Raw genomic sequence first — 57,671 nt, 5'->3', positions numbered from 1 at the left:
ACAGTTCCTCGGTGTACCGCCAGGTGAGGATCTGTCCCAGGGCGTCGGCACCGGTGATGAAGAACAGGTCGGTGTCGGGGTTGAGGGCGCGCAGGTCGCGCAGGGTGTCCGTGGTGTACGTGGGGCCGCCGCGGTCGATGTCGATGCGGCTGACCGAGAACTGCGGGTTCTCGGCGGTGGCGATGACCGTCATCAGATAGCGGTCCTCGGCCGGCGTGACGTGCCGGTCGGCCTTCTGCCAGGGCTGGCCGGTGGGGACGAACACCACCTCGTCCAGATGGAACTGCGCGGCGACCTCGCTGGCGGCGACGAGGTGTCCGTGGTGGATCGGGTCAAACGTTCCGCCCATGACGCCGAGACGGCGTTTGCCCGGATTCGACGGTGCGTTGCCGGGGCCGCGCCGGGCCACGGGGGCCGCGCCGCTCGCCGGACCGGTAGGCATGTCCTGCTCTCCCATGCGTGCAGACCCTACCGGCCCGTCCCACGAGCTCCGTCCGACGGGCGTCCCTCGAGCCATGTCATGGCCGGGACCACACTGCGCCCGGGGTTCAGCGGTCGCGGTTGAACCGGGTGGTGATCCACAGCAGCAGGAGCAGGATGAACAGGGCCGCGCCGCCCGTCACGGCGGGGTTGAGGCTCTCGTGGTTGCCACCGTGCTCCCCGCCCTCGGCGGCGAGAGTGACCAACTGGGCTGCGGTGCTGGGAAGGCTCATCTTCGGCAGACCTATCCGGTGTGGGCGGAATAAAGACGTCGCCTCATCGTATGCGGGGGCCTGTGCGCGCCTCACGCCGACTCCACCGTTGGGGCGGGCGCGGGGTCCGAGGGGCCGCTCCGAACGCCTATTCGGGCAACCGTTCGGGGCTGGTACGCGTCAGTCGTCGTGTCGGCCGTAACCGCGCAGCACGAACCAGGCGGTGAAGGCGCAGCCGACGACCATGACGATCAGTACGACGCGGAGGAGGTATCCGGAGCCCTGCCGTGCGGCGGCGTCGGCCGCCCCGGTGAGCCAGGCGGCGGGGATGTGCTCCATGGATCGCTCCTTACGGGTGTGCTGCCCTGCCACGGTAACTCCGCCTAGGCTGGGTCCCGCTCCGGGGGCGCGGGGAGGGCGGGTGTTCTTGTACGGCTCCCACCGGATTCTCACCCCGGTTCACACCTTCGACGACGCCTCGATCCTTCCGATCCGCACGATTCTCCCGATTCTCCCGAGACTCACGACGACCACCGCACAGCAGGCAGCGACAGGGCAGCCATCGACGTATGGGGGACCACATGTCCGACGACAGCCGACCGAACGGATCCCACGGGCACGAGAAGGTGCCCAGCAGGCAGCGCAGGCGTTTCCCGGGGATCTCCTCGCGCGCGTACGAACATCCGGCGGACCGTTCGGCCCTGGTGGCCCTGCGCAAGCTCAGCGGCTTCGACACCGTCTTCAAGGCGCTCAGCGGCCTGCTGCCCGAGCGCAGCCTGCGGCTGCTGTTCCTGTCCGACTCGGTACGGGTCTCGGACGCGCAGTTCGCCCACCTCAACGACATGCTGCGGGACGCCTGTTACATCCTGGACCTGGAGAAGGTCCCGCCGATGTACGTCACCCAGAACCCGCAGCCCAACGCGATGTGCATCGGCATGGACGAGCCGATCATCGTGGTGACCACGGGGCTCGTCGAGCTGCTCGACGAGGAGGAGATGCGGGCGGTCGTCGGGCACGAGGTGGGGCACGCGCTGTCCGGTCACTCCGTGTACCGCACGATCCTGCTGTTCCTCACCAGCCTCGCGCTGCGGGTGGCCTGGATTCCGCTGGGCAATCTCGCGGTCATGGCGATCGTGACCGCGCTGCGCGAGTGGTTCCGCAAGTCGGAGCTGTCGGCGGACCGGGCGGGGCTGCTGGTCGGGCAGGATCTGCGGGCGTCGATGCGGGGGCTGATGAAGATAGCGGGCGGCAACCATCTGCACGAGATGAACGTGGACGCGTTCCTGGAGCAGGCGGAGGAGTACGAGGCGGGGGGTGACCTGCGGGACTCCGTGCTGAAGATCCTCAACGTGCTGCCGCGGTCGCATCCGTTCACCACGGTGCGGGCGGCGGAGCTGAAGAAGTGGGCGGAGTCGCGGGATTACCAGCGGCTGATGGACGGGCACTATCCGCGGCGGGCGGAGGACAAGGACGCGTCCGTGTCCGACTCCTTCCGGGAGTCGGCGGCGCACTACGCGAGCAATGTGAAGAGCTCGAAGGATCCGTTGATGAAGCTGGTCAGCGATCTCGCGGGCGGGGCCGGGGGGATCGGCGGGCGCGTGCGGCGTGGGTTCGACGGGTTCACGTCGACTCCGTCGAAGGACGCGCCGCCGAAGGACGCGGCCGGGGATGCGCCGGGGCGCGATGACGAAGAGGGCGAGGGGTAGCGGGGGCGGGTGGGGAGTGCGGGTGGGTGCGGGCTTCTCGCGCCCCCGCGGCGGAGCCGCGCGGAGGACACAGCGCCGCGCAGAGGAACAGCTCCGCGCAGAGGACACAGCTCCGCGCCCCGTGAGGGGCGCCTACGGTGCCGTCGTGGACAGCGTGCCGCAGAGGGCCGTGGCCGTGCCGGTGGCGTAGGGGTTGGTGCCGGCGGGGGTGCCGGGTTTGGGGGTCTGGCCGGCCAGGAGGGGGAGGAAGTGGTCGGCCGGGTCCTCGGCGCAGGAGAGAGGCCCGGCCTGGACGTAGGAGGCGGTCAGTTCCGTCTGGTGCAGCCGCAGGTCGCCCCGGTCGAAGTGGAACGTCAGTTCGCGCCGCACGGTGAACAGCGAGGCCTTGGCGCCGGCGCCGGAGCCGGTCGGGCGCAGGGCGTACACCAGGGTGTGGTCGGCGACGACCTCCAGCACGTCGGAGGCGGCCTCGGTGGCCCGCAGGGTGCCCCGTACCCGGATGTCGCGGTCGGCCAGCTCGGCGCGGGAGGGGTCGAAGCGGATCAGCCAGCCGGTGGGGGCGTGCCGGCCGTCCGCGGCGGGGTGGTCGAAGCTCCGGTCGAACTGTTCGAACTGCTGCGGGTCGAGGAGCAGCCGTACGGACCGCACGGCGCCGCCGGTGAGGACGTCCGGGTCGAGCGCGGAGTCGACGAGGTAGTCCTTGGCGGTGGTCAGCGCGGAGAGGACCTGGCTCTCGGTGAAGTGCGCGGTGCGCCGTACGGCCGGCAGGGTGATCCCCTCCGCGCCGTGGCGGAACCGGGCGGCCGGGCTGCCGGCGAAGAGCGCCTCGGCGTCGGCGGAGCCGGGGACGGCGGAGCGCGGGGCCAGCGGGATCACCGTCGTCCGCAGCGGCTGGGCGGGCCGCGCGACGGGCTTCTGGTACGGGTGGCGGAAGCCCATGTAGATCGCGGTGCCGAAGGCGAGCGCGATCAGCAGGACGAGGAACAGCGCCTGCCGGGAGAGCCCGCGCCGCAGGACGGCGGGGCGGCGGCGCACGGCGGGGGCGTGGTCGGAGATCCGCTCCCGCGCGGAGAACTCCTGGAGGCGGGCAGCGCGGACGAACGATTCGTCGAAGACGACGGATCGGTACTCGTCCTCGCCACCGCCGGGGGCACCCTCGGGGGTCCCCTCGGGTGGGTTTCCTGGGCCGCCCATACTTTCAGGGTAGGTCTCGCGGAGCTCCGGTAAACGCCGTGCTACGAGACAAGTTCTGTCAGGTCCCGGCCAGTTGTGGGGACGGTCGCGCGCCCGGTCGGCTCAGGGTGCGGGCGGTACCGCGGAGACCGCGGGCGGGGAGAGCTCGGCGGACGTGCCGGCGTCCGCGTCGGCGCCCGTGCCCCGGCCCTGTTCCAGTCCCGTCGAGGCGGGCGGCGGGACCTGGTCCCGGCGGTCCGGGGAGGACGAGCCCCGGTAGACGGCGGCGAACGCCAGTGCGACCATGCCGACGCCCATCACGAGGGCGAGCATCCAGGCCACCGGGCGGTGCCAGCGGGCGTGCTTGCCGTACAGCCGTCCCCGGACGCCGTACCGGCCGCCGAGGAGGCCGCTGTCGTCGAGGTCGTCGAAGTCCGGGCCGTGGCCGGTGCCCCGGCCGTAGCCGTCCTCGTAGTCGTCGTAGTGATCGTCGTCGCCCAGGGCGCCCCTGGTGTGCGCCCGGCGGGCCTCGGCCTCCTGGGCCTCGGCGCGGGCCTGTGCGGCGGCGAGGAGGCGTTCCACGGCCGTCGGCTCGTGGACCACGGCGGCGCGTACGAAGGACTCGTCGAAGACCACGGAGGCGAACTCTTCGTCCGTCGCTCCGCGGTCGTGGTCGTCGTCGGGCTCCCAGCCGTCAGGGAACGGCGTGCCCCCCACGTCCTCCGGCACGGATCCAGAGTAGTCCCGGGGGGTCGATTTGGGCAGGGCGCACGACAATTCGTCAGCGTCGTACGTGGCCGTCGCCCGTGACGACGTACTTGGTGCTGGTCAGCTCCGGCAGGCCCATGGGGCCGCGGGCGTGCAGCTTCTGCGTGGAGATGCCGATCTCGGCGCCGAAGCCGAACTGGCCGCCGTCGGTGAACCGGGTGGAGGCGTTCACGGCGACCGCGGCCGCGTCCACCAGCTGGGTGAACCGGCGGGCGGCCTGCTGGGAGTTGGTGACGATCGCCTCGGTGTGCTTGGAGCTCCACAGCCGGATGTGGGCCACGGCCTTGTCCAGCGAGTCGACGACGCCGGCGGCGATGTCGTAGGACAGGTACTCGGTGTCCCAGTCCTCCGCCGTGGCCTCGACGACGGTGGCCCGGGAGTCCTTGGCGTACGCCAGCACGCGCGTGTCGCCGTGGACCGTGACCCCGGCGTCGGCCAGCGCGTCCAGGGCGCGGGGCAGGAACTCGGGGGCGATGTCCTGGTGGACCAGGAGGGTCTCGGCGGCGTTGCAGACGCTGGGGCGCTGGGCCTTGGAGTTGACCAGGATCTCGACCGCCATGTCGAGGTCGGCGTCGGCGTCCACGTAGACGTGGCAGTTGCCGGTGCCGGTCTCGATCACCGGGACGGTGGACTCCTCCACGACCGTACGGATCAGGGAGGCGCCGCCGCGCGGGATCAGCACGTCGACCAGGCCGCGGGCGCGCATCAGCTCGCGCACGGCGTCGCGGCCCTCGCCGGGCACGAGCTGGACGGCGTCGGCGGGCAGCCCGGCCCCGCCGACCGCGTCGCGCAGCACACGCACGAGGGCGGTGTTCGACTCGTACGCCGAGGACGAGCCGCGCAGCAGCACCGCGTTGCCGGACTTCAGGCACAGGGCGGCGGCGTCGACCGTCACGTTCGGGCGGGCCTCGTAGATGATGCCGACGACGCCGAGCGGGACGCGGATCTGGCGCAGGTCGATGCCGTTGGGGAGGGTGGAGCCGCGGACGACCTCGCCGACCGGGTCGGGCAGCGCGACCACGTCCCGTACGTCGGAGGCGATGGCCCGCACCCGCTCCGGGGTGAGGGTGAGACGGTCGACGATGGCCTCGCTGGTGCCGGCCGCGCGGGCGCGCTCGACGTCCTTGGCGTTGGCGGTGACGATCTCGTTCGTCCGGACCTCCAGCGCGTCCGCCACGGCGAGCAGCGTGTCGTCCTTCACGGCGCGCGGCAGCGGGGCGATGTCGGCGGCCGCGGCCTGCGCCCGGTAGGCGGCGCGGGCGACCGGTGACATGGAGTCGTACGGCGAGAGCGTGGTCATGGGAAAAGCGTAGTGCGCCGGGCGGGCCCGGCCACCGGCCGGTCCACGCTCCGAGACGGGGCGAACCGGGAGAAAAGCATTGCCGGCGCCGGTCAGAAGGGGTGGACGCCCACCGGGGTCGCGGGGGCCGGGCCGTAGCCGGCGGCCACGCGCTGGTGGTAGGTCTCGCGGTCGATGACCTCCAGGCCGACGATCTCCCAGGGTGGCAGCCGGGCGGTGCGCCGGTGCTCGCCCCACAGGCGGAGGGCGACCGCGGCGGCGTCGTGCAGGTCGCGGGCCTCCTCCCAGTAGCGGATCTCGGCGTGGTCGCCGGCGTAGCGGCTGGTGAGCAGGAAGGGGTGGTCGTGCGCGAGCTGTTCGAGCCCCCGCCGGACGTCGTCGAGCGGCGCCTCCCCACCGGACACGCTGAGCGTGACATGCCACAACCGGTCGCCGGCCCCGGCGGTCCGCCCGGATCCCCCGTCGACGCCGGGCTCGACCACCGCGCCGGACTCCTCGTACACCCCTCCGACGGCCCCCCGCCCCTCCCCCGCCCCGCGCAGCGCCCGCACCCCACGCAGCGCCTGCGGCCCGCGCGCACCGGCCCCGAACCGCGACTCCCGATCGCCGGACCCAAGCCGCGACTCCCGGTCGCCGGACCCGAACCGCGACTCCCGGTCGCCGGAGACGGCCCCGGGTTCACGATCGCCGGACACGGCTTCCCCCACACCCCGGACGCCGGAACCGGCCCGCGGCTCCGGCACGCGGCCCGTCTCCCGGGGCTCGCGCCCACCTGCCGCGCCCCGGCCACCGGGGAGCCCCGACGCGCCAGGGGCCTCACGCACCGGAGGCCTCCCGAGAGCCGCGAGGACCGGCCACGTCACGCGCCTCGCGGACACCGGCCAGATCCCGGGGCCCACGGGCGCCGGACGCGGGCCCGGGCTCACGATCACCGGGACCGACTTCGCCGACACCCCGGACGCCGGAACCGGCCCGCGGCTCGGGCACGCGGCCCGTCTCCCGGGGCTCGCGCCCACCTGCCGCGCCCCGGCCACCGGAGGCCTCCCGAGAGCCGCGAGGACCGGCCACGTCACGCGCCTCGCGGACACCGGCCAGATCCCGGGGCCCACGGGCGCCGGACGCGGGCCCGGACCCCCGGGCGCCGGATCCTGGCCGCGTATCGCGGTCGCCGGACGCGAACCGGGGCTCGCGGGTGTCGGACCCGGGCCGCAGGTCGGCGCGGGTGTCGGAGCCGGGCCGCAGGTCGGGGCCCGCGGTGCCGGGCCGGGGGTCTCGGGCCACGGATCCGCGGCGGAGGTCGCGAGCCCCGGTGCCGGGCCGGGGGTCGAGGGTGGGGCCCTCGGGGTGGGACGGTGGGGTCCCAGGGCGCACTCGTCTCACGGCGGCCTCCTTCAGCGCGCGGTCGTGCCGTGTCCAGCGGTCGTGCGGAACGTGTCCCCGGGAGACAGTTGAGCAGGCGGGAGGCGGTCGTGTGGCGGTTTTGCGGAACGTCCTCCGTCGGAGGTGGTCGAACGGGTGTTCGGTTCGGAGCGGGTCGAAGCGGGTCGGGGCGGGACGGAGCCCCGCCGCTCACGCCTCCAGCAGGACCAGGTCGTCGCGGTGCACGACCTCCCGCTCGTACGCCGGTCCCAGTTCCCGCGCCAGCTCGTGGGTCGAGCGGCCGATCAAACGGGGGATCTCCCTGGCGTCGAAGTTGACGAGTCCGCGCGCCACCGCCCGGCCCGTGCCGTCGCGCAGCTCCACCGGGTCGCCCGCCGTGAAGTCGCCCTCGGCGCCCGCGATGCCCGCGGGCAGCAGCGACTTGCGGCCCTCGACGACCGCGCGGACGGCCCCGTCGTCGAGGATCAGCGCCCCCTGCGGGGCGGAGGCGTGCTGGAGCCAGAGCAGCCGGTCGGCGGAGCGCTTGCCGGTGGGGTGGAAGTACGTGCCGGTGTCGCCCCCGGCCAGCGCCTCGGCGGCGTGCACCGCGCTGGTCAGGACGACGGGGATGCCGGCCGCCGCCGCGATCCGGGCCGCCTCCACCTTCGTGACCATGCCGCCCGTGCCCACGCCCGCCCGGCCCGCACTGCCGATCTCGACGCCCGCGAGATCGGCGGGCCCCCGCACCTGCGATATCCGCGAGGTGCCGGGCCTGCCGGGGTCGCCGTCGTAGACGCCGTCCACGTCGGAGAGGAGCACCAGCAGGTCCGCGTGGACGAGGTGGGCGACGAGCGCGGCGAGCCGGTCGTTGTCGCCGAAGCGGATCTCGTCCGTGGCAACCGTGTCGTTCTCGTTGACGACCGGCAGCGCGCCCATCGCGAGGAGCTTGTCCAGCGTGCGGGAGGCGTTGCGGTGGTGGGCGCGCCGGCTGGTGTCGTCCGAGGTGAGCAGCACCTGCCCGACGCGGATCCCGTAGCGGGCGAAGGAGGCGGTGTAGCGGGCGACGAGGAGGCCCTGGCCGACGCTGGCGGCGGCCTGCTGGCGGGCCAGGTCACGGGGGCGGCGGCGCAGGCCGAGCGGGGCGAGACCGGCGGCGATGGCACCGGAGGAGACCAGCACGACCTCCTTCTCACCTCCGCCGTGGTGCTTGGCGAGCACGTCGACCAGGGCGTCGACACGATCGGCGTCCAGGCCGCCGGCGGCGGTCGTGAGGGAGGAGGAGCCGACCTTCACGACGATCCGGCGTGCTGCTTGGACGTCCTGCCTGTGCGCTGACACGTGCGCCTCTCGCTTTCCCGACATGTACGGACGATTGCCCCGACGAGCGGTTCCTTCCCGCAACATACGGGAACGGGACGGCGGGGTGCGCGGGGGTTTCGGGGGGTGGACGGGGGCCGACGGAGGTCGACGGGGGCGGACCGGACGGCGGACGGGGAGGAGGTGTACGGGGTCACAGGACCCGCGCCCCTTATGTGCGGTTCGCGGCGATAGCGGGTGGCGGAGATTGCTTGCCGGGCGTCCGAAGTCATACCGTCAGCCTCGGCTCTCCTCGTTGGGGCACCCTTGTTCGGGCGTGCTCGAAGGGCGGGCCGTCACCTCCCACGCTCCCCCCCCATCCGCCGTATTCCCTCCGCAGGAGCCCAGCCCGTGCCCTCCGCAGGCCCCGCCACCCGCCGTCTCGTGCAGGTGGCCACGCTGTGCGCGATGTTCGCGCTTTTCACGGCCCAGATCATCACCGCGCTGCTGCCGAACGCCCCGGTCCTCGTCGCCGTGAGCGCGGCCGGACTCGCCCTGGACCTGTACTACCAGTACCGCGATCCCGGCCTCCTCGCCCTCCTCGGCAAGGTCCGGTTCGACGTCACGGTCCGCCAGCTGCTGCGCGACATGCTGATCCTGCTGGGACTGCTGCGGATCGACGGCATCGCGCCACTGCGCGAGCAGGCGCCCCTGACGGTCGCGCTGTGCGCCTTCTACGCGCTGCACTTCTGCTGCCAGGCCGTCGCCGTCCTGGTCCGCCGCACCCGCACGCTGCCGATCGTCACCCGCAACATCGACGCCTCCGCGCTGCACCTGACCAAGGCCCCGCCGCGCATCCTGGCCCGCCGCCAGGGCCACCGGCTGCTGGTCTTCTCCGTCCCGGCCACCGCCGGCCTGCTGGCCACCGCCGCCACCGGTGACGGCCCGTGGGGCTACATCGGCGTCGGCGCCGCCCTGCTGCTGGCCGTCGGCGGCATCGCGTACCTGGGCACCTGGCTGCTCAAGGGCAAGCGTGCCAAGACCGAGCAGCAGGTCATGGAGTGGCTGGACGGCTGGCTGGCCGAGTACCGGCCCACGTTCGCGATGTACTTCTCCGGCGGGACGACGTCGGCGTACCAGGCCAACATGTGGCTCTCCACGCTCTCCCAGCTCGACGGCCGGCCGCTGATCGTGCTGCGCGAGCGGTTCATGGTGCAGAAGATCGAGGCCACGGACGTGCCGGTGATCTGCTTCCCGAAGGTCTCCACGATGTTCTCGCTGGAGAACTCGACGCTGAAGATGATGCTGCACCCCGCCAACGCGGCGAAGACGTCCCAGGTGCTGCGCATCCCCACGATCAAGCACGCCTTCATCAACCACGGCGAGAGCGACAAGCTCTCCTCCTGCAACCCGTACGCCAAGGCCTACGACGAGGTGTGGGTCGCCGGCCCCGCCGCCCGCGAGCGGTACGCGCTGGCCGAGGTCGGCGTCGAGGACAAGGACATCGTGGAGGTCGGCCGGCCGCAGCTCGCGCCGATCCGCCCCTACTCCGGCGCCCCGACGGGCACGTACACCACCGTGCTGTACGCCCCCACCTGGGAGGGCTGGGACGGCAACCCCGGCAACACCTCCGTGGTGCTGGCCGGCGAGAACGTCGTCCGCAAGCTCCTCGCCGACGACGGCGTACGACTGCTCTACAAGCCGCACCCGATGACCGGTTCCGTCGACCCGCGCGCGGGCCGCGCCAACGAGCGCATCAAGGCGATGATCGCGGAGGCGAACGCCAAGCGGTCGGGGGCCCGGCCGGGCCCGGAGGCCGCCGCCGAGCTGGCCCGCCGGACGGCCGAGCTGGACCGGCTCACCTCCACGGACTTCCGTACGAGCGCGGACGAGATGGAGCGGATGCTGCTCCAGGGCCGGCCCGACGGGCAGCGCGAGGCGCGGATCGCCGAGGCGACGGCGGCCTGGGAGAAGGCCTACTGGGCCTCCTTCCCGGAGTGGGAGCACCAGATCATCACCGACGCGCGGCCGGGCATCTTCGCCTGCTTCAACCAGGCGGACCTGCTCGTCAGCGATGTGTCGTCGGTGGTGTCGGACTGGCTCTCCAGCGAGAAGCCGTACGCGGTCGCGAACACCTCGGGGCTGTCGGAGGAGGCGTTCCGGGAGGCGTTCCCGACGGTGTCCGCGGGCGTGGTGCTCACGCCCAAGGCGGGCGGGGTGAAGGGGCTGCTCGAGTCGGTGCGGCACCCGGAGAAGGACGCGTTCACGGCGGCGCGGGCGGAGCTGAAGGTGCAGCTCCTCGGGCCCTCGGAGCCGCCGTCGCTGGTCCGCTTCAACGAGGCGGTGCAGGCGCTGTGCGACCGCGCCGACGAGCGGCGGGTCCGCATGGAGTCCCGCACGTCCTCCGAGATCCCCGCACCGCGCGGTGCCGCCGAGGAGGCCCCGGAAGAACTGGCCATCGAGGCGGACGCGACCCCGGGCACGGAGGACTCCGTCACCGCGTGACCACACACCCCCGCTGCCCCGCCAGGGACACGGGGGTGTCCCCCTCTTCACACGATTCCGCCACGCAGCCGCGCCCCGTAAGGGGCGCGGGGCTGTGTCCTCTGCGCGACAACGCCGCAGGGGCGCGAGCAACCATGCGTCCCGTAAGGGGCGCGGGGAACTGCGCGACCAGCCCCCTCACACCCGCACCCGCCCCACAACCCCCCACCCCCCGAGCTCTCGGGCGCTCCGCCCCGGGGTCGAAGGGGCGGAGCCCCTGGGGGACTGTGGGGGTTACCCCCATCGCCCCAGCGGCACGACTGCCCGCAGCGAGGCGAGGCGGGGCGGGGTGCCCGCCGCGCGCGCCCGCGTCCGGTCAGAACGGCTCGAAGTCGTCGTACTCGCGGAGCGACTCGTCCCGCTCCGCCTCCCGGTCCCGGCGCCGCTGCGCCGCCGGCCGCGGCGCCTCGAAACGGTGGTCCTCGCCACGCCGGCCGAGCATCTCCGCCCCCGCCATCACCGTCGGCTCCCAGTCGAAGACGACCGCGTTGTCCTCCGGACCGATCGCGACGGCGTCGCCCGTGCGGGCACCGGCCTTCATCAGGGCCTCTTCCACCCCGAGCCGGTTCAGCCGGTCGGCGAGGTAGCCGACCGCCTCGTCGTTGCTGAAGTCGGTCTGCCGCACCCACCGCTCGGGCTTCTCGCCCCGCACCCGGAACAGCGGCTCGCCCTCGGACTCCTCCTGGGTGACCGTGAAGCCGGAGTCGTCGACCGCCTTGGGCCGGATGACGATACGGGTCGCCTCCTCCTTCGGCCGCGCCGCCCGCGCCTGCGCGACCAGCTCCGCCAGCGCGAACGACAACTCCCGCAGCCCCATGTGGGCGACCGCGGACACTTCGAAGACGCGGTAACCCCGCTCCTCCAGCTCCGGCCGCACCATCTCGGCGAGGTCCTTGCCGTCGGGCACGTCGATCTTGTTGAGGACGACGATCCGCGGCCGGTCGTCCAGACCGCCGTACTGCCGCAGCTCCGCCTCGATGACGTCGAGGTCGGAGAGCGGGTCGCGCTCGGACTCCAGCGTCGCGGTGTCCAGGACGTGCACGAGCACGCTGCACCGCTCCACGTGGCGCAGGAACTCCAGGCCCAGCCCCTTGCCCTGGCTGGCGCCCGGGATGAGCCCGGGGACGTCCGCGACGGTGTAGACGGTGGAGCCCGCCGTCACCACGCCCAGGTTGGGGACGAGGGTCGTGAACGGGTAGTCGGCGATCTTCGGCTTCGCCGCGCTCAGCACGGAGATCAGCGAGGACTTGCCGGCGCTGGGGTAGCCGACCAGCGCCACGTCGGCGACGGTCTTGAGCTCCAGCACGATGTCCTGGAGGTCGCCCGGCACGCCGAGCAGCGCGAAGCCGGGGGCCTTGCGCCGCGCGGAGGCGAGCGCCGCGTTGCCGAGGCCGCCGCGGCCGCCCTGGGCGGCGACGTAGGACGTGCCGTGGCCGACGAGGTCGGCGAGGACGTTGCCGGCCCTGTCGAGCACCACCGTGCCGTCGGGGACCGGCAGGACGAGGTCCTGGCCGTCCTTGCCGGAGCGGTTGCCGCCCTCGCCGGGCTTGCCGTTGGTGGCCTTGCGGTGCGGCGAGTGGTGGTAGTCGAGCAGCGTGGTCACGGACTGGTCGACGGTGAGGATCACATCGCCGCCCCGGCCGCCGTTGCCGCCGTCCGGGCCGCCGAGCGGCTTGAACTTCTCACGGTGGACGGAGGCACAGCCGTGGCCTCCGTTACCCGCGGCGACGTGCAGCTCGACGCGGTCCACGAAGGTGGTCATGGGATGTGCCTCCAGTTACTGCTTACTGCGCGAATGTCTCTTGCGTAACACGCGAAAGGCGGACCCGCTTCCCCTCGGGGAAGTGAGGCCCGCCTCGCGAAAGTGTCCGGGTCAGCCGACCGGGACGATGTTCACGACCTTGCGGCCACGGCTGGTGCCGAACTCCACCGCACCGGCCTGCAACGCGAACAGCGTGTCGTCGCCGCCGCGGCCGACGCCGCTGCCCGGGTGGAAGTGGGTGCCGCGCTGGCGGACGATGATCTCACCGGCGTTCACGACCTGACCGCCGAAGCGCTTCACGCCGAGCCGCTGGGCGTTGGAGTCGCGACCGTTCCGGGTGGACGATGCGCCCTTCTTGTGTGCCATCTCTTCTCAGTCCCTTACTTCGCAGCCGCGGGGATCTCAGTGACCTTGATCGCCGTGTACTGCTGGCGGTGGCCCTGACGACGGCGGTAGCCGGTCTTGTTCTTGTAGCGCAGAATGTCGATCTTCTGGCCCTTGTGGTGGTCCACGACCTCGGCCTGGACCTTGATGCCGGCCAGCACCCACGGGTCGCTGGTCACGGAGTCGCCGTCGACGACGAGCAGGGTCGAGAGCTCGACCGTGTCGCCCACCTTGGCGGTGGAAATCTTGTCAACCTCGACGATGTCGCCGACAGCAACCTTGTGCTGGCGACCACCGCTGCGCACGATGGCGTACACGCGGATCTCACTCTCTACGCTCGGGAACGGCACCCCCGCAGTCCAGCCACCCGACAACACGGGCCGCCTCTCCGGCACACGCGGTGCCCCGGAGGAAGAGGTTTACGGGGATGTGGCGCGTCACTCGACACGCCGACGGTCAAGGTTACGGGGCAGTCCCGACAGGGTCAAACCGAGCCCCGCGGGCGTCAACGCGCGGTGGCCCACCCGCGAGGTGCGGGTGGGCCACCGTCGTGCGTACCGGCGCTGCGCGTCAGTCGTCCGTGGACGCGGACACCGTCGGCTGTCCCGGCTCCGTCGCCGCCGCCGTCTTCTTCGCCGTCGACTTCTTGGCCGCGGCCTTCTTCGTCGTCGTCTTCTTGGCGGCGGTCTTCTTCGCGGCGGTCTTCTTGGCCGTCGTCTTCTTCGTCGCGGCCTTCTTCGCCGTGGCCTTCTTGGCGGTCTTGCGGGCCGCCTTCTTGGCCGTGGCCGCCTCCTGCTCGGCCTCCTCCGGTCCGGCCTCCTCCGCCGGGGTCTCCGCGGACGGCACGACCACGACGGCCGCGTCCTCCGAGGAGGTCGGCGCGGTGGCCTTGCGGACGGCGCGGCGGCGCGGACGGGCCGGCGCGGCGCTCTCGGCGGCCGGCTCCGGCTGCCCGGCCCGCTCCGCCGCCTGCTGCTCCGGCTCGGGCGTCTCGGCCGGCGCGGGGGCGGGCGCCGGCTCGGTGACCGTCACCACGGCCTCCTCCGGCGCGGTCGCCGGTGCCGACACCCTGCGGGTGGCCCGGCGGCGCGTACGGCCCTTGGGCGCCGCCGGCTCGACGGCCTCGGGGGCCTCGGCGGCCTCGACCACCGGGTCCTCCGCGGCGGCCGGTTCGGCGTGCGCGGCCTCGGCCGGCTCCGGGCGCACCGGACGCGCGGTCTCCTCCTCGACGCTCACGCCCTGCGCTGTCGGCGCCTCGGGCTCGGCGACGGCCGGCTTCGGCGCGCCCGCCGGGGCGGACGCCCGCCGGGTCGCCCGGCGCCGCGAACGGCCCCGGGTGGCCGCGGCCTCCGCCTCGGCGACGCTGCTGTACAGCTCCTCGTCGGGCGTGAACTCGGGCACCTCGGCCGCGGCGGCCGGCCGCTGCTCGGTGACCGGCTCGGGCGCGGTCTCCTCGGCCGCGGTCTCCTCGGCCGCCTGCGTGCCGTGCTCGTGCGTCTCGTGCTCGTGGCCCTGGTCGGCCCCGCCCCGGCCGCGCTTGCGGCGCTTGCCGCCGCCACCGCCGCCGCCGGACGAGCTCGGCTGGTCCAGGTGCACGATGACACCGCGCCCGTTGCAGTGCACGCAGGTCTCGGAGAAGGACTCCAGCAGGCCCTGGCCGACCCGCTTGCGGGTCATCTGCACGAGGCCCAGCGAGGTGACCTCGGCCACCTGGTGCTTCGTCCGGTCCCGGCCCAGGCACTCGAGGAGGCGCCGCAGCACCAGGTCCCGGTTGGACTCCAGCACCATGTCGATGAAGTCGATGACGATGATGCCGCCGAGGTCGCGCAGCCGCAGCTGACGCACGATCTCCTCGGCCGCCTCCAGGTTGTTCCTGGTGACGGTCTCCTCGAGGTTGCCGCCCTGACCGGTGAACTTGCCGGTGTTGACGTCGATGACGACCATCGCCTCGGTCCGGTCGATCACCAGCGAACCGCCGCTGGGCAGCCAGACCTTGCGGTCCAGCGCCTTGGCGAGCTGCTCGTCGATCCGGTACGTGGCGAAGACGTCGGTCTCGCTCGTCCAGCGCGACAGGCGCGGCGCGAGGTCGGGGGCGACGTGGGAGACGTAGCCGTGGATCGTCTCCCAGGCCTCGTCGCCGCTGACGACGACCTTGGAGAAGTCCTCGTTGAAGATGTCCCGCACGACCCGGACGGTCATGTCCGGCTCGCCGTACAGCAGCGTCGGGGCGCTGCCGCCGTTCCTGGACTTCCTCTTGATCTCCTCCCACTGCGCCTGGAGCCGCTCGACGTCGCGGCGCAGCTCGTCCTCGCTGGCGCCCTCGGCGGCGGTGCGCACGATGACGCCCGCGTCCTCGGGGACGACCTTCTTGAGGATGCTCTTCAGCCGGGCCCGCTCGGTGTCGGGCAGTTTGCGGCTGATGCCGGTCATCGAGCCCTCGGGCACGTAGACCAGGTAGCGGCCGGGCAGCGAGACCTGGCTGGTGAGGCGGGCGCCCTTGTGGCCGATCGGGTCCTTGGTGACCTGGACCAGGACGGACTGCCCGGACTTCAGCGCGGACTCGATGCGGCGCGGGCCGCCCGACATGCCGAGCGCCTCGAAGTTGACCTCACCGGCGTAGAGCACGGCGTTGCGGCCCTTGCCGATGTCGATGAAGGCGGCCTCCATCGACGGCAGTACGTTCTGCACCTTGCCGAGGTAGACGTTGCCGACGTACGAGACGGCCTGTTCCTTGTTGACGTAGTGCTCGACGAGCACGTTGTCCTCGAGGACGCCGATCTGCGTGCGCTCGCCGCTCTGCCGGACCACCATCACGCGCTCGACGGCCTCGCGGCGGGCCAGGAACTCGGCCTCGGTGATGATCGGGACGCGCCGGCGGCCCTGCTCACGGCCCTCGCGGCGGCGCTGCTTCTTGGCCTCCAGCCGCGTGGAGCCCTTGATGGACTGCACCTCGTCGACCGGCTCGCTCGCCTTGCGGGGCTCGCGGACCTTGACGACCGTGCGCTCGGGGTCGTCGGCGGACGGCTCGCCCTCGCCGGAGCCGTCGCCCGCGCGGCGGCGGCGACGGCGGCGCCGGCGGGTGCCGCTGGAGCTGCCCCCCTGGTCGCCGCGGAAGTCGTCCTCGGCGTCCTCGGCATCCTCGGTGGTCTGCTCGACGGTGTCCTCGGCGTCCTGCGTGGCCTGCGCCGCGGCGACGTCCTCGGCGTCGTCCGAGTCGCCCGCTTCTCCGTCGGCGGCCTCGCCCCGGCGGCGACGGCGGCCACCGCGGCGGCGGCGCCGGCGGGAGCCGGTCTCCTCGCTGTCGTCGTCGGTGTCGGTGGCGATGTCGTCCTCGGCCGCCTCCGGCTCCTCCTCGGGCTCCTCCGCCGTCTCGGCGGGCTGCGCGGCGGCCGGCGCCTCGTCGCCGTCCGCACCGCCACGGCGGCGACGGCGGCGGCGCGAACCGCCGGTCTCCTCCTCGGCGACGGGCTCGGCGGGCCGCTCGGGCCGCTGGGGCTGCTCGGTCCGCTCGGGCTGCTCGGTCCGCTCGGGCTGTTCCTGCTGCTCCTGCCGGGCCTCGGCGGCCGCGGCGGCGGCAGCGCGCTCCGGGGTCTGGAACATCGGTTCGGTGAACACGGGCGCCTGGAAGACGGCGACGGCGGGCCGCTTGGGACGCCGCGAGCCCTCGTCCGTCTCCTCGCCCGTGCCCTGCCGTCCGGCGGGCTGGGCGGGGGCGGCGAAGCCGGTGGCGGCCTTGCGGACGGCACGGCGCCGGCGACGGGGGCCGGTCTCCTCGGCGGCGAGGGCGTCACCGACCTCGGGCGGCGCGGCGAGGGTGCCGGGCTCCGGGGCGGTGTCGGCGTCGTCGGCGGTCACGGGCGCCTCCACGCGCTCCTCGGGGGCACCGGCGGGCGCGGAGACCCGGCGGGTGGCGCGGCGGCGACTGCGCCGGGAACCGGCGTCCTCGGCCTCGGCCTCGGCGATCTGGGCGCCGGGGACGGACTCGACGGAGATCTCGGCGGCGACGGGGGTCTCGGGGGTGACCGGGGTCCCGGCGGTGACGGGGGTTTCGGCGGTCTCCGCGGACACCTGCTGGTCGGCGGCGGGCGCCTGCGGCGCACCGGCGGGCGCGGACGCCCGGCGGGTGGCGCGGCGCCGCGTACGCGGCGGAGTGGCTTCGGCGGGGGCTTCGGCGCCACCGTCGGCGGCAGCGCCCGACTCGGTGCCGGCGGACGCGGGCTCCTCGGCGGCCGCCCGCGGCGCGCCAGCGGAAGCGGCAGTCGCGGCTTCGTCGGCGGCGGCCGCCTGCGGCGCACCGGCGGGCGCGGACGCCCGACGGGTGGCCCGTCGCCGCGTACGCGGCGGAGCGGCCTCGGTGGGCGCCTCGGCGTCACCGTCGGCGGCAGCCGCGCCGGACGCGGCCTCGTCGCCGTCGACCGGCACCGCGGGCGCCGACCCGGCGGACGCGGACGTCGGCGTCTCGCCGACGGCCGAGCCCTCGGCCGCCGTCTGCGGCGCACCCGCGGGCGCGGACGCCCGGCGCGCCGCCCGCCGACGCGCACGCGGCGGAGCGGCCTCGGCGGCGTCATCAGGCACGTCGGTCACGGCCGGGGTCTCCCCGGCCGCACCGGCATCGTCGGCCGCCGGAGTCACCACCGTCTCGGCGGCCCCGGCCCCCTCGGGGGCACCGGCGGGCGCGGAGACCTTGCGGGTCGCGCGGCGCCGCGCACGCGGCGGCGCGGCGTCACCGGACGCGGCGGAGGCGGCGTCCGCGACGGCGGCCGTCTCCTGTGCCGCGGCGTCGCTCACCGCCGCCGTCTCCGTGCCGGCGAGGGCCGCCTCTTCGGCGTCGTCCTCCGCGCCGGCCGGCGCGGCGGTGTCCGTGATCTCCGGCGTCGTCTCCGACGCCGCGCCCGGCGGGCCCGCCGGGCGGGACGCGGCGCGGCGCCTGCGGCGCGGCGGCAGCGTGTCGCTGGGGGTGCTGGAAGCGTTGGAGTCGCTGGTTGCGGAACCCTCGGCGGGTTCGATCGGTTCGAGCATGCGGGCGTATCTCCCGTCAGGCTTCCGGGCGCCCCGCCTGGTCCGGCAGTGCCGGTGACGTCCGCGGCTCGCGCGGTGCGCGCCTGCCGCCGTCCGGGGCGCGGGCGCCGCTCGGAAGCTGTCTGTGTCCTGTCTCGCCGGTTCCGTACGCCTTGTTGTGCACGGCCTGGCGAAAGTCTTGTAGTCGGTGCGCTGCCCGACCCAGGTGGCTCCCGAGTACGAGGGCGGCGCTACGACGTCCGTCCCTACGCGGAACCTTCCGGCACCGGCGCCGGCGCGGCGGCTTCGGCGGCCCCCGCTGAAGTGGCCGGGGCGGCCGTGATCGCCTCGCGGTCGGGCGCGAGCGGGTCGGTCACCGTGCCGGTCTCTTCATCGAGCAGCCCCTGCGCCAGCCTGGTCACCGCTGCGGGGACCGGCGGCGCCAGGTCGGCCACGGCGCGGAGACCGGACAGGACGTCGTCGGGTCGTACGGCAGGCGTCACGTGCCGAACAACCAGCCGCAGTATCGCACAGGGCCGGTCGTTCGGCCTATCGGCCTGCGGAGGGTGCGTTTCGAGCCGCAGCACGGCCGGACGTGCGTCGAAGGTGCGCAGGCCGTTCTTCGTACGGCGCTGGACCTCGACGGTCCCGGCCGCGGCGAAGGCCGCGACCGCGCGCTCGGCGTCCGCGGGCGCCACGCCGTCCAGGCGCAGCTCCCACACGGAGGCCGTCAGCCGGTCGGCGAGGCCCGGGGTGCGGGCCTCGACCGCCTCTAGCACGTCGAGCCCGGTGGGCAGGGACGCGTCGAGGAGCGCGCGCAGGGTGTCCGGATCGCGCGGCTCGGTGAGCGCGATCTCCAGGTACTCCGCCTCACTGCCCGTGCCGGTGGGTGCGGCATTGGCGTACGACACCTTCGGATGCGGCGTGAACCCCGCCGAGTACGCCATGGGTACCTCGGCGCGGCGCAGCGCACGCTCGAAGGCGCGCTGGAAGTCACGGTGGCTGGTGAACCGGAGGCGGCCGCGCTTGGTGTAGCGCAGTCGGATGCGCTGCACCGCGGGTGCGGGCGGCGGGCCTTCGGGCTGTCGCTTGCCCAGTGTCCTAGTCCTTCGTGAGAGCGGTCGTCCTTCTCTCCAGAGTACGTGCCGCGTCGGCCCCGGGTTCCCGGCGGAGTGCCTCGCGCCGCTTTCCGGGCTCTCCGAACAGTGCCCGGCGCAGATCGGCGCGGGCCTGCCGGGCGGTGTCGCGCGCCGTGGCGAGCGCCTGCCTGGCGACCCGGCCGACCCCGCGCGCGGCCTCGGCGGCGGGCCGCAGCACCGCGTCGCGCACCAGGTGCCCGACGGGGGTGAGGACGCGCCGGTAGGCCCAGCGCGCCGGTTCGGCGACCGTCCACCGCAGGAGGGCGCGCAGGAGCCGCCCCACGGCGAGCGACACGCGCCCCGCGACCCGCCAGGCGTGCCCCAGCGCGGCGACGGCCTCCCGCCCGACGACCGCGAGGACCCGCCCCACCGGCCCGAGCACCCACCGCCACAGGGCGAGCGCCGGAAGTACCAGCAGCAGGCGCACGGTCCAGTACAGGACAAACCCGACCCCGGCGGCACTCGTCCGCACCAGCCACAGCAGCCCGCGCCCGACCTGGACGGTGCCGTGCCCGACGGGTATCAGCACATGCCGGTACAGCCACCGCGCCGGGACGACCACCAGCCGGCGCACGAGCCACGCCACCGCGTGCCCGCACGGCGTGAGAACCCACGCGTACGCCCACACAAGCCCGGCCGCGCCCCCGCGCAACACCCACATGAGCGCGGCACCGACACCCCGCAGCACCCACCACAGCCCCGCGCCGACACCCCGCAGCACCCATGCGAACCCCGCACCGACGCGTCGCAGTGCCCAACCGACCCCGGCGCCGACGCCGTACACCACCAGGGCGAGCCCGCGCCCGGCCGGCGCGAGGACGCGGTCGTACAGCCACACCGCCGGTACGACCAGCAGCACCCGCCCCAGCCACGCCAGTCCCGCACCGACCGGTGCCAGCACGTACCGCCACAGCGCGACCCACGGCCACACGAACACCGCCCGCCCGGCCCACGCCAGCCCCCGCCCCAGCGGCCGCAGCACCGCGCGACGCAGCAGCCGTCCACCGGCGACGAGCGCGTCCCACACCATCCGCACCGGCACGACCAGCACGAACACCACGATCCGCACCGGCATCCGCACGGCCACGACGAGACACCCCTCACCGCCCGCCGCCATGGGCTCCCGCGGCGCCGGTTCCCGCACCACGGGTCCCCGTTCCACCGGCTCGTGCACCACCGACTCCTTCGTCTCTCCCCCGTCCAACGTCCGCTCCCCCTCTACTCCACGTCGATCCCGTAGTCCCGCAACAAATCCTCCAGGCCGCCGCGGTAGCCCTTGCCGCCCAGGACGAAGTCCCAGTCGCCGCCCGGGCGGCGGCGGAACGAGCCGAGGGTGAGGGCCGTTTCGCCGGGGCGGCCGTCGGAGACCTCCAGGCGGGCCAGTTCCGTGCGGTCCGGGTCCAGCAGACGGATGCCGGCGTCCGTGAAGCCGGACAGGTCCGCGCCGGGGTCGACGGCCGGGTCGACCGCGGCGACCAGCACGAGCCGGTCGGCCGGCTGCGGCAGGGCGTCGAAGGCGACCCGCAGCGCGGCCCGGTCCGGCGTGGTGGCGGGCAGGGCGCGGACCGTGCCGTCCGGGGTGCGCGGGTTGTTGAAGAAGACGAAGTGGTCGTCGCTCAGCACCCGGTTGCCGTGGCAGACGAGCGCGCACACGTCCAGGGCGACGCCGCCGGTCCAGGACATGCCGAGCACGTTGTAGTCGTCGGTGGCGGCGGTGCCGGCGGGCTCGGGGGGCTCGCCGCGCTGCGCGGGCACCCGGCCGGCGCCGCCCGGCGTACCGGTGGGCGCTCCCCCGCCGCCGTCGCCCAGCCGGCCGCGCAGCCCGTGCCGGTGCAGCAGGTCCACCAGCTCGGGGCCGGAGATCAGCTCCAGCGGCTTGCCGTGGGCGAAGGTGTGGGAGCCGGGGCCGAAGCCGGACGTCGTGACCAGGACGCCCTTGTTGGCGCCGAGGGACTGCACCGTGCCGTACAGATCGCGGACGGCCGTCGGCGGGACGGTGTTCTTGTACCGCTTGACCTGCACCACGAGCGAGCCGCCGCGGATCGGCGTGGGGTCCAGCGCGTCGACGTCCACCCCGCCGTCGTTCGACCGCTGCGTCGTCACCGCCTGCATGCCCATCGCCCGGAACAGCTCCGCGACCAGGGCCTCGAAGGCGAGCGGATCCATCGCGAAGAGGTCGGGATCCTCCTCCCCGCCGTGCGTGACGACCCCGCCGCCGACCTCCTCCGGGCGCCGGCCCGGCCGTACGGCGGCGTACTGGTCCGGGCGGGGCGAGAGCTGGCCGTGCAACGCGTCCGTCAGACAGTCCACCGCACTGACCTGCTCCAGATGCAGACCGGCGAACAGGGACTTCGGGGCCATGACCGTGACCAGGAAGAACTCCGTGCGCCGGCCCGTCGCCGGATCGTGGTCGTCCACGAAGCCGTTGAACGCCACCGACTCCAGCGCGCCGAACTCGTCGGCCGCGAACAGCTCGTGCAGCACGAGGAGCGTGCTCTGCGCGAGCACCTCGCGGTACAGCGCCCGGCGCTGGGTGACCGGGCGGGGCGACTCCTTGTCCTGGTCGGAGCCGGGCAGATACCGCACCAGCTTCGTCTCCGGCACGATGTCGTACCGCGGCAGCTCCCAGTTGAGGACGAGCTGCCGGGCCGCCGGGTCGTAGGCCGCCGCGACCTGGCGCGGGAACCCCTCCGGCCAGGCGGAGGAGGCGTAGAGGGCGGCCGAGAAGTACTCGACGGCCGCCTCGGGGTCCGCCGCCCGCAGGGCCTCGCCCATCTGCGCGATACCCGCGTTGTGCGCGCGGATCTCCGCGAGCCTGGCCGCCGCCCACGCGTCGTACTGCCGCCGGTACTCCGCCAGTTGGCGCTGCCGCTGCGCCTCGGCCGCCTGCGCGGCGTGCCAGTCGTGTTCGAACCGGGCCCGCGCCTCCGCCTGCGCCCGGCGGCCCGCGCCCCAACCGGCCCCCGCCTGGTACTGGTTCGGATCGGGCATCGCGATCGGCTGGGCCAACGGCCCCGGCGCGAACGGCTCCAGCTCCTCCGCCCGCCCCAGCGCCCCCGCCCGGAACGCCGGTGCCCGGCAGCCGGTGGCCAGCAGCCCCCGCAACGCCTCTACCTGCGCGTCCAGCTCCTCCGTACGGCGCCGCGCCTCCGCCTCGCGCTGCTGCCGGTACGCCGCCTGCTGCTCACGCCGGCTGCGGTTCACCTCACGCTCGTACGCCCGCTGCCGCCGTTCGTACTCCCGCTGCTGCCTGGCCCGCGCCTCCAGCCCCCGCTGCTGCTGACGCTGCGCCTCGGCCCACATCCCGGCCATTCCGTTGGAGCGACGACTCATCCCCTACAGGCCCCTCCCCCAGGGCCCGGCACACCCCACGACCCCGTCCCCACAACCAGCACCAATGGGACGACTCTATCCCTCCCCACTGACAACCGACCCACCCCGTCACCCCGCCCCGACCAGCCGCATACGCTGCCCTCCTCGTACGACGATCACGAGGGTCACGACGGTCAAGGGGTGGGGCACATGCACGGAACGACGGTTCGAAGACGAGCGACGGCCACGGCGGCGCTGACGCTCGCCCTCGCGACGGCCGCGTGCGGCGCCGAGGACGGCTCGGCGGGCCCGCCGCACGCCACGGCCACCGCACGGCACGCGGCGGCGGAGCCGAAACCGAGCCCGGAGACCGGCCGCGTACTGACCCAGCACCAACTGGAGGCCGCCGTCATCGACAAGGGCGACCTGCCGGGGCTGTGGATCGAGGGGGTCGGCAGCGGCGCGGACGGCACGGAGGGCGCCGGCAACGGGCCGGCCCGGCCGGTCGCGGCCGACCTCACCGACCCGGCGGCCTGCGCCCCCGTCGACGGCGCGTCGTACGGCGTCGGCCGGCACACCCCGGTGGGCAGCGTCCGGCGCACGGCGAAGGCGGGTGCGGGCGCGGCCACCTTCGCCCTGGTCTCCTACCGGCACGGCGACGCCACCCGCACCCTGGACGACCTCCGCACCGCCCTGGAGCACTGCACCGCGTTCCACGAGAAGGGCGTGAAGGACACCCGCTTCACGGACATACGCCCCGCCGACACCGCACCCACCTGCGACGACACGGTCTCGTTCCGCTACACCAAGGTCCTCACCGGCTCCGACGGCAAGGACATGAAGATCCCCTCCCGCCTCACCGCGTTCCGCTGCGGCTCCACCGTCGCCGCGTTCCTCGCCATGACGGTGGACGGCACCGCCGCCTCCCCCGAGATCCCCGAGGACCTGCTCCACGCCCAGGCCAGGGCCCTGAAGGCGGCGGCCGGCACCTCATAGCGCCGACCGCCCCACTACACCAGTCGGTCACCGAGACAGGAGAGCCGTCGTTGCTCCCAGTCGAAGTCAGCGGCGATGACCGTTGGATCGTCGCCGGCCTGTACGGCGTCTTCAGGCCCCGGCCCCCGGTGTGTCGAACTGCGGGAACATGCAGGACGACACACGCCGGCCGACCAAGTCGATCGAGGAACGCCAGAGGTCCGGGTTCTCGGTGGCCGCCGGCGAAAGCCGCACCTGAGTCGCGTCGAGATCCACGGCCGTCACCTCGGCCGTGATCCGCTGCCCGACTTCTCCGGACGAGTGAGGTCGCGTAGTACGCGACACCAGCGGGCGGGTATGGGAAGGGTTCCCGTACCCGCCCGCTGGTCTGCGGCGGTCGGTCCACCGGCGCCGCCGACGAACCGTCAGTGCCGGGCCAGGCGCAGGATGCGCCTACGGCCGGTGGATACGAGCTGCCCGGCCGCGGTGAACAGGCGGTACGTCGGTCGGCGGGGCTCCCGGAACCTGGCCTTGCCGGTCAGGGCGAGCACCGGGCCCCACCTCGCGAAAGCCCGGGGCTGACGGCTGCTCGGGGACCCATGTGCGGTACCGGGGAATCAGGCGGTTTCCAGGGTCAGTCCGTAGCGGTTGAGGATCTCGTTGACCGGCTGGAAGGAGGTCACCGTGTTGCTTGTACCGCAGTTCCCCCCTGCGCCGGAGAGGACACCCTGTGCCTGGTCACCGCTGAGGAGCGGGCCACCGGAGTCGCCCGGCCCGGCGCAGGCGCTGGTTTCGGTCAGCCCGTACACGACGGTTCCGTCGACGTACCTGACCGTCTGGTTCTTGGCCAGCACGTAGCCGCACTGCCAGTGGGTCGTCCTGCCCGAGCGGCAGACAGACGCGCCTACCGGGGCTTCGGCCGAGCCGCGTACGAGCTGGTCCGAGACCGTGCCCCAGCCGAGTACGACCGGCGTCGTCCACCAGCCGTTGCCCGCCGAGACCCAGGCGTAGTCGTCGCCCGCGGTCGAGGAGCCCTGCACCGTACCGATGTAGGAGCCGTCCCAGCCTGTGGCGGTCACACCGACGCCGCCGCAGTGCCCGGCGGTGACGAAGCCGCCGTGTACCGCAAAGCCGATGGAGCAGTAGGCGCTGCCGCTCGTATACATGTCGCCGCCCACAATGCCGGCGGCCGTGGTCCGCATCTGCTCGGAGACGGTGTGCACGGTGACCGGGCCGGTTTTGCGGGCCTGGCGTATGAAGCGCCGGACATCGTTGTCGGTCTGCTTGTCCCGGACCACGTTCACAGTCACCGTGTTGGCGGCCGGGTCCACGAACCAGTCGCTGACGCCCTGCGGGGCGTCGAGGCGGTTGATGCGGGACATGGTCGCGTCGAGCTGGCGGGCGCTGTGCTCGACCGTGCGGACGGTGGCGCCGGCGGACCGCACCTTCCGTACCGTGGAGGCGTCCGCCTCCGGGGTGAGCGCCACGGTCAGTTTGCCGCTGTCCTCGTCGAGCCACGAGCCGCCGTAGGTGGATCCGGCGGCCTTGCGTGCCTTGGGCTCCGCGGCGGTGGCCCGGCGCTCCACGTCGAGTAGCTGCTCCGCCTCGGTGCGTGAGAGTCCTAAGTCACGCTGCATCGCCTTGAGCATGCCGGGAGAGGCGGATGCGGGACCCGGGGAGGCGGCGGCGGAGCCGGGGGATTCACTCGCCGAAGCGGGCAGGGCGCCGGCCGCGGTCAAACTCCCGAGCACCAGGAGGGCGGCCAGTCCGGCCTTTGTCAGTTTGGTACGTATCACAGTGATCTTTCATCTCTCTCTGGACGAGACAGAGCGACCCCTCACCGAGATCGCTCCCGCGTTGAGGGCAAGTCGATCACAGGGGGTGTCAGTTGCCCAGACCGATAATGATTTTCGGCTCAGTTTCACCGGCTCGGGCCCGGCGGGCCACGCAAGCGGCCGGCCGGGGTACGGGCCTGCAAGGCGTACGACTCCCGCGACAACCGCTCCTACCCGCGCGGGCGTGGAATCAAGGCCATGCCCCCACCCCGGCGGACCGCGTCCGCGACCGGGAGAAGCGCGGATCGCTCGGCGGGCGGCCGCCGACGTTCGACAAGGACGACTACTGGCAGACCGCTGGACGTGGCTGATCCTCGCTGCCTGTACCCAACTGCGACTGGCCCGGCCGCTGGCAGCCGACCGGCGCCGTCCCTGGGAAAGGTCCGTCTCCCCGGACGGGCTGACCCGGCACGTGTCCGCCGCGGCTTCCGGCACATCCGCCCCGAGGCCGTCTGCCCGGCCGAGGCGCCGAAACCCACCCGCCCCGGGCCGGCCTCCCGGGCGCAGGAACACCCGGCCCGCCCCGCGACACGGCGTCCACACACCCCGCACAACGGGCAGCCCCATGGCCCGGAACAAGAAGACGCTCAACCCACGGCTTCGCCGGACAGATGAGAGATCAAGTTGGGTACGAAGCAGCGAGACTGCGCGGGTCCCGGAACCGCCACGCAGGGGAACCGAGCGCTGCGGACACCCCGTCCTCCACAACCTCCGCAGCGGCGTCGGCGAGACGCCGCAGCGGGTCGTCACTCACGTCAGCGACCGTTTCAGCTGGTCGGAGCCGACTTCTTGACCGTCAGCGGCAGCAACTTCTTGCCGCTGTCGCTCAGTTGCGGCCATGTATCGAACTGAGGACAGACGCCACAGTCGAAGCACGGCGTCCAGCGGCAGTCGTCGACCTCTGTTTCGTCGAGGGCGTCCTGCCAGTCCTCCCAGAGCCAGTCCTTGTCGAGGCCGGAGTCGAGGTGGTCCCAGGGGAGGACTTCCTCGTAGGTACGTTCGCGGGTGGTGTACCAGTCGACGTCCACGCCCTGGGCGGGGAGCGTCTTGTCGGCGCAGGCCATCCAGCGGTCGTAGGAGAAGTGCTCGCGCCAGCCGTCGAAGCGGCCGCCGTCGTCGTAGACCGCGCGGATCACCGCGCCCAGGCGGCGGTCGCCGCGGGAGAGGAGGCCCTCGACGATGCCGGGCTTGCCGTCGTGGTAGCGGAAGCCGATGGAGCGGCCGTACTTCTTGTCGCCGCGGATCTTGTCGCGCAGCTTCGCCAGGCGCGCGTCGGTCTCCTCGGCGCTCAGCTGCGGGGCCCACTGGAAGGGGGTGTGCGGCTTGGGGACGAAGCCGCCGATCGAGACCGTGCAGCGGATGTCGTTGGAGCCGGAGACCTCGCGGCCCTTGGCGATCACGCGGGTCGCCATGTCGGCGATCTGGAGGACGTCGTCGTCGGTCTCGGTGGGCAGGCCGCACATGAAGTACAGCTTCACCTGGCGCCAGCCGTTGCCGTAGGCCGTGGCGACGGTCCGGATGAGGTCGTCCTCCGAGACCATCTTGTTGATGACCTTGCGGATGCGCTCGGAGCCGCCCTCCGGGGCGAACGTCAGGCCCGAGCGGCGGCCGTTGCGGGTCAGCTCGTTGGCCAGGTCGATGTTGAACGCGTCCACGCGGGTGGAGGGCAGGGACAGGCCGACCTTGTCCTCCTCGTAGCGGTCGGCCAGGCCCTTGGCGATGTCGCCGATCTCCGTGTGGTCCGCGGAGGAGAGGGAGAGGAGGCCGACCTCCTCGAAGCCCGTCGCCTTGAGGCCCTTGTCGACCATCTCGCCGATGCCGGTGATCGAGCGCTCGCGCACCGGGCGGGTGATCATGCCGGCCTGGCAGAAGCGGCAGCCGCGCGTGCAGCCGCGGAAGATCTCCACCGACATCCGCTCGTGCACCGTCTCCGCCAGCGGCACCAGCGGCTGCTTGGGGTACGGCCACTCGTCGAGGTCCATCACCGTGTGCTTGGACACCCGCCACGGGACGCCCGAGCGGTTGGGGACGACGCGGGCGATGCGGCCGTCGGGGAGGTACTCGACGTCGTAGAAGGCGGGGATGTAGACGCCGCCGGTCTTCGCCAGGCGGAGCAGGACCTCCTCGCGGCCGCCGGGGCGGCCCTCCGCCTTCCACTCGCGGATGACGGCGGTCATGTCGAGCACGGCCTGCTCGCCGTCGCCGATGATGGCCGCGTCGATGAAGTCGGCGATCGGCTCGGGGTTGAACGCGGCGTGGCCGCCGGCCAGGACGATCGGGTCGTCGACCGTGCGGTCCTTCGACTCCAGGGGGATGCCGGCCAGGTCCAGGGCCGTGAGCATGTTGGTGTAGCCGAGCTCCGTGGAGAAGGAGAGGCCGAAGACGTCGAAGGCCTTCACCGGGCGGTGGCTGTCGACGGTGAACTGGGGGACCCCGTGCTCCCGCATCAGGGCCTCCAGGTCCGGCCAGACGCTGTACGTGCGTTCGGCCAGGACGCGGTCCTGTTCGTTGAGTACCTCGTAGAGGATCATGACGCCCTGGTTGGGGAGGCCGACCTCGTAGGCGTCGGGGTACATCAGGGCCCAGTGGACGTCGCAGTCGTCCCAGTCCTTGACGGTGGAGTTGAGTTCGCCGCCGACGTACTGGATCGGTTTCTGCACATGCGGGAGCAGGGCCTCGAGCTGTGGGAAGACCGACTCGACTGGCATCGCGGGGTTACCTTCGGAGAGAGAGGGGTGTGGTCGACTCCGGCTTCGCCGGGGTGGGCCATCTAGCGTAACGCGGGGGTGGGGGTGCGGGGGTTTTCCGCCCCCGCCGCCCCTACCCTTCCCGTCCATCAGGGGCTCCGCCCCTTCGACCCCGGTGCCCTCCGGGCGGGGAGGCGCTTGAGAGCTCGGGTGGGCGGGTTCGTCGGCGAGTGCGGGTGGGATGTGGCTGATCGCGCAGTTCCCCGCGCCCCTGACGGGGCGCCCCGTCGGGGCGCCCCTCCTCCCCTACGCCGACAGCGGTCGCTGCACCCTGATCGACTGCAACAGCCCCACCGCGATCCATACCGCGAACATCGATGAGCCGCCGTAGGACACGAACGGGAGCGGGAGGCCCGCGACCGGCATGATGCCCAGGGTCATGCCGACGTTCTCGAAGGCCTGGAAGGCGAACCAGGCGATGATGCCGGCGGCGACGATCGTGCCGTAGAGCTCCGTCGTCTCGCGGGCGATGCGGCAGGCGCGCCAGAGGACGACGCCGAGCAGGAGCAGTATCGCGCCGGCGCCGACGAAGCCGAGTTCCTCGCCGGCGACCGTGAAGACGAAGTCGGTCTGCTGTTCGGGCACGAACTGGCCGGTCGTCTGCGAGCCGTGGAACAGGCCCGCGCCGGTCAGACCGCCGGAGCCGATGGCGATGCGGGCCTGGTTGGTGTTGTAGCCGACGCCGGCCGGGTCGAGGTCGGGGTTGGCGAAGGCCGCGAAGCGGTTGATCTGGTACTCGTCGAGGATGTGCAGCTGCCACACCGCGAGGGCACCGAGCGCGCCGACGCCCATCAGACCGAAGATCCAGCGGTTGGAGGCGCCGGAGGCGAGCAGCACGGCCAGCACGATGATGACCATGACCATGACCGAGCCAAGGTCGGGCATGAGCAGCACGATCGCGATCGGGACGGCGGCCAGGCCGAGGGCCTGGAGGACCGTGCGGTGGTCGGGGTACGGCTTGTCGCCGGCGTCGACACGCGCGGCGAGCAGCATGGCCATGCCGAGGATGATCGTGATCTTGGTGAACTCGGAGGGCTGGAGCGAGAAGCCGCCGCCGAACACGATCCACGCGTGGGCGCCGTTGACGGTGGCGCCGAGCGGGGTGAGCACCAGCAGGATGAGGAAGACCGAGATGCCGTAGAGGATCGGCACGGCGGTGCGCAGGGTGCGGTGGCCGAGCCAGACCGTGCCGATCATCAGGGCGATGCCGATGCCGGTGTTGAGCAGGTGGCGCAGAAGGAAGTAGTACGGGTCGCCCTGGTTGATCTCGGTGCGGTTGCGGGTCGCGGAGTAGACGAGCAGCGAGCCGATCAGCGAGAGCGCGACGGCCGACAGCAGTATCGGCCAGTCCAGGCGGCGGGCGAGGGAGTCGCGGGCGAAGACCCGCGTCCAGCCGGCCCGCTCGGGTCCGTACCCGGAGACGGAGAAGCTGTTGGCCCCGGTCATGCCGTCCTCCCGCGTCCGCCGCGGCGGCCCCGGCCGGAGCGCCGCCGTGTCTGTCGGTTGCCGGTGGTGGGTGACGGGGTGGTCGCCACCGGCGTCTCGGAGGCGCCGCCCTGGGGGGTCTCCTCGTTGGCCTGGTCCGCCTTGGGGTCGTACTTCTTCACCTTGGGCGCCTTGATCGTGCCGTCGGGCTGGATCTTGGGCAGGCTCTGCTGCGGGGTGGGCAGGAGTGCCTTGCTCTTGTCGATCTTGCCGTCGTCGGAGACGCCGTACAGGGAGTTGTAGATCTTGCGCACGGCCTCACCGGAGGCGCCGGAGCCCGTACCGGCCTGCGAGATCGTCATGATAACCGTGTAGTCCTTGCTGTACGTGGCCAGCCAGGAGGTGGTCTGCTTGCCGTAGACCTCGGCGGTGCCGGTCTTGGCGTGCAGCGGGATCTTGTCCTGGGGCCAGCCCTGGAACTTCCAGGCGGCGGTACCGCGGGTGGCCACGCCGGCGAGTGCCTCGTCCATCTTGGCGATGGTGGCCTTGTTGACGGGCAGCTTGCCCGAGGACTGCGGCTTGATCTCGGTGACCTTCTTGCCGTCGGCGCTGACGATCGCCTTGCCGATGGTGGGGGTGTACATGGTGCCGCCGTTGGCGAGCGCCCCGTAGATCACGGCCTCCTGGATCGGGGTGAGCAGGGTGTCGCCCTGTCCGATGGAGTAGTTGATCGAGTCGCCCTCGCGCATCTTGTTGCCCTCGAGGCAGTTCTCGTACGCGATCTTCTGGACGTAGGTGCCGTCCTTCTTGCCGCTCTTGCACCAGGCGTCCTTGTTGGCCTCCCAGTACTTCTGCTTCCACTCGCGGTCGGGGACCCGGCCGGTGACCTCGTTGGGCAGGTCGATGCCGGTCTTCTTGCCGAGACCGAACTGGTGGGCGGCCTTGTAGAAGTAGTCCTTGGGCTGACCCTTCTTCGGGTTGATGCCGCCGTCCTTCTTCCACTCCCGGTCGGCGAGGCCGTAGAAGACCGTGTCGCAGGAGACCTCCAGGGCGCGGCCGAGCGTGATGTCGCCGAAGTTCTCGCCCTCGAAGTTCTTGAAGACCTGGTTGCCGACGGAGTAGGAGCTGGTGCAGGGGTAGCCGCCGTCGAAGTCGTAGCCGGCCTCGACGGCGGCGGCGGTGGAGACGACCTTGAAGGTGGAGCCGGGTGCCGACTGGCCCTGTGTCGCCCTGTTGAGCAGCGGGTAGTCGGAGTCCTTGCCGGTGAGGGCCTGGTAGTCCTTGGCGGAGATGCCGCCGACCCAGACGTTGGGGTCGTAGGTCGGTGCGGAGGCCATGGCGACGACGCGGCCGGTCTTGGCCTCCATGACGACGACGGCGCCGGAGTCCGCCTTGTAGTTCTCGCCGGTGATCTTGTCGAACTGTTTGCGGGCCACCTTCATGGCGTCGTTCAGTTCGTACTCGGCGACCCGCTGCACCCGGGCGTCGATGCTGGTGACCAGGTTGGAGCCGGGCTGGGCCTTGTCGGACTGGGCCTTGCCGATGACGCGGCCGAGGTTGTCCACCTCGTAGCGGGTGACGCCGGCCTTGCCGCGCAGCTGCTTGTCGTACTGGCGCTCGAGACCGGAGCGGCCGACCTGGTCGGAGCGGAGGTACGGCGAGTCGGTGTCCTGCGCCTTGGTGATCTCGTCGTCGGTGACCGGGGAGAGGTAGCCGAGGACCTGCGCGGTGTTGGCCTCGCCGGGGGCGGCGTAGCGGCGTACGGCCTCGGGCTCGGCGGTGATGCCGGGGAAGTCCTCGGCGCGCTCGCGGATTTGCAGGGCCTGCTTGGCGGTGGCCTCGTCGGTGATGGGGATGGGCTGGTACGGCGAACCGTTCCAGCAGGGCTGCGGCGTCTTGGCGTCGCACAGCCGCACCTTCTCCATGACCTCCTGCGGCTTCATGCCGAGGACGCCGGCGAGCTTGGTGAGGACCGCCTTGCCGTCGTCCTTCATCTTCATCAGGTCGGTACGGGAGGCGGAGACCACCAGGCGGGTCTCGTTGTCGGCGAGGGCCACACCGCGGGCGTCCAGGATGGAGCCGCGCACGGCCGGCTGGACGACCTGCTGGACGTGGTTGCCGGACGCCTCCTTGGCGTAGGCGGCGCCCTCGCGGATCTGGAGGTACCACAGCCGGCCGCCGAGGGTGCCGAGCAGGGAGAGGACGAGGATCTGGATGACGACGAGGCGGATCTGGACGCGTGGAGTCCGTCCGGTCTCGGGGATGTTGGTCACTGGTGCTGCCGCCCCCTCTCAGTGCATGTGCGAGCAGTGCGTGTGCGAGCCGTGCGCGTACGGGCAGTGCGTGTGCGAGCAGTGCGTGTACGGGCCGTGCGTGTACGGGCCGTGCGTGTACGAGTCATACCGTGCGGACCTGTGCGGCCCGGCGACGGCCGAGTGACGTGGGTTCACAGCCGCTTGACCCCCTTGATGCGTCCCGCGCGGGCCACCCGTGCCTTGGCCGCGCGGGCCTTGAGACCGCCGCGCTGGCTGCCGATGCGCAGGCCCGTGCCGGAGGAGAGCCAACCGGAGGAGACGTCGGCGGCCTTGGTGTTCGAACCGGTCTCGGCGAGCGGGTCGTTGTCGGCCCGGCGGGCCAGGGCCATCAGGCCGGGGACCACGAAGGGCGCGAGCAGCAGGTCGTAGACGGCGGCACTGAGCAGCAGGCTCGGCAGGCCCACATGGCGGGCGGCGGTGTCCCCGACGAGGGCGCCGACGCCCGCGTAGAGCAGCGTGGAGCCGACCGCGGCGACGACCACCACGGCCATGGGCCCGGTGGCGGACTTCAGACGGCCGTTGTCGGGTCTGGCGAGCCCGGCGAGGTAGCCGACGACGCACAGCACGAGCGCGTACCGCCCGGCCGCGTGGTCGGCCGGGGGCGCGAGGTCGGAGAGCAGCCCGGCGCCGAAGCCGACGAGGGCGCCGCCGACGTGGCCGTAGACCAGGGCGAGGGCGAGGACGGTGAGCAGGACGAGGTCGGGGACGGCGCCGGGCAGGTGGAGGCGGGCGAGGACGCTCACCTGGATCACCAGGGCGACGACCACGAGGGCGACGGAGAGCAGCGTCCGGTTGAGGCGCATCGGGTTCGGCTCCTACGGGGTGGGCTGCGCACCGGCGGTGGCATTGGCGCCGGTGTTGTCGTCTGCGTTGTCGTTGGTGTTGTCGTCGGTGTTGTCGCCCGCGGGCGCGTTGCCCGAGGGCGACACGGTGACGGTGACGGTCGGCGTGGGCCTGGGCTTGGACTTCGGCGGCAGCACGGTGTCGCGCGGGTCCTTCTTGGGTGCCTCGACGACGACACCGACGATGTCGAGCTTGGTGAAGGAGACGAACGGCTCGACGTAGATGGTGCGGGTCAGGTCACCGCCGGAGGGGTCGACGCGCAGGACCTTGCCGACGGGGACGCCGGGCACGAAGGGCTTGTCGGCCTGGGAGCCGAAGGTGATGAGCCGGTCGCCCTTCTTCACGTCCGCCTTGGCGTTGAGGAGCTGGACCCGGAAGGGGCGGTCGCCCTGGCCGGAGGCGAAACCGAGCTCGTCGCTGCCCTCCATGCGGGTGCCCACGGTGAAGTCGGGGTCGTTGGCGAGCAGCACGGTGGCGGAGTGGGGGCCGACGGTGGTGACGCGGCCGACGAGTCCGGAGCCGTTGAGGACGGTCATGTCGCGCTTGACGCCGTCGTCGGCGCCGATGTCGATGGTGACGGTCCAGGAGAAGCCCTGGGCCGCTCCTATGGCGATGACCTGGGCGCCCTTGATGCCGTACTGGCCCTCGCCGGCGATGCGCAGCATCTTGTCGAGCTGGGCGAGCCGGCTGCGGTTGCGGGCGTCGCCGCCGAGCTTCGCCTTCAACGCGGCGTTGTCGCGCTCGAGTCGGGCGATGCGGTCGTGCCGGTCGCCGGAGTCACGGACCGCGGCGATCGCGTTGCCGACGGGGTCGACAGCGGTCGACACCCCGTTCTCGATCGGCCCGAACACCGTGGCGGCGGCCTGCCGGGCGCCGTCGACCGGGGAGTCCTCACCGCCCCGGATGTCCACCGTGATCAGTGCGAACGCGATGGCGATCAGCAGCACCAGGAGCAGCCGGCTCTCCTTTGTGTCCCTCACGTGCGGCGGCCGTGCCTTCCTCGTCGTAATGGGAGGTGGGGTGGAGCGGAAGTGGGGTGGAGGCGGGGGGTCACCCACAGGCAATGCGTGCGTTGCGGGTGTTGTGGGGAGCTTAAGCCTCGTTATCAGCGATCCGCCGTACGAGAGGGGTGCTTCTCGTACGGCGGAATCGAAGCGTTACGTCATCTGCGCGGCTGGGCGTCGAGGACCTGCTGGAGGGCCTCGAACTCCTCGACGCACTTGCCGGAACCGAGGGCGACGCTGTCCAGCGGGTCCTCGGCGATGTGGATCGGCATGCCCGTCTCGCGGCGCAGCCGTTCGTCGAGGCCGCGCAGCAGGGCGCCGCCGCCGGTGAGGACGATCCCGCGGTCCATGATGTCGCCGGAGAGTTCCGGCGGGCACTTGTCGAGGGTCGTCTTGACCGCGTCGACGATCGCGTTGACCGGTTCCTCGATGGCCTTGCGCACCTCGGCCGCGGAGATGACCACGGTCTTGGGCAGCCCGGAGACCAGGTCGCGGCCACGGATCTCGGTGTGCTCGTCGGAGTCGAGGTCGTACGCCGAACCGATCGTGATCTTGATCTGTTCCGCCGTCCGCTCGCCGAGGAGGAGCGAGTACTCCTTCTTGACGTGCTGGATGATCGCGTTGTCCAGTTCGTCACCCGCGACGCGGATGGACTGGGCGGTGACGATGCCGCCGAGCGAGATGACCGCGACCTCCGTGGTGCCGCCGCCGATGTCCACCACCATGTTGCCCGTGGCCTCGTGGACCGGCAGCCCGGAGCCGATGGCGGCCGCCATGGGCTCCTCGATGATGTGCACCTGACGGGCGCCGGCCTGCGAGGAGGCCTCGATGACCGCGCGGCGCTCGACGCCGGTGATCCCGGAGGGCACGCAGACGACGACGCGCGGACGGGCGAGGTAGCGCCGCTTGTGGATCTTCAGGATGAAGTAGCGGAGCATGCGCTCGGTGATCTCGAAGTCGGCGATCACGCCGTCCTTCAGCGGACGCACGGCGACGATGTTGCCCGGCGTGCGCCCGATCATCTTCTTGGCTTCGGCACCGACCGCGAGGATGCCACCGGTGTTGGTGTTGATCGCGACGACGGACGGTTCGTTGAGTACGATTCCGCGACCCCTGACGTACACCAGCGTGTTGGCGGTCCCGAGGTCGACAGCCATGTCACGGCCGATGAACGACATTGAGTTCCCCATCAGGATTCGTCTGGCCTTCCCAAGTGAAGCGTGTGAGGGCTCGTGTTGGGGCGGCGAAGTGCGTGCGGTGACGTGAAGGCTTACATCGTAGTCTCGCCTGCACGAACACCGTGCGAGGGTCTTCGCCATTGTCAGCAGAACACGCGCCGCCCCGCTTGTGGAGAGGGGCGTTCGGGGGTGCGCGTTCCCCCGATCGGCACGCATATGCGGACGGACGGCCGCTTCCGGGGCGGCCGCCCCGCGTCCTGTGGGCCGTTCGGCTGACGTGGCGTCAGGCGCGGTGTCGTACGGCGAGTCGGGCCGCGGGCCGGTGGGTCAGAAGCGGCCGGGGAAGAAGATCTTCAGCTCGCGCTCGGCGGAGTCCTCCGAATCCGAGGCGTGGATCAGGTTCTCGCGGACGATGACGCCGTAGTCGCCGCGGATGGAGCCGGGGGCGGCGGCGATCGGGTCGGTGGGGCCGGCCAGCGCCCGGACCCCCTCGATGACCCGCTCGCCCTCGACCACCAGGGCGACGACGGGGCCGGAGGCCATGAACTCGACGAGGGGCTCGTAGAACGGACGGCCGACGTGCTCGGCGTAGTGCTGCTCCAGGATGGCACGGTCAAGAGTCCGCTGTTCCAGCGCCGTGATACGCCAGCCGGCCTTGCGCTCGATACGGCTGATGATCTCGCCGACCAGAGAGCGGCGGACGGCGTCCGGCTTCAGGAGGACGAGGGTGCGCTGGCTCACGGGGGTACTCCTTGGGAACTGGTGAGTGAGTGGTCAGAGGGTACAGGGCCCCCGAAGGAAAGGATCACGCAGTACCGAGGTCGCCCGGGCCGGTGCCCTGGCCCTGCTGGGCCTGCTGTGCGTGCAGGGCCGCGAAGCGGGCCTTCGCCTCGTCGATCTTGCGGCCGTAGTGCACCGAGGCCCACCACAGGGCGGTGAACACCGCGCCCATGAAGAACATCGTCGGGACGAAGAAGCCGGAGGCGATCAGCGCGAGCTGTAGCGCCCAGCCGAGCTGGACGCCGCCGGGGCGGGTGAGCACCCCGCACAGCAGCAGGCACAGCACCATGGCGATGCCGCTGACCGTCCAGACCGTCCCCACGGACAGGCCGGGGTCCTTCATCGCGACGAGTCCGGCGAAGCCGATCACGAAGAACTCGCCCAGCAGGGTCGAGGAACACAGCATGCGCACGGCGGTCAGCCCCTCTTCAGCAGCAGTCGGGCCTCGCCGACGGTGAACACGGACCCGGTGACGAGGACGCCGCCGCCGGCGAACTCGCCCTCCTCCTCGGCGAGCGTGATCGCCGCCTCCAGGGCGTCCGGCAGGCTCGGTTCCACCTGGACCCGGTCCTCGCCGAAGACCTCGACCGCGAGGGCGGCGAGCGCGTCGACGTCCATGGCGCGGTGGGTGGAGTTCTGCGTGACCACGACCTCCGCGAAGATCGGCTCGAACGCCTCGAGCACCCCGCGTACGTCCTTGTCGCCGCTGGTGCCGACCACGCCGATGAGCCGGCTGAAGTCGAACGCCTCGCCCACCGCCTCGGCGGTCACCCGGGCGCCGGCCGGGTTGTGGGCGGCGTCGAGCACGACCGTCGGGGAGCGGCGGACGACCTCCATGCGGCCCGGCGAGGAGACCGCGGCGAACGCCTTGCGGACGGTGTCCAGGTCCAGCGTCTGCGGGCGCTGGGCGCCGACGCCGAAGAACGCCTCGACGGCGGCGAGCGCCACGGAGGCGTTGTGCGCCTGGTGGGCGCCGTGCAGCGGGAGATAGACCTCGCCGTACTCGCCGCCCAGCCCGCGCAGGGTGATCAGCTGCCCGCCGACGGCGACCTGCCGGGCGACGACGCCGAACTCCAGCCCCTCGCGGGCCACGGTGGCGTCCGCCTCGACCGACTTCCGCAGCAGCACCTGGGCCGCGTCGACCGGCTGCTGGGCCATGATGACCGAGGCGCCCTGCTTGATGATCCCGGACTTCTCCCCCGCGATCTCGCCGGGCGTGGAGCCGAGGCGGTCGGTGTGGTCCAGGTCGATGGGGGTGACGACGGCGACGTCACCGTCGATGACGTTGGTGGCGTCCCAGGTGCCGCCCATGCCGACCTCGACGACGGCGACGTCGACGGGGGCGTCGGCGAAGGCCGCGTACGCCATGCCGGTGAGCACCTCGAAGAACGACAGCCGGAACTCCTGCGCGGTGTCGACCATCTCGACGTACGGCTTGATGTCCCGGTACGTCTCGACGAAGCGCTCGGCGGAGATCGGCGCCCCGTCCAGGCTGATCCGCTCGGTGATCGACTGCACGTGGGGGCTGGTGTAGCGGCCGGTGCGCAGTTCGAAGGCGCCGAGGAGGGCCTCGATCATGCGGGCGGTGGTGGTCTTGCCGTTGGTGCCGGTGATGTGGATCGAGGGGTACGAGCGCTGGGGTTCGCCCAGGACGTCCATCAGCGCGGCGATCCGGGTGACGGAGGGCTCCAGCTTGGTCTCGCCCCAGCGGGTGGCGAGCTCCGCCTCGACGTCGCGCAGCGCCTTGTCCGTCTCGGGGTCGGCGGGGCGGGCGGGGACGTCGGACTCCGGGGGGCCGCCCTGGGTACGGAGGGTGCGGCTGCCGGCCTCGATGACGGCGAGGTCGGGGTCGCGGTCGGTCTCGGCGGCGACGATGTCGTCGAAGTCGCTGTCGGCGTCGAAGTCGTCGGGGGCGTTGCCGTTGTCGGGCGGGAGCGTACTCACGTCGACCAGTCTACGGAGGGCTCGCCCGGTGGGGGCTGCGCCCCTCGGTCCCCCTTGCTCGGGCGCCTTCCAGCTCGGGGGGTGCGGGTTGCAATGGCGGGTGCGGGTACGTCGTGGTTGATCGCGCCCGCGCGGCGGAGCCGCAGATCGAGAACAGCCCCGCGCCCCTTACGAAGCGCAGCCCCCGGTGCTTTGAGGGCTCCGGGGGCTGCGCTTGACGTTCTTCAGGACCTCACGCCTGCGGCAGGCGGTTCAGCTGGGTCTGGAGGCGGGTGATGTCCTCCTCCGCCTTCGACAGGCGGCCGCGGATCTTGTCGACGACCTGTTCGGGGGCCTTGGCCAGGAACGCCTCGTTGCCCAGCTTGGCCGTGGCCTGGGCCTTCTCCTTCTCCGCCGCCGCCAGGTCCTTCGCGAGCCGCTTGCGTTCCGCGGCCACGTCGATCGTGCCGGAGAGGTCGAGGGCGACCGTCGCGCCGGCGACCGGGAGCGTCGCCGTCGCGGTGAAGGCGTCGCCCTCCGGGGTGAGGCGCAGCAGCTGTCGGATGGCGGCCTCGTGCGGGGCGAGGGCCGTACCGTCGAGGGTCAGCCGGGCGGGAACCCGCTGGCCCGGTTGCAGGCCCTGGTCGGCGCGGAAGCGGCGGACCTCGGTGATGACCTGCTGGAGCGTCTCGATCTCCCGCTCGGCGCCGGCGTCACGGAAGCCGCTGTCAGACGGCCACTCCGCGATGACGACCGACTCGCCGCCCGTGAGCGTGGTCCACAGGGTCTCGGTGACGAACGGGACGATCGGGTGCAGCAGCCGCAGGGTGACGTCGAGGACCTCGCCGAGGACCCGTCCGGAGACCTTCGCGGCCTCGCCGCCGCCCAGATACGTCGTCTTGGACAGCTCGACGTACCAGTCGAAGACCTCGTCCCAGGCGAAGTGGAACAGGGCGTCGGAGAGCTTCGCGAACTGGTAGTCCTCGTAGTACGCGTCGACCTCGGCGACGACCGAGTTGAGGCGGGAGAGGATCCACCGGTCGGTCGAGGACATCTTCGAGGCGTCCGGCAGCGGGCCCTCGACCGTCGCGCCGTTCATCAGCGCGAACCGCGTGGCGTTCCAAATCTTGTTGGCGAAGTTCCGGGAGCCCTGGACCCAGTCCTCGCCGATCGGGACGTCGACGCCCGGGTTGGCGCCGCGCGCGAGGGTGAAGCGGAGCGCGTCGGAGCCGTACTTGTCCATCCAGTCCAGCGGATTGACCACGTTCCCGAAGGACTTGGACATCTTCTTGCCGTTCTGGTCACGGACCATGCCGTGCAGGGCGATGGTGTGGAACGGCGGGGTGCCGTCCATCGCGTAGAGGCCGAACATCATCATCCGGGCGACCCAGAAGAAGAGGATGTCGTAGCCGGTGAGCAGGACGGAGTTCGGGTAGAACTTCGCGAGCGACTCGGTCCGCTCGGGCCAGCCGAGGGTGGAGAAGGGCCACAGGCCGGAGGAGAACCAGGTGTCCAGGACGTCGGAGTCCTGGTGCCAGCCCTCACCGCTCGGCGGCTCCTCGGCCGGTCCGACGCAGACGACTTCGCCGTTCGGGCCGTGCCAGACGGGGATGCGGTGGCCCCACCACAGCTGACGCGAGATGCACCAGTCGTTGAGGTTGTCGACCCAGTCGAAGTAGCGCTTCTCCATCTCCTGCGGGTGGATCCTGACCTTGCCCTCGCGGACCGCGTCGCCGGCGGCCTTGGCGAGCGGGCCGACCTTGACCCACCACTGCATGGACAGCCGCGGCTCGACGGTGGTCCGGCAGCGCGAGCAGTGGCCGACGGAGTGGACGTAGGGGCGCTTCTCGGCGACGATCCGGCCCTCGGCGCGCAGCGCGGCGACGATGGCGGAGCGGGCCTCGAGGCGATCCAGGCCCTGGAAGGGGCCGTGGACGGTGATGACGGCGTGCTCGTCCATCACGGTGAGGGACGGCAGGTCGTGGCGCCGGCCGATCTCGAAGTCGTTCGGGTCGTGGGCCGGGGTCACCTTGACGGCGCCGGTGCCGAACTCGGGGTCGACGTGCTCGTCGGCGACGACGGGGATGGAGCGGTCGGTCAGCGGCAGCTTGATGAGCTTGCCGACGAGGTGCTTGTAGCGCTCGTCCTCGGGGTGGACGGCGACGGCGGTGTCGCCGAGCATCGTCTCCGCGCGGGTGGTGGCGACGACGATGGTGTCCTCGCCCTCGCCGTACGTCATGGAGACGAGCTCGCCGTCGTCGTCCTGGTAGTTGACCTCGATGTCGGAGATCGCGGTCAGACAGCGCGGGCACCAGTTGATGATGCGCTCGGCGCGGTAGATCAGCTCGTCGTCGTAGAGCCGCTTGAAGATGGTCTGGACGGCCTGGGACAGGCCCTCGTCCATCGTGAAGCGCTCACGGGACCAGGCGACGCCGTCACCGAGGCGGCGCATCTGGCCGCTGATCTGCCCGCCGGACTCGGCCTTCCACTGCCAGACCCGCTCGACGAAGGCCTCCCGGCCCAGATCGTGCCGGGACTTGCCCTCCTTGCCCAGCTCGCGCTCGACGACGTTCTGCGTGGCGATGCCGGCGTGGTCCATGCCGGGCTGCCACAGCGTCTCGAAGCCCTGCATGCGCTTGCGGCGGGTCAGGGCGTCGATGAGCGTGTGCTCGAAGGCGTGCCCGAGGTGCAGGCTGCCCGTGACGTTCGGCGGCGGGATGACGATGGTGTACGGCGGCTTCTCGCTCTTGGCGTCGGCCTCGAAATAACCCCGCTCGACCCAGCGCTCGTACAGCTGCCCCTCTACCTCGGCCGGCGCGTACTGGGTCGGCAGTTCGGTGCGGGGCGCTGTGGGCTGCTGCTGAGCGTTCTCGGTCACCCGCTCAGTTTAGAGGTGTCACGGCCGGGTTCTGAAACGCGTTTGTTCTGTAACGGTGCGGCCCCCGCCGTCCCTCCGGCACGGCCCTTCCGCCAGGATGTCAGGGCCACACAGGAAATCGAGGGGGAACCCAGAGATGAGCCACAACCAGCCGGGCCCGTACGGCGGGCAGCCTCAGCAGCCCGGACCGTACGGTCAGCCGGGACCCTACGGTCAGCCGCCGCAGGCCCCGCAGCCCGGCTACGGGCAGCCGCCGCAGGCACCCCAGACTTCGCCCCAGCCCGGTTACGGCTACCCGCAGCAGCCGCAGGGCGCGCCGCAGCAGCCCAACCCGTACGGCCAGCCGCAGGGTTACGGCGGCCAGCCCCCGTACGGCCAGCAGCCCGGCTACGGGCAGCAGCCCTACCCGCCGCAGCCGGCGGCGCCGGGCGGCGGCAAGAAGAAGACGGGGCTGATCATCGGCGCGGTGGCCGTGGTCGCGGCGATCGCGGTCGGCGCGTACTTCGTGGTCAGCGGCGGGGACGACGGCGGCAGCGCCTCGGTCGCCGACGACGGCCCGCACAAGCTGGTGGCGCCGGCCGCGGTCGGCGACTACGCCAAGGCGGACGGTCTGACGACCGACGACGACGGCGGTCCCACAGGGACCAGCAGCCCGGAGAAGCTGAAGACGATCGGCATCGAGAACGGCCACGTCGTCAAGGCGACGTACACCGCCGGTCCCGGCACCAGCGGCAAGATCATGTCGTTCAACGGCGCCTACGGGGACATCAAGGACCCGGAGGCGACGATCGACGCGGGCTTCGACAACGCCCACAAGACGTCGTCCACGGGCGACGACAAGGAGAAGATCTCCTGGAAGGGCAGCCCGGCCACGGTGAAGCCGAGCGGTCTGGACGGGGCCCTGATGAAGTGCCAGACGGCGCACATCACGGAGGGCACGCAGAGCCTGGACATGCCGATCTGCGTCTGGGCGGACCACAGCACCTACGGCGTCGTCAACGGCTTCGACCTGACCGCCTCGAAGACGGGGGCCGGCATCCCGCAGGACCAGGTGTCCTCGTTCGGCACCGAACTGCGCGGCAAGGCGCGCGTCAAGGCCTGACGGCGGCACGGCACACATGAAGGGGGCGCCCGGCGGATTCGCCGGGCGCCCCCTTCATGTGTGTGCGGTCAGGCCGACTTCTGCTCGCCCGGGCCGCGTCCGCGGGCGTCACGCGGGATGAGCGTCGGGTTGACGTTGGAGTGGACGACGTCGGCGGTGATGACGACGCGGGCCACGTCCTTGCGGGACGGGATCTCGTACATCACGCCCTGGAGGACCTCCTCCATGATGGCGCGCAGGCCGCGCGCGCCGGTCTGCCGCAGGATCGCCTGGTCGGCGATGGCCTCCAGCGCCTCACGCTCGAAGTCCAGCTCCACGCCGTCGAGTTCGAACAGCCGCTGGTACTGCTTGACCAGCGCGTTGCGCGGCTCGACGAGGATTTGCAGCAGGGCCTCGCGGTCGAGGTTGTGCACGGAGGTGATGACCGGGAGCCGGCCGATGAACTCCGGGATCATGCCGAACTTGACCAGGTCCTCGGGCATGACGTCCTGAAACTGGTCCTTGGACTCCAGCTCCCGCTTGGAGCGGATGGTGGCGCCGAAGCCGATGCCCTTGGCGCCCGCGCGGGACTCGATGATCTTCTCCAGACCGGCGAAGGCGCCGCCCACGATGAACAGCACGTTCGTCGTGTCGATCTGGATGAACTCCTGGTGCGGGTGCTTGCGGCCGCCCTGCGGCGGGACGGAGGCGGTGGTGCCCTCCAGGATCTTCAGCAGGGCCTGCTGCACGCCCTCGCCGGAGACGTCCCGGGTGATCGACGGGTTCTCGCTCTTGCGGGCGACCTTGTCGATCTCGTCGATGTAGATGATCCCGGTCTCGGCCTTCTTGACGTCGTAGTCGGCCGCCTGGATCAGCTTGAGCAGGATGTTCTCGACGTCCTCGCCGACATAGCCGGCCTCCGTCAGCGCCGTGGCGTCGGCGATGGCGAAGGGGACGTTGAGCATGCGGGCCAGCGTCTGCGCCAGCAGGGTCTTGCCGGAGCCGGTGGGGCCGAGGAGCAGGATGTTGGACTTCGCCAGCTCGATCGCGTCGTCCCGGCCTTGCGCGCCGCCGTTCTCCCCGGCCTGGACGCGCTTGTAGTGGTTGTACACCGCGACCGAGAGGGCCTTCTTCGCCGGCTCCTGGCCGACGACGTATCCCTCGAGGAACTCGTAGATCTCGCGGGGCTTGGGGAGTTCCTCCCAGCGCACCTCGCTGGACTCGGCGAGTTCCTCCTCGATGATCTCGTTGCAGAGATCGATGCACTCGTCGCAGATGTACACACCGGGGCCTGCGATGAGCTTCTTGACCTGCTTCTGGCTCTTGCCGCAGAACGAGCACTTGAGCAGATCGCCGCCGTCACCGATGCGTGCCACGGTGTGCTTCCCCTTCGCCTGGGAACCGCCTGGACGTCAACGTCCAGCGACTCCTGGTGCTGCCTTATGTCCGACGGTACCTTGCCGCGGCCCCCGTTCGGGCCCCCCTTGGCAGGGTTCACTTCGACGCGCGTCCGACGTGCGGCGTGTCGAACCGAACCAAGGGGCGGCAGACGATACAGCTCCGATGGAGGTCCTGGTTCAGCGGACCGAGTTGTTGTTCATCTTCCGGGTCGAGATGATCTGGTCGATCAGGCCGTAGGAGAGGGCCTCCTCGGCCGTGAGGATCTTGTCGCGCTCGATGTCCTCGCGGATCTTCTCGATCGGCGTGGTGGAGTGCTTGGCCAGCAGGTCTTCGAGCTGGGCACGCATCCGGAGGATCTCGTTGGCGGCGATCTCCAGGTCCGAGACCTGCCCGCGGCCGGTCTCGCTGTAGGGCTGGTGGATCAGCACGCGCGCGTTGGGCAGCGCCATCCGCTTGCCGGGCGTTCCGGCGGCCAGCAGGATGGCGGCGGCCGAGGCGGCCTGACCCATGCAGACCGTCTGGATGTCCGGCTTCACGAACTGCATCGTGTCGTAGATGGCCGTGAGGGCGGTGAAGGAGCCGCCGGGGCTGTTGATGTAGACCGAGATGTCACGGTCGGGGTCCATCGACTCCAGGCACAGCAGCTGCGCCATGACGTCGTTGGCCGAGGCGTCGTCGATCTGCACGCCGAGGAAGATCACGCGCTCCTCGAACAGCTTCGCGTACGGGTCGTACTCGCGCACGCCCTGCGAGGTGCGCTCGACGAAGCGCGGGATGACGTAACGGGACTCGGCACGGGGGCCGTCGTACTCGGCCTGGGCGGCCTGCACGCGGCCGTAGAGGCCACGGCCGGGGAAGTCGTTCACGGGTTGTCTCCTGGGGCCTGAGAGGGGCTGTGGCGGTCGGCAGGGGCGGTACGCGTGGGCGCTGTCGCGGTCACGCACGCGGGGCGTGCGCGCGGACGGGAGCGCTCACGCCGCTCCGGTGCCTCCGCCGCCCGGCAAGCTGGCGGCGTGGGTGATGACGTCGTCGATGAGGCCGTACTCCTTGGCCTCGTACGCGTCGAACCAGCGGTCGCGGTCCGAGTCGCGGGTGATCTGCTCCACCGTCTGGCCGGTGTGGTGCGAGGTGAGCTCGGCCATGCGCTTCTTGGTGTGCAGCAGCCGCTCGGCGTGGATCTTGATGTCCGAGGCCGAGCCCGCCAGTCCGGCGGAGGGCTGGTGGATCAGGATCTCCGCGTTCGGCAGGGCGAAGCGCTTGCCCGGCGTGCCCGCGCTGAGCAGGAACTGGCCCATCGAGGCGGCGAGGCCCATGGCGATGGTGACCACGTCGTTCTTGATGAACTGCATGGTGTCGTAAATGGCCATGCCCGCCGTGATCGAGCCGCCGGGGCTGTTGATGTACAGGTTGATGTCCTTCTCCGGGTCGGCGGCGAGGAGCAGCAACTGTGCGGTGATCTTGTTGGCAATGTCGTCGTCGACCGGCTGGCCGAGGAAGATGATCCGCTCGCCGAGCAGCCGGTTGTAGACCTGGTCGCCGAGGCCACCACCGATGGAGGGCTCGCCGGCGGCGGAGGGCATCAGATTCGTCACGTATCCACCTGCTCGTCTTACGACGGCGCCGGGCCGTCTCACGTGTTCTGCCGGGGCGTGGGGCCGTCCGGCGCTGTTCGGGGACTCCCCTGCCCTCGTACTCATGGACCCTAACGCGCGGGTCCCTCCGGGGAATCCCGCGTAAGGGGGTGTTCGCTGTGAGCGCATGCGCTCCGCTGACGGCGCGGATTTTCTGGTGGGCCCACGGTACGAATGGCACCCGGCGGTGCGGACCCCGCCACGGGGCTCCGCCCCGGACCCCGGGTTCCTTTTCGCCGTGGGTCCATCGGGGGGTGGTGGGCTGCGGGCCGGTGGGGGCTGGTCGCGCAGTTCCCCGCGCCCCTTGAGGGACGGCGGCGCGGCGCACGGCGTTGCCAGGCACCGGCGGTTCCCTGCAACCACCGGCCCAGGGCCGCGCCCATCAGAGGCGCGGGGAACTGTGCGACCAGCCCTCACCGGCCCGCGGCCGGACACGCACCGGACACCCCGCGGCGCTCCCCGAGAACGGGAAACGGGCCCCGAACTCTCGCTCGGGGCCCGTTCCGGACGTACGGGGGAGGTCAGGACTCCTTGGAGTCCTCGGCCTTCTCCTCGGCGTCGGCGGCGGCCTCGGCCACCGTCTCGTCCGCGGAGCCGGCGGCGGCCTCCTCGCCCTCTTCCTCGTCGTCGCTGAGGTCGACGACCTCACCGTTCGTGTCCTTCACCGTCGCCGCCTCGACGACGACCGCCAGCGCCTTGCCGCGGGCGACCTCGCCGACCAGCATCGGGACCTGGCCGCCCTCGACGACCGCCTGGGCGAACTGGTCGGGGGACATGCCGGAGCCGGCCGCGCGCCGCACCAGGTGCTCGGTGAGCTCCTCCTGGTTGACGTTGAGCTTCTCCTTGTTGACCAGCTCGTCGAGGACGAACTGGGTCTTGATGCCCTTGACCGCGGCCTCGCGGGTCTCGGTCTCGAACTCCTCGGCGGTCTTCTCCTGGAGCTCCAGGTACTTGTCGAGGGTGAGGCCCATCTGGCCGAGCTGGTGGTGCTCCAGGTTGTGCTTGCGGGTGTTGATCTCGTCCTCGAGCAGCTTCTCGGGGACGGGCACCTCGACGAGCTCCAGGAGCTTGTCGAGCACGCGCTCCTGGGCCTGTGTGGCCTGGTCGTACTCCTTCATGTTCGCCAGGCGCTTGCGGCTGTCGTCCCGCAGCTCCGCCAGCGTGTCGAACTCGGAGGCGAGCTGGGCGAACTCGTCGTCCAGCTCCGGCAGCTCGCGCGCGGCGACCTGGGACACCTTGACGGTGACCTCGGCCTCCTTGCCCGCCGCCGAGCCGCCCTTGAGCTCGGAGGTGAAGGTGGCCTCCTCGCCGGCCGACTTGCCCTTGACGGCGTCGTCGATGCCGTCGAGCAGCTCGCCGGAGCCGATGGTGTAGGAGACGTCCTTGGCGACGCCGTCCTCGAGGATCTCGCCGTCGACCTTGGCCTCGAGGTCCAGGGTGACGACGTCACCGTCCTCGGCGGCGCGCTCGACCGGGGAGGTGGAGGCGAAGCGCTCGCGCAGCTCCTCCACGGCCTTGTCGACGTCCTCGTCGGTGACCTCGATGGCGTCGACCTCGACCTCGATGCCGGAGTAGTCCGGGATCTCGAGGGCCGGGCGGACGTCGACCTCGGCGGTGAAGGACAGCAGTTCGTTGTCCTTCAGCTCCTTGATGTCGACCTCGGGCTGGCCCAGGGGGTTCAGCTCGGCCTCGTTGACCGCGTCGGTGTAGAACTTCGGAAGCGCGTCGTTGACGGCCTCCTCCAGGACCGCACCGCGGCCGAACCGCTGGTCGATGACCCGGGCGGGGATCTTGCCCTTGCGGAAGCCCTTCACCGTGACCTGCTGGTTGATCTTCTTGTACGCCGCGTCGAGGCTGTCCTTGAGCTCCTCGAAGGGCACCTCAACAGTGAGCCGAACCCGGGTCGGGTTCAGGGTCTCCACGGCGCTCTTCACGGTTCGGTCTCCTTGTGGCTGACTTCTTCGGGTTCTGCTGTACGCGCCTGCCGGAGATCGGTGACGACCGGGGCAGGGCCTCAGCGGATTCGCGCCCTTGAGACAGCCGAGCCGTCCGTCCGGTAAGACGTGACTGTGCGGACACACGGGCGCGCATTCTGCATAGTAACCGCAGGCTGTTCACGCGCCCAAAGGCGATCTTGCCGGAGAGGTGACGGGCGGGCCGGCCCGGTGGTCGGGGTGGCGGGATTTGAACCCACGGCCTTCCGCTCCCAAAGCGGACGCGCTACCAAGCTGCGCCACACCCCGTCTGGTGCGACACGTAGGGTACATGCCCGGCAGGGGTGCGCCGACCGCATTGATCCGGCGGGGCGCGCGCCGTCCTCACACGGAGTGCGCGGGATCCCGCCACCGGCGCGCGCGGCATCCTTGCGCGGGCGTGTGCGCCGTGGTTCCGCGCCGCGTGCGGCGGGATGCGCGTTGGCCTTGTCGGTGGGCGACCCGCTACGATGCGTGCGGTGCCGCGGTCACTGACCTGCGGTCCGCGCTGCGGGCGTAGCTCAATGGTAGAGCCCTAGTCTTCCAAACTAGCTACGCGGGTTCGATTCCCGTCGCCCGCTCCGGTACGGCCTCCGGCCCGGTTCCGCCCCTTGCGAGGGGCGGGGCGGGACGGGGGCCGTCGTCGTGTGCGGCGCCCGTCCGCGGCCGGTCCCGGCGGTCAGAAGCTGATCGAGTTGATCATGTCCGCTATCGAGTTCATGAAGCGGTTGATCGACGGGGCCATGCCGGTCGAGGCGAGGAAGAAGCCGAAGAGGACGGCGACGATGGCCGGGCCCGCCTTGATGGAGCCCCCTCGCACCATCACCACCAGGATGATCGCCAACAGCAGCACCACTGACAGCGAAATGGCCACAACAGATCACACCCTCGGTCGGTCCCGCACTACCGGCCCGGGACGCCAACCCGGCGCGCCCCCGCCAGAACCATCGTGCCACCAACAGGCCCTCCGTATGCGGCGCGTGAGGCATCGTCGTGCACTTCCGTCCGTCGAGACGCGTGCGGGACGGGCGCGCGCCCGCGTGCGCGCCGCTCAACGCGCATATTTCGCACGTGAATTCGAGCCACCGCCCAGGGGGTAATTCCCGAGGATCGTTTCCATGTCCACACATCTCGTTCGCGGATAATTCCCATTGCGGGAACGGGGGATCGCGAGGGGCCGCCGTGTGCGCGGCCCCCGCACGCGCACAACCGGCATACCTCGGGAAGCGGACAGGCGGTCCATGCCCCTTTGGTCCTGCTTCATCATGATGAAGCAGGACACAACGGCCGCGTACGGCATGGCAATTGATGACCGCCCGACGTACGACTCGGTACCCCGGATGTGGCCCAGAACACGCGATTCCTTCTGCCGACTTCTGTGAATCGGGGGTATGCGCAGGCCATAACCAGGATTAGCCACAGGGGTTTTACGAAGCCCCACGGACAGCGCTAGGGTGCCTCAAATGTTCTCCGCTGCCTCGTCCCCCGTATGTGCAGCGAGGTCCCGGTCACTCCCGCCGAACACTCGGTGGGAGGCCCGGTGACCAACTCGCTGCGACCGCACGGCTCCGATCCCCGCGCACCGCTCCCCCCGGCCCGTCCGGTGGCGGACGGGGTGCCCACACCCCGCGATCCGCACCGCCCGCCCGGCTCCACCGCCACGGACGGCTCCCCCGCCGCCCGGCCCGCCACACAGCGTGACGCGTTCTTCGACAACGCGAAGTATCTGGCGATCGTCCTCGTCGCCATGGGCCACGCCTGGGAGCCGCTGACCGACCACAGCCGCGCCGCCGAGGCGCTCTACATGGTCGTCTACACCTTCCACATGCCGGCGTTCATCCTCATTTCCGGCTACTTCTCCCGCAGCTTCGACATGCGGCCCGACCGGCTCCGGCGCCTGATCACCGGCGTCGCCGTGCCCTACGCCGTCTTCGAGGTGGCGTACTCGCTGTTCAAGCGGTGGGCCGACGACGACCCCGGGCATCCGATCAGTCTGCTCGACCCCTGGTACCTCACCTGGTTCCTCATCGCGCTGTTCGTGTGGCGGCTGACCACCCCGCTGTGGAAGGTCGTCCGCCATCCGGTGCCGCTGGCGCTCGTCATCGCCTGCCTGGCCTCCGTCTCGCCCGACATCGGCGACGACCTCGATCTCCAGCGCGTGCTGCAATTCCTGCCGTTCTTCGTCGTCGGTCTCTTCATGAAGCCCGAGCACTTCCGGCGGCTGCGCGGCCGGGCGGTGCGGATGCTGTCCGTGCCCGTGACGGCCGCCGCGGTCGCCTTCGCGTACTGGGCCGGGCCGCGCATGAACTCGGCCTGGTTCTACCACCGGGACAGTGCGCAGGAGCTGGGTGCGCCGTGGTGGGTGGGCGTGGTCATGACGCTCGCGCTGTTCGGCTGCTCGATGGTGCTGACCGGGTGCTTCCTGGCGTGGGTGCCGCGCCGGAAGATGTGGTTCACCGTGCTGGGCGCAGGCACCCTGTACGGGTACCTGCTGCACGGGTTCCTCGCGAAGGGCTCGCGGTTCTGGGGCTGGTACGACCACGCGTGGGCGCAGCAGGTGTGGGGTGAGGCCGCCGCCACGGTGGTGGCGGCGGCGGTCGTCACGGTGCTGTGCACACCGCCGGTGCGGAGGGCTTTTCGGTTCGTGATGGAACCGGAGCTGTCGTGGGCCTTCCGCACGCTGGGCGCGGGGGCCCGGGAGAAGGACGCCTAGAGGGGTGCACGGCCGCCTCCCCTACGCCCCCTTCAAGTGCCTCATCAGGCGTTCGAAGTCCTGCCAGGCCGAGAGGTCCGACGGGTCGCCCGGGAGGGGGTAGTAGAGGGACGGGCGGGTCCGCGGGCCCAGTTCCCTCGGCTTCTCGCGCAGGGGGGTGTTGCGGGCGCGGTCGCCCGGCATGGCGCGGACCTCTTCCGCGCCCAGGGCGAAGGCCAGGGGTACGCCGGGGCCCTCGAAGCGGGGCGGGACGGAGAGGTCGCGGCGGGCGCGGCGGATCTGCGCCAGCATGGATTGCAGGTCGTGCCGGGTAGCCAGTACCTCCGCCGCCTTCGGTACGGCGTCCACCGGGACCTCCTCCCCCGGTCCGTAGCCGAACGCCAGCGTGACGTCCTCCTCCACGCCGCCCGTCGTACGGCTGATCCGCACCGTGGCCAGGCCCGGCCGCTCGGGGGTGCCGACGACGACCAGCCAGGTCGGGGCGGGCGAGCGCTCGTACGCCACGTCGGTCAACTGGCGCAGGTTCCACGGCAGGTTGGCCGGTTCCTCGGTGCCCCAGCCGGCCGGGGACTCGCCGGTGACCGCCTGCCAGACGGCCTCCACCGCGCCGCCGAGCACGAGGCGGTCGTCGGCCGGGTGGATCGCCCGGAAGGAGAGCGCGAGTTGGCGTTCGCCCGTGTCGGCGGTGTCCGCCGCGAACGTGGCGGCGACCGGGGTGCGCGGGTCGCGCGGGGTGGCCTCCGGGGACTCGACGGTGACGAACAGGCCGTTCTTCCACTCCAGTACGGCGCCGGAGAGGCCGTCGTAGTAGCCGTCCTGCTCGTCCTGCACCACCCAGCGCGAGGGCCAGCCGGGGAGGCTGCCCCGGACGGCGGGCGAGAGCCGGGTGCCGGCCGGGGTGACGATCTGGAGGCCGAGTTCGGCGGCGGCCGCCGCGCGCAGGGCGTCGGAGAGCCAGGCCGTCATGGCGACCACGGGGCGGTCCTGGATGACGACGGCGACCTTGTCGGTGAGCACGTCGACGGCCGGCTGGGCGGCGGCCGGGGTGGGCACGGCGCTGACCCCGTCGGTCTTCACCACGGCGAGCGAGGTCGCCGCCTCGCGCGGCCACGCCGTGCCGCCGACCAGACTGGCCACGCGCGCCGCGAACGTGCCCGCGAGCTGTTCCGCCTCGCGCACGCCGGTGGTGGCGCGGGCCTCCGTCCACCAGTACGGGACCTCCGGCTCGGTGGCGTCGAGCAGCCGCTGGGCCTCGCCGCGGACCTGGACCAGGAGCGGGGCCTCGACGGAGACCAGCGGGCGGCCCTCCTCGTCGCAGAGCTGCACGACCGCGCCGTCGCCCTCCGCGCCGACCAGTTTGTCGGGGCCGCCGGAGAGCAGCCCGGCGAGCACGCTCAGCGGATCGGGCATCTTGCGGGTGAGGGCGATGACGTCCTTGGTCATGAGGTGGGCAGGCCCTTCGTCGCGTCGGCGGTGGGCACCCGGGCTGCGGGTGCCGTGCGGCTGTGTTGTCGTCCCGTCGTGGGCACCGGTCAGTCCGTACCGGTGTAGACCGTCTGGATGAGGCGGTTGGGCTGTCCGCGGCGGATCAGGGTGCCGCGGCCGGAGGGCTGCTGGGTGGCGTAGACCCCGGAGAAGAGCTGACCCTCGCCCCGGTCGCCGGTCATCACCAGCGCGCTGGCGCCGGATTCGCGCAGCCCCTGGAGCAGCGGCTCGTACAGTCCGCGCGAGGCGCCGGCGACGCGGCGGGTGAGCACGAAGTGCAGGCCGATGTCGACGGCGGAGGGGATGTACGGCAGGAACGGGGCGAGCGGTTGCTGCCCGGCGGTGGTGAGGACGTCGTAGTCGTCGACGAGGATGACGATGCGGGGGCCCGCGCCCCAGCTCCCGGGTTCCAGGTCCTCGGTGTCGGCGCTCTCGTCGGGCAGCCGCTTCTCCAGTTCGCCCGCGATGCCGGTGGCGAGGCCCCCGGCGAGCTTGGCGTTGTAGGCGTAGCCGCCCCGGTATTCCTCGGGGATCGCGCCGCGCAGTCCGCGCCGGGGGTCGAAGACGCCGAAGACGAGTTCCTCGTCGCTGTAGCGCTCGATGAGGCCCTGGGCGATCACCTTGAGCAGGTTGGTCTTGCCGCACTCGCTGTCGCCCATGACGATCAGGTGCTGGTCGCGGTCGAACAGGTCGAGCAGGACCGGGGCGAGCCGGTTCTGGTCCAGGCCGATCGGGACCCGGCGCGGTTCGGCGGCGGGGCCGGGCAGTTGCCGGGGTTCGAGGACGTGCGGGAGGACCCGGACGGGCTGGGCGACGTCGCCGGTCCAGGTGGCGCGGATGCCGCGGGCGGTGCGCTCCAGGACGGCGCCGAGGTCGCCGGTGTCGGCGAGGCCGTCCGTGCGGGGCAGCGCGACCTGGGCGAACAGCTTGCCGTCGGTGAGGACGCGGCCCTTCTCGCCGGGGGCGAGGGTCTCGGCGAGCTTGCGGTCGACGCTGGACTCGCTGGGGTCGTTCAGGCGCAGTTCGATGCGGGTGCCGAACTGGGACTGGGTGGCGATGCGGACGTCGTTCCAGCGGAGCATGCCGGCGACGACGTGGATGCCGTAGCCACCGCCGCGCTTGAGGATGTCGACGACGGCGTCGTCGAGCTGTTCGAAGTCGTCGCGCAGGGCGCCGAAGCCGTCGATGAGCAGGACGATCTCGGTGGAGGCGAGTTCGGGCAGCCGGCCCGCGGCGCGCAGGTCGCGCAGCTGTTCGAGGGAGTCGATGCTGTGGACGCGGAAGAGTTCCTCGCGCTGGTCGAGCATGGCGCGCACCGAGTCGATGGTGCGGGCGGCGCGCTCCCGGTCGGCGCGGCCGGCGACGCCGCCGACGTGCGGCAGCCCGGCCAGAGCCTGGAGGCCGCCGCCGACGAGGTCGAGGCCGTAGATGCCGACCTCCTGCGGGGTGTGGGTGAGCGCGAGGGACAGGGCGAGGGTGCGCAGCAGGGTGGTCTTGCCGGACTGGGGCCCGCCGATGACGGCGGCGTGGCCGCCGGCGACGGTGAGGTCGAAGTACCACTGGCCCTGCCACTGCTTGGTGGGGTCGTCCAGGAGGCCCATGGGCGCCTGGAGCGGGCCGCGCCGCTTCGCGAGCTGCATGCCGCGCGCGCCGACCTCGACGGGGCCGGCGACCTTGTCCAGGGCGATGGCGTCGGGCAGCGGGGGCAGCCAGATCTGGCGGACGGGGGCGCTGCCGGAGTCCTCGATCTGTCCGACGAGGACGCCCATCTCGGTGGGCCCGGTCTCCCGGCGCCGCATCTGCGGTTCCTCGGGTCCGCCGGCCTCGTCCCGGCCGAGCGTGTTGTACGCCTCGTAGGCGAGGGCGAGCAGCCCGGTGTCCTCCTCGGCCTCGCGCTGCACGGGCCCCCGGTAGGCGCCGGAGACATAGCTGGCCTTGAACCGCTCGTAGTGGCTGGTGTCGACCTTGAGGTAGCCGAAGCCGGGCAGCGGGGGCAGGTTGTGGAAGGCGTCGGTGGTGTCCAGGACCGTGCGCGACTCGTCGGCGGAGAAGGTGCGCAGGCCGAGCCGGTAGGACAGATAGGTGTCCAGGCCCTTGAGCTTGCCGCCCTCGATGCGCTGGCTGGAGAGCAGCAGGTGGACGCCGATGGAGCGGCCGATGCGGCCGATGGAGAGGAACAGGTCGATGAAGTCAGGCTTGGCGGTGAGGAGTTCGCCGAACTCGTCGATGACGACGAACAGGTGGGGCAGCGGGTCGAGGTCGGGGCGCTTCTCGGCGCGCAGGGCGGCGTAGTGGCCGATGTCGGCGACGTTCCCGGCGTCCTTGAGGACCTGCTGGCGGCGCTTGACCTCGCCGGCCAGGGAGGCGTGGACGCGCTCCACGAGGCCCGCCTGGTTCTCCAGGTTGGTGATGACGCCGGCCACGTGCGGGACTTCGGCGAAGGGGGCGAAGGTCGCGCCGCCCTTGTAGTCGACGAGGACGAGGGCGAGGTCCTCCGGCGGGTGGGTGGCGACCAGGGCGAGGACGAGCGTGCGCAGCAGTTCGGACTTGCCGGAGCCGGTGGCGCCGACGCACAGGCCGTGCGGGCCCATGCCGAGTTCGGAGGACTCCTTCAGGTCGAGCAGGACCGGTTCGCGGGAGTCGTTGACGCCGATCGGCACGCGCAGGAAGGCGCGTTCGCCGCGCGGCGCCCACAGCCGGTCCAGGTCGAGACGGGCGACGTCGTCGATGCCGAGCAGGTCGGCGAAGTCGACGGGTCCGGAGAGCGGGGCGTCGGCGCCCATGGAGTCGGCGGACAGCCGCATCGGGGCGAGCATCCGGGCGAGGCCCTCGGCGAAGGGGACGCCGACCTCGTCGACGGTGCCGTGCGCGCCGACCGGTTCGGCCTCGCGCAGGTCCTCGATGACGACGCGCTCGCCCTCGACGGTGATCCGCACGCCGACGTGGCCGGGCTCCTGGACCCGCCGGTCGAGCAGGTGCAGCACGGTGACGCCCATGTCGCGCAGGCCGACGGCGTCGTCCGGGCGGGGCAGGTCGACGGCGTCCTCGCCGTGTCCGTCGGCGACGACGAGCAGCCGGGAGGACAGGGCGAGCGCGTCCTTGCCGGACAGGCCGCGGCGGACCTCGGCGGCGTAGGAGGCGCGGCGGGCCAGCTCGGGGCGGATCTGCCGGGCGAGCTGGGGCAGCGAGGGGGCGATGCGGCGGGCGGCGACGGGGCCGTCGAACTGTTCGGAGTCCAGCAGGTGCGGGAGCCACTTGGCCCACTCCCACTCCTCCAGCCGGTCCCCGGGCACGGCGAGCGCCATGGCCACGTCGTCGGGTGCGTGGGTGGCGGCGGCCTGCACGAGCAGGGCGCGGGCCACCCGCAGGGTGTCCTCGCGGGCTCCGATGACGCTGATGTCGCCGACCCGGTCGAGCGGGACGGTGAGCGGGAGTTCGGTGCCGGTGCTGAAGCGGGCCATCAGCGCGGACGCCTCGTTGAGCATGAACTCGTCGGGCGGGGTGAGCACGGAGGAGCCCTGCTGGGCGACCTTGAGGTCCCGTACGGGCATCTCGCCGGTGCCGACGCGCACGCGCAGGAAGTCGGGGTCGGTCCGGCGGCGCTCCCAGAGCCGGGCGGGGTCGCGCACGATGTCGTAGAGGGCGTCCGGCGGCGGGTTGAGCACCTGGGCCCGCTCGCGCCGCTCCCGCTCCTCCGTGGACAGCTCCTCGCGCAGGTCCTCCAGGTAGGCGAGGTAGGCCTCGCGCTGGGTGCGGCGGGTGCGCTGGGCCTTGCCGCGCTGGGAGAAGACCAGGGCCATCGAGCCGGTGAGGGTGACGACGAGGATGATGGCGCCGAGGCCCGCGAACTGGCTGTTGCGGACGACGGTCATCATCACCACGGACGACATCACGCCGGCCACCGGCAGCAGCGAGGTCGCGATCGAACCCGCCTTGCCCTCGGGCAGGTTGGGCGGCGCCTCTATGGAGCGCGGGTCGGGCGCGGGGGCGGGTCGGGTGGTCCGGGCGGGACGGTGGATCAGTCGGGTGCTCATGTGCCGTGGCCTCCCCCTTCTTCGGTCAGCGGCGCTTCTGGGAGAGCTGGAAGATGTCGGCGGCCAGCTGCGTGACGGACTGCCGGGTGGCGTGCGCGAGGAGCTCGGTGCGGATGGTGCCGCCGGCCGCGAGGTGCCGGTCGTAGGGCAGGACGTGCACGCCGGCGCCGGTGGCGGTCAGCTTGGCGGTGGCCGCGTCGAGGTCGAGGCCGGTGTGCGGGACGGTCTCGGTGAGGGTGACGATCGTGCCGGCGATGACGTGCCGGGGCAGTCCGCGCAGCCACTCCAGGACGGCGTACGTACTGGCGACGCCTTCGAGGGTGGCGGGTGTGACGAGGATGCGCGCCTGGGCGGCGGACAGCGCCACGCGGGCCACCTCGGCGGGCAGGGTCTCGCAGTCGACGACCGTGACGCCGAAGTAGCGGCGCAGCGAGACCATGACCTTCTCGTAGGAGCGCAGGTCGAGCATGGCCCCGATCTGGCCCTGACTGCCGGGCAGCAGCCAGGCGTTGTCCGGGAGCTGGACGAGGTAGCCGGTGACGTCGAGCAGCGACATCTGCGGTTCGACGATGCCGGCGACGTCGCCCGTGGTCCAGCGCAGCGTCTGCGCGCCGAGCCGCAGCGGGAGCGAGCCGAGCGCGGGGTCGGCCTCGATGATCAGGGTGGGGTCGTGCCGGTAGTGCGCGTAGGTGGTGCCGAGCAGCGCGGCGATCGTGGTCTTGCCGGCGCCGCCGCGGATGGAGGTGACCGCGATCTGCCGTCCGGTGGTCACCGCCTGCTGGAGCACCTCGGCGGTGGCGGTGGTACGGGCCACCTCGCGGGCGGCGGAGGACGACACGGTACGGCGTACGGCGCGCAGGGCGCGGGCGGTGAGGGGCTCGCCGTGCCGGGGCTTGAGGCCGGCGGCGACGAGGTCCTTCTCCACGACGGGGCGGGAGTCGGGGGTGCGGGGGCGGGGCGGGGGCTGCTGGGACCGCTGTGCCGGGCGCGGGGGTTGGGGCCGCTGGGCCTGCGGGGACTGCTGGTGCGAGGGCGCCTGGGGGTGCTGCGGGGGGAGGTACGGCTGCGGGGGCTGGGCCTGCGGGGGCTGCGGCGCCGGTCCGGGCGCGCCGGGGACGGGCGCGCCGGGAGCGGGTGCGCCGGTGCCGTGCGGGGGCTGTGCGCCGGGCGTCGGCTGCGCGCCCGCGCCGGACTGCGCGCCGCCCCCGGCGGACGCGGCGCCGCCCTTCAGGTCGCGCAGCACGTCGCTCTGCCAGTTGTCGCCGTTCGGCATAACGCCCTTCTCCCCTGTACCTCTGCCTCTGTCCGTGCCTTTGGCCCGCGCGCCCCGCGTCCTGTCCCGGGCGTGCGCGCCGGTGCGCGTCAGAACTTGTCGAGCAGTTGCCCGTAGATGCCGAACACGCCCACGGCGAGCGGGAACAGCCCGATGACGCCGATGGACTCGATCAGGTCGGCCGTGCGGCGCAGCCGCACCCGTACGTGCTCCGGCGGCTGCACCGCGAGGACGAGCAGCGGCAGCACGGCGGCCGCGCACAGCACGGCGAGCGGTCCGGCGCCGCCCGCGTGGTCCGTCCACACCACGGTGAGCCGTACGACGAGCAGCGCGGCGGCGGCGAACAGTGCGACCACCTCCGCGACCAGCGGGAAGGCCCGGGCCCGCGACAGCAGGACCACGGCGGTGAGCGAGGCGAGCGCCACGCTCCACGGGGTCGGGCTGTCCGCGGTGGTCAGCAGCCAGCCGCCGGCCGCGGCGGAGGCGGCGGTGACGACGGTGGCGAGGGCGAGACCGCGGTGGGTGGCGGCGAGCGCGTTGGCCACCTGGTGGCGGCTGATGGAGACACCGCCGGAGCGCTTGTCGTCGAGCCCGGTGAGCCCGGAGGCCATCAGGGCGAACCGGGGCAGCAGGCCGAGCAGGATGACGGAGAAGACCGCCATCACCGCGCCGAGCCGGTCGGAGCGGTCCTGGAGCGCGGCGACGGCTTCCCAGACGGCTGCCATGACGGCGACGGCGCCCGCGCCGATGAGTCCGCCGCGGCCGAGCGGTGAGAAGAAGGCGAGCAGCAGGAGCACCAGCACCAGGGCCGCCGCGACGGCGGCGAGCCGTGCGGTCGCCGCCCAGTCGTGGGCGTCGGCGAAGGTCCAGGCGGCGAGCAGGCCGAGCCCGCCGGAGGTGAGCAGCAGCGCGGTGGCCAGGCCCTGGTTGCCCTCGCCGATCTTCGCGACGGCGGCGCCGGCGAGCAGGAAGACGACGGTGGCGCCGAGCAGGACGCCGGCCAGCGAGTCCAGCGCGAACTCGCGGCGCGCGAGGACGGCGGTGACGACCGCGAAGGCGACCGTCGCGGTGCCGGCGGTGGCCCGCCGGGCGGCGGGGCGCCAGCGCCAGCCGCGCAGGTCGAGGTCGTCGGCGACCTGGTCGGTGACGTCGTGCACGACGGGCGCGGGCGGTGCGGCGTGCGCGCGCACGAGTTGCAGTACGGCGCCGTCGGGGACGCCCTCGGAGGAGAGCGTGGCGTCGTGCGGCAGGACCGAGCCGTCGGACGTGATCAGCTGCCGGGTCATGGGCCGGGAGGCGGCCCGGTCGTCGAGCAACTGGAGGATGTCGGGCAGCAGTTGGCCGATCGGGGTGTCCGACGGCAGAACGATGTCGGCTCGCCGTCGCTCGCCGACCAGGGTGACCCGGCTGAGCTGGGCCCGGGACGTCGTTGCTGTGCTCACCACGTGCGGGAACCTATCATCGTGTCGTTTCGGCCACGGGGCGCCGATGGCGTGAACATGTCGCTAGCTGGTGACGTGCGCATGCCCATCATTCCCCCGTGTGTCCTTCCCGTCTCCCGTCCGGTTCACTGCTGTCCGCCCCCGTCCTTCCCGTCTTCGCCGTCCTTCGCCGCGCTCTTCGCGGGGCTCGGCGAGCCGCTCTGCCCGGACGGGTTGTAGAGCTGCTCCTGCTGCTGTTCCTGCTTCTTCTTCTCGGCCTTCTGCTTGTCCAGGGTCGCCTGGAGGAAGGACCAGCCGACGCA

At 72.2% G+C, this 57,671-nt stretch carries 43 protein-coding genes, 2 tRNA genes and 1 pseudogene (2 of these 46 only partly in view); 7 read left to right on the top strand and 39 right to left on the bottom strand.

Going from position 1 to position 57,671, the window contains the following annotated elements; genetic code table 11:
• The 3 genes from nadD to IO29_RS38850 form a co-directional block, all read right to left on the bottom strand.
• Positions 1 to 457, bottom strand: partial view of a nicotinate-nucleotide adenylyltransferase gene (nadD, locus tag IO29_RS10345; protein ID WP_030381706.1) — the 5' portion only. The gene continues 218 nt to the left of window position 1, outside the view; only the first 457 of its 675 coding nucleotides appear in the window; the start codon lies at positions 455 to 457; its stop codon lies off the left edge, out of view.
• A gap of 91 nt (positions 458 to 548) precedes the next feature.
• Positions 549 to 713, bottom strand: a complete 165-nt coding sequence (locus IO29_RS38855) for a hypothetical protein (RefSeq protein WP_030381707.1) — start codon at positions 711 to 713, stop codon at positions 549 to 551.
• Between the two features lie 159 nt (positions 714 to 872).
• A complete protein-coding gene (locus IO29_RS38850) occupies positions 873 to 1,031 on the bottom strand; it encodes a hypothetical protein (protein WP_030381708.1) in 159 nt (52 codons plus the stop codon).
• Between the two features lie 230 nt (positions 1,032 to 1,261).
• Here IO29_RS38850 and IO29_RS10330 point away from each other — a divergent pair, with 230 nt between their 5' ends.
• Complete coding sequence (locus IO29_RS10330; protein ID WP_033226287.1) at positions 1,262 to 2,398, top strand: M48 family metallopeptidase; 1,137 nt, start codon at positions 1,262 to 1,264, stop codon at positions 2,396 to 2,398.
• Positions 2,399 to 2,530: 132 nt separating this feature from the next.
• Here the strand turns inward: IO29_RS10330 and IO29_RS10325 are convergent, their stop codons facing one another.
• The 5 genes from IO29_RS10325 to proB all read right to left on the bottom strand — a co-directional run bounded on the left by IO29_RS10325 (position 2,531) and on the right by proB (position 8,336).
• A complete protein-coding gene (locus IO29_RS10325) occupies positions 2,531 to 3,592 on the bottom strand; it encodes an SCO2583 family membrane protein (protein ID WP_030381710.1) in 1,062 nt (353 codons plus the stop codon).
• Between the two features lie 102 nt (positions 3,593 to 3,694).
• On the bottom strand, positions 3,695 to 4,300 hold the full coding sequence (locus IO29_RS10320; RefSeq protein WP_030381711.1) for an SCO2584 family spore wall biosynthesis protein: 606 nt from the start codon (positions 4,298 to 4,300) through the stop codon (positions 3,695 to 3,697).
• Between the two features lie 52 nt (positions 4,301 to 4,352).
• Complete coding sequence (locus IO29_RS10315) at positions 4,353 to 5,639, bottom strand: glutamate-5-semialdehyde dehydrogenase (protein ID WP_030381712.1); 1,287 nt, start codon at positions 5,637 to 5,639, stop codon at positions 4,353 to 4,355.
• A 92-nt stretch (positions 5,640 to 5,731) separates the two neighbouring features.
• Positions 5,732 to 6,199, bottom strand: coding sequence for a hypothetical protein (locus IO29_RS10310; protein WP_051707868.1), 468 nt, complete (start codon positions 6,197 to 6,199; stop codon positions 5,732 to 5,734).
• Positions 6,200 to 7,208: 1,009 nt separating this feature from the next.
• Positions 7,209 to 8,336 carry a glutamate 5-kinase gene (gene proB, locus IO29_RS10305; RefSeq protein WP_030381714.1) on the bottom strand — a complete coding sequence of 376 codons (1,128 nt, stop codon included), beginning with the start codon at positions 8,334 to 8,336 and terminating at the stop codon, positions 7,209 to 7,211.
• Positions 8,337 to 8,705: 369 nt separating this feature from the next.
• On the opposite strand from proB, the gene IO29_RS10300 reads away from it, so the two are divergent.
• A complete protein-coding gene (locus IO29_RS10300) occupies positions 8,706 to 10,799 on the top strand; it encodes a hypothetical protein (protein WP_030381715.1) in 2,094 nt (697 codons plus the stop codon).
• Between the two features lie 355 nt (positions 10,800 to 11,154).
• Here the strand turns inward: IO29_RS10300 and obgE are convergent, their stop codons facing one another.
• The 7 genes from obgE to IO29_RS10265 form a co-directional block, all read right to left on the bottom strand.
• Positions 11,155 to 12,600, bottom strand: a complete 1,446-nt coding sequence (obgE, locus tag IO29_RS10295; protein ID WP_030381716.1) for a GTPase ObgE — start codon at positions 12,598 to 12,600, stop codon at positions 11,155 to 11,157.
• Between the two features lie 111 nt (positions 12,601 to 12,711).
• Entirely contained in the window at positions 12,712 to 12,966 is a 255-nt protein-coding gene (gene rpmA, locus IO29_RS10290; protein ID WP_006137396.1) for a 50S ribosomal protein L27, read from the bottom strand.
• A gap of 14 nt (positions 12,967 to 12,980) precedes the next feature.
• Positions 12,981 to 13,301 carry a 50S ribosomal protein L21 gene (gene rplU / locus IO29_RS10285; RefSeq protein WP_006132815.1) on the bottom strand — a complete coding sequence of 107 codons (321 nt, stop codon included), beginning with the start codon at positions 13,299 to 13,301 and terminating at the stop codon, positions 12,981 to 12,983.
• 253 nt (positions 13,302 to 13,554) lie between these two features.
• Positions 13,555 to 18,003, bottom strand: a complete 4,449-nt coding sequence (locus IO29_RS10280) for an Rne/Rng family ribonuclease (RefSeq protein WP_030381717.1) — start codon at positions 18,001 to 18,003, stop codon at positions 13,555 to 13,557.
• 245 nt (positions 18,004 to 18,248) lie between these two features.
• Positions 18,249 to 19,037, bottom strand: coding sequence for a TIGR03936 family radical SAM-associated protein (locus IO29_RS10275; protein WP_030381718.1), 789 nt, complete (start codon positions 19,035 to 19,037; stop codon positions 18,249 to 18,251).
• 46 nt (positions 19,038 to 19,083) lie between these two features.
• On the bottom strand, positions 19,084 to 20,238 hold the full coding sequence (locus IO29_RS10270; protein ID WP_051707869.1) for a hypothetical protein: 1,155 nt from the start codon (positions 20,236 to 20,238) through the stop codon (positions 19,084 to 19,086).
• 101 nt (positions 20,239 to 20,339) lie between these two features.
• Positions 20,340 to 22,454 (bottom strand): restriction endonuclease, encoded by a 2,115-nt coding sequence (locus tag IO29_RS10265; RefSeq protein ID WP_030381720.1) that lies wholly within the window; start codon positions 22,452 to 22,454, stop codon positions 20,340 to 20,342.
• A 189-nt stretch (positions 22,455 to 22,643) separates the two neighbouring features.
• Here IO29_RS10265 and IO29_RS10260 point away from each other — a divergent pair, with 189 nt between their 5' ends.
• Complete coding sequence (locus tag IO29_RS10260; RefSeq protein ID WP_030381721.1) at positions 22,644 to 23,429, top strand: hypothetical protein; 786 nt, start codon at positions 22,644 to 22,646, stop codon at positions 23,427 to 23,429.
• 111 nt (positions 23,430 to 23,540) lie between these two features.
• On the opposite strand, the gene IO29_RS39350 is transcribed toward IO29_RS10260, so the two are convergent.
• From IO29_RS39350 to IO29_RS10255, 3 genes are all read right to left on the bottom strand, one after another.
• The gene (locus IO29_RS39350; protein ID WP_234307614.1) at positions 23,541 to 23,684 is read right to left on the bottom strand and encodes a hypothetical protein; all 144 of its coding nucleotides are present in this window, start codon (positions 23,682 to 23,684) and stop codon (positions 23,541 to 23,543) included.
• Between the two features lie 149 nt (positions 23,685 to 23,833).
• A complete protein-coding gene (locus IO29_RS39990; protein WP_267881996.1) occupies positions 23,834 to 23,959 on the bottom strand; it encodes a hypothetical protein in 126 nt (41 codons plus the stop codon).
• Between the two features lie 66 nt (positions 23,960 to 24,025).
• Positions 24,026 to 25,204 (bottom strand): S1 family peptidase, encoded by a 1,179-nt coding sequence (locus tag IO29_RS10255; RefSeq protein WP_030381722.1) that lies wholly within the window; start codon positions 25,202 to 25,204, stop codon positions 24,026 to 24,028.
• Between the two features lie 328 nt (positions 25,205 to 25,532).
• Between IO29_RS10255 and IO29_RS39345 the strand changes: the two are divergent.
• Positions 25,533 to 25,853 (top strand): annotated as a pseudogene (locus IO29_RS39345) (transposase); the annotation flags it as partial.
• A gap of 157 nt (positions 25,854 to 26,010) precedes the next feature.
• Here the strand turns inward: IO29_RS39345 and IO29_RS10250 are convergent.
• The 10 genes from IO29_RS10250 to IO29_RS10205 form a co-directional block, all read right to left on the bottom strand.
• Entirely contained in the window at positions 26,011 to 27,951 is a 1,941-nt protein-coding gene (locus tag IO29_RS10250; protein ID WP_030381723.1) for a TIGR03960 family B12-binding radical SAM protein, read from the bottom strand.
• Between the two features lie 285 nt (positions 27,952 to 28,236).
• Positions 28,237 to 29,436, bottom strand: a complete 1,200-nt coding sequence (rodA, locus tag IO29_RS10245) for a rod shape-determining protein RodA (RefSeq protein WP_030381724.1) — start codon at positions 29,434 to 29,436, stop codon at positions 28,237 to 28,239.
• On the bottom strand, positions 29,433 to 31,688 hold the full coding sequence (gene mrdA / locus IO29_RS10240) for a penicillin-binding protein 2 (protein WP_030381725.1): 2,256 nt from the start codon (positions 31,686 to 31,688) through the stop codon (positions 29,433 to 29,435). The genes rodA and mrdA overlap by 4 nt, the downstream gene beginning before the upstream one ends.
• 173 nt (positions 31,689 to 31,861) lie before the next feature.
• Entirely contained in the window at positions 31,862 to 32,533 is a 672-nt protein-coding gene (mreD, locus tag IO29_RS10235; RefSeq protein WP_030381726.1) for a rod shape-determining protein MreD, read from the bottom strand.
• Between the two features lie 12 nt (positions 32,534 to 32,545).
• On the bottom strand, positions 32,546 to 33,553 hold the full coding sequence (gene mreC, locus IO29_RS10230; RefSeq protein ID WP_030381727.1) for a rod shape-determining protein MreC: 1,008 nt from the start codon (positions 33,551 to 33,553) through the stop codon (positions 32,546 to 32,548).
• 182 nt (positions 33,554 to 33,735) lie between these two features.
• Entirely contained in the window at positions 33,736 to 34,755 is a 1,020-nt protein-coding gene (locus IO29_RS10225) for a rod shape-determining protein (RefSeq protein ID WP_030381728.1), read from the bottom strand.
• A 327-nt stretch (positions 34,756 to 35,082) separates the two neighbouring features.
• Complete coding sequence (gene ndk / locus IO29_RS10220; protein ID WP_030381729.1) at positions 35,083 to 35,496, bottom strand: nucleoside-diphosphate kinase; 414 nt, start codon at positions 35,494 to 35,496, stop codon at positions 35,083 to 35,085.
• A 64-nt stretch (positions 35,497 to 35,560) separates the two neighbouring features.
• A complete protein-coding gene (locus tag IO29_RS10215) occupies positions 35,561 to 35,947 on the bottom strand; it encodes a DUF4233 domain-containing protein (protein WP_030381730.1) in 387 nt (128 codons plus the stop codon).
• Between the two features lie 5 nt (positions 35,948 to 35,952).
• Positions 35,953 to 37,479 carry a bifunctional tetrahydrofolate synthase/dihydrofolate synthase gene (gene folC / locus IO29_RS10210; protein ID WP_030381731.1) on the bottom strand — a complete coding sequence of 509 codons (1,527 nt, stop codon included), beginning with the start codon at positions 37,477 to 37,479 and terminating at the stop codon, positions 35,953 to 35,955.
• A 232-nt stretch (positions 37,480 to 37,711) separates the two neighbouring features.
• Entirely contained in the window at positions 37,712 to 40,336 is a 2,625-nt protein-coding gene (locus IO29_RS10205) for a valine--tRNA ligase (RefSeq protein ID WP_030381732.1), read from the bottom strand.
• A gap of 136 nt (positions 40,337 to 40,472) precedes the next feature.
• Between IO29_RS10205 and IO29_RS10200 the strand changes: the two genes are divergently transcribed.
• The gene (locus IO29_RS10200; protein ID WP_030381733.1) at positions 40,473 to 41,438 is read left to right on the top strand and encodes a membrane protein; all 966 of its coding nucleotides are present in this window, start codon (positions 40,473 to 40,475) and stop codon (positions 41,436 to 41,438) included.
• Positions 41,439 to 41,506: 68 nt separating this feature from the next.
• Here the strand turns inward: IO29_RS10200 and clpX are convergent, their stop codons facing one another.
• The 5 genes from clpX to IO29_RS10175 form a co-directional block, all read right to left on the bottom strand.
• Positions 41,507 to 42,793: an ATP-dependent Clp protease ATP-binding subunit ClpX gene (gene clpX, locus IO29_RS10195; protein WP_030381734.1), complete on the bottom strand. Its 1,287-nt coding sequence runs from the start codon at positions 42,791 to 42,793 to the stop codon at positions 41,507 to 41,509.
• A gap of 201 nt (positions 42,794 to 42,994) precedes the next feature.
• Positions 42,995 to 43,684 (bottom strand): ATP-dependent Clp protease proteolytic subunit, encoded by a 690-nt coding sequence (locus IO29_RS10190; RefSeq protein WP_030381735.1) that lies wholly within the window; start codon positions 43,682 to 43,684, stop codon positions 42,995 to 42,997.
• A 105-nt stretch (positions 43,685 to 43,789) separates the two neighbouring features.
• Positions 43,790 to 44,410, bottom strand: coding sequence for an ATP-dependent Clp protease proteolytic subunit (locus tag IO29_RS10185; protein WP_006137351.1), 621 nt, complete (start codon positions 44,408 to 44,410; stop codon positions 43,790 to 43,792).
• 560 nt (positions 44,411 to 44,970) lie between these two features.
• Entirely contained in the window at positions 44,971 to 46,383 is a 1,413-nt protein-coding gene (gene tig / locus IO29_RS10180) for a trigger factor (protein ID WP_030381736.1), read from the bottom strand.
• 232 nt (positions 46,384 to 46,615) lie between these two features.
• Positions 46,616 to 46,692: transfer RNA gene (locus tag IO29_RS10175), tRNA-Pro, on the bottom strand.
• 240 nt (positions 46,693 to 46,932) lie between these two features.
• Here IO29_RS10175 and IO29_RS10170 point away from each other — a divergent pair.
• A tRNA-Gly gene (locus tag IO29_RS10170) sits at positions 46,933 to 47,003 on the top strand.
• Positions 47,004 to 47,101: 98 nt separating this feature from the next.
• Here IO29_RS10170 and IO29_RS10165 read toward each other — a convergent pair.
• Positions 47,102 to 47,296, bottom strand: a complete 195-nt coding sequence (locus tag IO29_RS10165) for a hypothetical protein (RefSeq protein WP_051707867.1) — start codon at positions 47,294 to 47,296, stop codon at positions 47,102 to 47,104.
• A gap of 666 nt (positions 47,297 to 47,962) precedes the next feature.
• On the opposite strand from IO29_RS10165, the gene IO29_RS10160 reads away from it, so the two are divergent.
• Positions 47,963 to 49,135 carry an acyltransferase family protein gene (locus IO29_RS10160; RefSeq protein WP_033226310.1) on the top strand — a complete coding sequence of 391 codons (1,173 nt, stop codon included), beginning with the start codon at positions 47,963 to 47,965 and terminating at the stop codon, positions 49,133 to 49,135.
• 21 nt (positions 49,136 to 49,156) lie between these two features.
• Here the strand turns inward: IO29_RS10160 and IO29_RS10155 are convergent, their stop codons facing one another.
• The 5 genes from IO29_RS10155 to IO29_RS10135 form a co-directional block, all read right to left on the bottom strand.
• Positions 49,157 to 50,578: a DUF6177 family protein gene (locus IO29_RS10155; protein ID WP_030381739.1), complete on the bottom strand. Its 1,422-nt coding sequence runs from the start codon at positions 50,576 to 50,578 to the stop codon at positions 49,157 to 49,159.
• Between the two features lie 89 nt (positions 50,579 to 50,667).
• Positions 50,668 to 54,654, bottom strand: a complete 3,987-nt coding sequence (locus IO29_RS10150; RefSeq protein WP_030381740.1) for a type VII secretion protein EccC — start codon at positions 54,652 to 54,654, stop codon at positions 50,668 to 50,670.
• Between the two features lie 25 nt (positions 54,655 to 54,679).
• Positions 54,680 to 55,927: a MinD/ParA family ATP-binding protein gene (locus IO29_RS10145; protein ID WP_030993990.1), complete on the bottom strand. Its 1,248-nt coding sequence runs from the start codon at positions 55,925 to 55,927 to the stop codon at positions 54,680 to 54,682.
• An 89-nt stretch (positions 55,928 to 56,016) separates the two neighbouring features.
• A complete protein-coding gene (eccD, locus tag IO29_RS10140) occupies positions 56,017 to 57,372 on the bottom strand; it encodes a type VII secretion integral membrane protein EccD (protein WP_030383064.1) in 1,356 nt (451 codons plus the stop codon).
• A 122-nt stretch (positions 57,373 to 57,494) separates the two neighbouring features.
• A protein-coding gene (locus IO29_RS10135) for a hypothetical protein (protein WP_030383065.1) crosses the window boundary here: on the bottom strand, positions 57,495 to 57,671 show its 3' portion. The gene runs 165 nt beyond the window's last position; only the last 177 of its 342 coding nucleotides appear in the window; its start codon lies beyond the right edge, outside the window; it ends in the stop codon at positions 57,495 to 57,497.

Origin of the sequence: Streptomyces sp. NRRL F-6676 (genome assembly GCF_000725625.1) — a bacterium.
Lineage (GTDB): Bacteria > Actinomycetota > Actinomycetes > Streptomycetales > Streptomycetaceae > Streptomyces.
Note: the sequence above shows the minus strand (reverse complement) of the source record. Positions and strands in the feature narration are given on the sequence as shown.

Coding starts and splice junctions, on each gene's coding strand:
- IO29_RS38855 (WP_030381707.1), bottom strand. CDS start 713: ATGAGCCTTCCCAGCACCGCAGCCCAGTTGGTCACTCTCGCCGCCGAG.
- rodA (WP_030381724.1), bottom strand. CDS start 29,436: ATGACCGGGGCCAACAGCTTCTCCGTCTCCGGGTACGGACCCGAGCGG.
- IO29_RS10155 (WP_030381739.1), bottom strand. CDS start 50,578: ATGACCAAGGACGTCATCGCCCTCACCCGCAAGATGCCCGATCCGCTG.
- obgE (WP_030381716.1), bottom strand. CDS start 12,600: ATGACCACCTTCGTGGACCGCGTCGAGCTGCACGTCGCCGCGGGTAAC.
- IO29_RS38850 (WP_030381708.1), bottom strand. CDS start 1,031: ATGGAGCACATCCCCGCCGCCTGGCTCACCGGGGCGGCCGACGCCGCC.
- IO29_RS10315 (WP_030381712.1), bottom strand. CDS start 5,639: ATGACCACGCTCTCGCCGTACGACTCCATGTCACCGGTCGCCCGCGCC.
- IO29_RS10225 (WP_030381728.1), bottom strand. CDS start 34,755: ATGTCGTTCATCGGCCGTGACATGGCTGTCGACCTCGGGACCGCCAAC.
- IO29_RS10330 (WP_033226287.1), top strand. CDS start 1,262: ATGGGGGACCACATGTCCGACGACAGCCGACCGAACGGATCCCACGGG.
- IO29_RS10145 (WP_030993990.1), bottom strand. CDS start 55,927: ATGCCGAACGGCGACAACTGGCAGAGCGACGTGCTGCGCGACCTGAAG.
- IO29_RS10270 (WP_051707869.1), bottom strand. CDS start 20,238: ATGGCGGCGGGCGGTGAGGGGTGTCTCGTCGTGGCCGTGCGGATGCCG.
- mreD (WP_030381726.1), bottom strand. CDS start 32,533: ATGCGCCTCAACCGGACGCTGCTCTCCGTCGCCCTCGTGGTCGTCGCC.
- IO29_RS10150 (WP_030381740.1), bottom strand. CDS start 54,654: ATGAGCACCCGACTGATCCACCGTCCCGCCCGGACCACCCGACCCGCC.
- IO29_RS10200 (WP_030381733.1), top strand. CDS start 40,473: ATGAGCCACAACCAGCCGGGCCCGTACGGCGGGCAGCCTCAGCAGCCC.
- IO29_RS10260 (WP_030381721.1), top strand. CDS start 22,644: ATGCACGGAACGACGGTTCGAAGACGAGCGACGGCCACGGCGGCGCTG.
- IO29_RS10265 (WP_030381720.1), bottom strand. CDS start 22,454: ATGAGTCGTCGCTCCAACGGAATGGCCGGGATGTGGGCCGAGGCGCAG.
- IO29_RS10325 (WP_030381710.1), bottom strand. CDS start 3,592: ATGGGCGGCCCAGGAAACCCACCCGAGGGGACCCCCGAGGGTGCCCCC.
- IO29_RS10280 (WP_030381717.1), bottom strand. CDS start 18,003: ATGCTCGAACCGATCGAACCCGCCGAGGGTTCCGCAACCAGCGACTCC.
- rpmA (WP_006137396.1), bottom strand. CDS start 12,966: ATGGCACACAAGAAGGGCGCATCGTCCACCCGGAACGGTCGCGACTCC.
- IO29_RS10250 (WP_030381723.1), bottom strand. CDS start 27,951: ATGCCAGTCGAGTCGGTCTTCCCACAGCTCGAGGCCCTGCTCCCGCAT.